Raw genomic sequence first — 57,671 nt, 5'->3', positions numbered from 1 at the left:
TGGTTGGTGCTGGCCAGCGGGATTGCCTTGATCGGGCGGTATTTGAGTACTTGACCTGTGAGTGTCAGGGATTAAGCTGCCGGCCGCAAAATCCTGTAGGAGTGAGCCTGCTCGCGATGGCGGTTACATTTTCAACACCAATGTTGACTGTTACAGAGTCATCGCGAGCAGGCTCACTCCTACAAGGTTGATCATTCAGCATTTGCAGGCCTGTGCCATGAATTCTCAAAGCATCATCGTCCCGAAAATCTCCACACTGCCGGTGCACGAGCCCAGGGCGCGGGCGATCGTGCGGTGGCTGGTGCGCAAGAACATCATCAAGGAAGAACTCACTACCTGTGGCCGCACCGGCAATCGCATGGGCTATGCCCTCGCCGACGGCGCCCGCGCCGTGGTGCTCCATCCCGAAGCGCTGCCATTCGGCGAGGCGGTCAACGGCCTGGAGATTGTCACCAAGCGTTGCATCTACACGCCGGCCAAGGGATTTCTTGAGGAGGCCGGCTGCGCCGAGTGCCGCAAGGAAGTCGGCGAAGCACTGTTCGAAAGCCTGGAAGACTGGATGCCCGGGCGTACCGATAACTTCACCTGCCCGGAATGCGGGCACGAAGATGACATCAACGGGTTCCTGTTCCTGCAGGAATGCGGGTTTTCCAACCTGGGTTTCATTTTCAATAACTGGGCCGAGGCGGGGTTCAAGCAGAGCTTTATCGACGAGTTTGCCGATTGGCTGGATCAGCCGGTCAGTTGGGTCAAGGTCGAGTTGTAGCTGGGACTGTGGGAGCAAGGCTTGCCCGCGATGGCGCTCTCACAGACGTCATCGCGGGCAAGCCTTGCTCCCACAGATTTTGTCGCAAATAATCCCGCTGATCACTGTCTCGATAATAGACAGAGTTTTACATTGAACCCGAGGGGGTGTCTGACTATAATGGCGCGCTTCCATTTTCCCGCTCGGGAGCCCCCGCGATGCTGCGTATCAGCCAAGAAGCTCTGACATTCGACGACATTCTCCTAGTGCCTGGTTATTCCGAGGTGCTTCCTAACGAAGTCAGTCTCAAGACCCGCCTAACCCGTGGCATCGAGCTGAATATTCCTCTGGTTTCTGCCGCCATGGACACCGTCACTGAAGCCCGACTGGCAATTGCCATGGCTCAGGAAGGTGGCATCGGCGTTATCCACAAGAACATGACCATCGAGCAGCAAGCTGCCGAAGTGCGCAAGGTCAAGCGTTACGAAGCCGGCGTGGTCAAAGACCCGATCACCATCGAGGCTGAAGCCACGGTGCGCGAACTGTTCGAACTGACCCGTCTGCACAACATCTCCGGCGTTCCGGTACTGCACGATGGCGACCTGGTCGGCATCGTCACTTCCCGTGACGTGCGTTTCGAAAACCGTCTGGAAGCCACTGTCCGTGAAGTGATGACGCCTAAAGAGCGCCTGGTCACGGTCAAGGAAGGCGCCGACAAGAACGACGTTCGCGAACTGTTGCACAAACACCGCATCGAACGCGTACTGATCGTCGACGACAAGTTTGCCCTCAAAGGCATGATGACCGTCAACGACATCGAAAAAGCCAAGGCTTACCCGCTGGCCAGCAAGGACGATCAAGGTCGTCTGCGTGTAGGCGCTGCGGTCGGTACCGGTAAAGATACCGGCGATCGCGTTGCGGCCCTGGTCAATGCCGGCGTTGACGTGGTGGTGGTCGACACGGCTCACGGTCACTCCAAAGGTGTGATCGACCGCGTTCGCTGGGTCAAGCAGAACTTCCCTGACGTGCAGGTCATCGGCGGCAACATCGCCACCGGCGCTGCAGCCAAGGCCTTGGCCGAAGCAGGTGCCGATGCAGTCAAGGTCGGTATCGGCCCTGGCTCGATCTGCACCACCCGTATCGTCGCCGGTGTCGGCGTCCCGCAAATCAGCGCCATCGCCAACGTCGCCGCAGCCCTTGAAGGCACAGGCGTCCCGTTGATCGCCGACGGCGGCATCCGTTTCTCCGGTGACCTGTCCAAGGCCATCGTGGCCGGTGCTTCCTGCGTGATGATGGGCTCGATGTTCGCCGGTACTGAAGAAGCGCCGGGCGAAATCGAACTGTTCCAGGGTCGTTCGTACAAGGCGTACCGCGGCATGGGTTCGCTGGGCGCCATGTCCCAGGCTCAAGGCTCCTCCGACCGCTACTTCCAGGACTCCTCGGCAGGCGCCGAGAAGCTGGTTCCGGAAGGTATCGAAGGGCGTGTTCCGTACAAGGGCACCCTGAGCGCCATCATTCACCAACTGATGGGCGGCCTGCGTTCCTCGATGGGTTACACCGGCAGTGCCGACATCGAAGAAATGCGCACCAAGCCCGAGTTCGTGCGGATCACCGGCGCCGGCATGGCCGAGTCCCACGTGCATGACGTGCAGATCACCAAGGAAGCGCCAAACTACCGTGTAGGTTGAGCCTTCAAGTAAAAAGTTAAGCACCGGGGCTGTTCTATTCAGCCCCGAGTTGTTTCTGATTTTCTTCACCCGAATTGCATAGACGAGACTGACCCCATGGCCCTCGACATTCACGCTCACCGCATCCTGATCCTCGACTTCGGTTCCCAGTACACCCAGCTGATTGCCCGCCGCGTGCGCGAAATCGGCGTGTACTGCGAACTGCATCCGTTCGACATGGATGAAGACGCGATTCGCGAATTCGCTCCGAAAGGCGTCATTCTCGCCGGCGGCCCCGAGTCCGTGCACGAAGCCAACAGTCCGCGCTGCCCGCAGGCGGTGTTTGACCTGGGCGTCCCGGTCTTCGGTATCTGCTACGGCATGCAGACCATGGCTGAACAGCTGGGTGGCAAGGTCGAAGGTTCCGAGCTGCGAGAGTTCGGTTACGCCCGAGTCGACGTGGTCGGCAAGAGCCGCCTGCTCGACGGCATCGAAGATCACATCGACGCTGACGGTCTGTTCGGCCTCGACGTGTGGATGAGCCATGGTGACAAGGTCACCAAAATGCCGCAGGAATTCCACATCCTGGCCAGCACCCCGAGTTGCCCGGTCGCCGGCATGTTCGACGACGCTCGCGGCTACTACGGCGTGCAGTTCCACCCGGAAGTGACCCACACCAAGCAGGGCGGTCGCATCCTCTCGCGCTTCATCCTCGATATCTGCGGCTGTGAAGCCCTGTGGACTCCGTCGAAGATCGCCGAAGACGCCATCGCCAACATTCGCGCCCAGGTAGGCACCGACAACGTCCTGCTCGGTCTGTCCGGCGGTGTGGACTCCTCGGTAGTGGCTGCACTGTTGCACAAAGCCATCGGCGACCAACTGACCTGCGTCTTCGTCGACAATGGCCTGCTGCGCCTGCACGAAGGTGAGCAAGTGATGGCCATGTTCGCCGAGAACATGGGCGTCAAGGTTATCCGCGCCAACGCTGAGGACCAGTTCCTCAACAACTTGGCTGGCGAAAGCGACCCGGAGAAAAAGCGCAAGATCATCGGTCGCACCTTCATCGACGTGTTCGATGCCCAGTCCAACAAACTGGACAACATCAAGTACCTCGCCCAGGGCACCATCTACCCGGACGTGATCGAGTCGGCTGGCGCCAAAAGCGGTAAGGCCCACGTGATCAAGTCGCACCACAACGTGGGTGGCCTGCCGGAAGAAATGAACCTCAAGCTGGTTGAACCCCTGCGCGAGCTGTTCAAGGACGAAGTCCGTCGTCTGGGCCTGGAACTCGGCCTGCCGTACGACATGGTCTACCGTCACCCGTTCCCGGGCCCGGGCCTGGGTGTGCGGATCCTCGGTGAAGTGAAGAAGGAATACGCCGACCTGCTGCGTCGCGCCGACCACATCTTCATCGAAGAACTGCGCAAGGCCGACTGGTACCACAAGGTCAGCCAAGCATTCGTGGTGTTCCAGCCAGTGAAATCGGTTGGCGTGGTGGGTGATGGCCGTCGTTACGCCTGGGTCGTGGCCCTGCGTGCCGTGGAAACCATCGACTTCATGACCGCGCGTTGGGCACACCTGCCTTACGAACTGCTGGAAACCGTCAGCGGCCGGATCATCAACGAGATTGAAGGCATCTCCCGCGTGACGTACGACGTGTCGAGCAAGCCGCCTGCGACCATTGAGTGGGAATAGGTCTGATTCGTAACTATTTGATTTTTATGAAACTATTTTCAATAGTTACGAGGGTTTCTACGTCATTAATGGCGTTGGCCGTGGTCCGCAGCACAGGCGTCATCACAAAGTACATTGATACCATGTTCGGTTGGGCGATGCAGACATGGTATCGAGAGTGCTTATCTGCTCAGAGGATGTTACGGCTAAGTATTCAGCCCAAAGTCAGACCTGCTAACGCTTTATGAAGTAGAAGCTTGGGTCAGCGAAATTTCGGCAGCTGGGTCAATTCTGCATTGCTGTTTACACCGTCCTGGCTATGGTCCAGTGTTGTGCTCCCGGTCGGTAGTTACGAGCGAGGGTATCTGGAGCATTGCCGTCGCTGCGCGCTGGACCACTGATAGTCTGTCCACGCTTAGCTGCAAAGGCTAACTGGCATCAGCTTCGTTAAACTGATGCCGGTTTGCCCCCGCGTTGAGGGCTATTGGGTGCCGCGGCTCAATCCACCCAGACGGGTTGAGATCGACTGCATGCCTTTGCCCAGTTCCCGAAGGGTGCTCGCATCTCGGGCGCCTTCTTCGCTGGCCGCATGGATACGTACCGCCAGCTCGTTGATTTCCTGAGTCACGTGGCTCTGCTCTTGGGCGGCAACGGCGATCTGCTGGGCGCGCTGGACGATGTCATCGAAACTGCCCACCGTAGTGCCCAATGTGGCGGACACGCCGACTGCCTGTTGCACTGACTCGCGAGTGCGTTGAGCGCCGTTTTGCATGGTTGTGACGGCAGAATTTGATGCCTGGCGCAGCTGGGTGATCATCTCCTGAATTTCGTTGGCAGACGTTTGTGTGCGGCCTGCGAGTGTGCGCACTTCATCTGCCACCACCGCAAAGCCACGTCCTTGCTCACCGGCTCTTGCGGCCTCGATAGCAGCGTTGAGCGCCAGTAGATTCGTCTGCTGAGAGATCGATTTGATTACCTCCAGCACGCTGCCAACTCGCTCGATGTCTTCACCTAACTGAGTCATAGCGGTGGCCGCGCCTGAGATGTCGGTCGCCAGGCTTTCGATGGATTCACCGTTGCGGTTGACTTGGTCCTGACTCTTTTGCGCTTCTACCAGTGAGCTGCGGGCCGTGTCCGAGCAGTCTGTGGTGTTGCGTGCGACCTCGTTGGCGCTGGCCGACATTTCAGTAATGGCGGTGGCGAGCAGGGTGTTGTCCATGCGTTGAGTCTCTGCCCGTTCAGCCAGGCCATTGGACAGTTGCGCCAGTTCGTTGGCCTGGACTTCCAGTGACACCGACTCATCGGCAATGCGTCGCAGCATGGCCTGCAGAGAGCCAGCGTAATGGTTGACCGCAATGCGCAACGCGCCGAGTTCATCTGACCGCAGAATCTCTAGCTGAGCGCCTGCCTGAGCGCCTTGGCCCAGACGTTCGATTTGCGCAGTGGTTTCCTCAAGCTGAGTGAGCAGCCGTTTGCCAGCCAGCCATGCCAGCCCCAGCAGGATGCCCAACAGCGGTAGCAAGAACAGCAAGATCTGCCCGGTCAGCTTGTTCGCGAGTCCGACCACGCGGGCCTCAGGCGTGACCAGCCCAATGCGCCAGCCGGTGCCTTCCATGGTTTCCAATGTGATGTAAGCCGGTCCATCCAGGCGCGCATCGTGTTCCAGATACAGCGTTGTCGTGCCGGCCGGCTTGCTCGACAGGCTTTCGGCGACCGGCTTCAACCAAGTTTGTTCCTGGCTCAACCCGGCAATGGTCGGCAGGCCCTTGGTGCTCTTTGCATCTGGGAAAAACAGCAGGTTCCCTGAAGGATCGACCGCAAAAGCGTAGCCGCCTGTGACATTGCCATTGGCCTTGAGAAACGCTGCGAGGCCGTCAAGCTTGAGGTCGATAGTGGCGACACCGGCAAACGCGCCGTTTGCGAGGTAGGGCACGCTACAGGTCGTCATTGCCACGCCACTGACTGGGTCCTGGTAAGCATCTGACCAGACGCAACGTCCCGATGGAGCGGTTTTCGCTCCGGTGTACCAGGACTCAGCCTGATACGGCGGGGTTTGCGCGGCGTTGTACTCGTCCGAGTAATCCAACCCATTGCTGACGTTGCGTGCCCAGAAAAAACTTCGGCGATCAGTACCGGCAGTAAAACTGTTGGGTTCTGGCCATAGCCCGCCGCCTGCAATGGCTGCATCGCCTTGGCTGTCAATTACATTAGGCAGATTAGCCTTGAGCAGGGTTTCGTCGTGGGGCAGGGTTTCGGCCAGGTGCGCCATCGCTGTAGCGGTGCCCTCAATGCGATTCACTTGCAGGGCTAACTGACGTGTAATCGCACTGGCCGATTGTTCCGCTGCCTCGGTTCCTGCTGCCACTAGCTGAGGCTTGCCGCCCAAGGTCATGACTGAGTAAATCGCCAATGCCGTGAGAACCAGCAGCGTCAGGATCCCCAGAGTCATTCGCCCTGCGATGCGGTTGGGAAGTAGCGACATGCTGAAGCTCCACAAAATTAAGGTTGGCTGTAATTAATAACGGCAGCCAAGCCCGGTAGTTGAGGCGCTACATGATGTTTTGAGTGATTAGACGACCGGTGGCTGTCAACTGCAATGCAGAATTGATCCAGCTGCCGAAATTTCGCTGACCCAGGCTTCTACTTCGTAAAGCGTTAGCAGGTCTGACTTCGGGCGGAATACTTATGGGGCAACACCAAGTCGGGAGTAGGGTCAATTCAGCATCAGCGATAACACATAGGGAGCTTCAAGCATCGGCGATTAGGCCAAGCGTTCTATAACCATTTCAACCTGCAAAAACTCACCGATCAAGCTTCATAGCGCGGCCTCTACGAGGCCGACGGTGAGAAGGCCTCGGGCCTGATCCTAAAGCTTTTCCATTTTCACTAAGCGTCAGCTCTCGGCAGCCTTTGCCACGAGAGAGGCTAATCCGACTTCTTGAACGTTTTACTGTGCATGGCATTTTTCATGGTTTTTAAATTATCCAATGTCTGAAAACTCTGTTTTATAAGGGGTTTTTTGTCAATTGATAATAGAGTGGGAATAAATCTAGCGCTGACTGATCGCCCGTAACACCCGAAGGCCCCATGAGCATAAGTTCATAGGGCCTTTTGCCTATCAGGCGGCGAAAGTCGGCAGCCGTCCTTCAAGCGTCAGGCCCATGCGACTCAGGGCGTGCGCCAGGCTCAGCAGATTCGCGTAGGTCACCTGATGAACCGCGGTCCAGGCTGGGCGGTTAATCAGGAACCCGCCATCCATCGGTCGCTCGATCATCGTTCGCACAATCTGGTTGGTGCGACTGCGATGAATCAGCGTCAGGGACTGATCCGCTCGCTCGATGGTGAACATGCCCTGGCGGAACAGCAGCCGATTGATTTGCCCGGCGGTTCGTGGAATGAAGGGGGTCGGCATCTGCAGGCTGATATCGGCATACAAGGTGTCAAAGTCGCCGTGCATCTGCGTGCCTCCTGCAGCCTCTCGACCCAGTTCGATGCCATTGTCTATGTCCAGACGCACAGGCTGTTCAGGGCCGACTTCTTCGATGCGCAAACCAATTCCTCCCTCGGTTTCGCTGATACCGGCCATGCCCCGGAAGGTGCTGGTGTTTTCCTGGTCGGTCAACGCCACCCATTTTCCGCCGCCGTTGCGGGCCTGGGTCGCCTGCATGATGGTATGGGTGAGGTAGGTCTTCACGGATTGTCGTGAAATGGCGCGGAAGTTGGTGTCGGGATAGCGATAGCTGGCCAGGCAATCGGTGGCCTGGATGCGAATGCCATTTTGCTGGGCTGTTTTGACCACCTGAAGGGCCGTGAACTCTCCGGCAGGATCGCCAGGCAGGTTTTGCAGATAGGTTTCCAGCATGCCATGCATCTCACCGGTCTCTGCGAAGTGGTTCAGGTCGACTTGATTGAAGTCGTTGAGCAGACGGTGCATGTAGAGCGTCTTGACGCCTTGCTTGGCCAGCGTCGGCATGTTTGCGATCAGGAAACGCATGCTGGCAATGCGGTCCTGGCTTTCGCCGACGACCAGGCCAGGCGCTGTCTCGAATACTTTCTCGATGAGTTCCGTCACGGTAGTCGAGGGCGTGATGACGGGCTGGACCGGGCGGGCGGGCAAGGAGGCGAAGGCGTGCTCCGGGCTCTGGAAGTTGATGGCATCGCGTATCAGCATCGCGCGACGTCCGGCCACGAACTCTTCATAGGGGGTGACCCCTCTGATGCTCCCCCCGGGAAAGGTGACGATTTTTATATGGGTTTCCTGCTCACCCAGGCCCAGAAAGTTAAGCGAACGGCCGTTGGGCGCATCGTATCGGGTCAAGTGTTTGAAATAGTCTGCCCGGAGTCGAACGTGGGGCGCGGGCCTGGAGGTGCCGGCAACCGGTTTGCTCAGCCCTTTGCCACCGCCCGCCAGGCCGCTTTTCGGCGCGAACTCCCATTCCCCCTCGGCATTGAGGCGCACCGGAATCGACCCCGTGAAGGCATTCGGGTTTTCCGGGTCGATGATCGCCCAGGTGCCACCGCCGTTGACGTCTGCTTCGTAGCGCACGTAGTAGGCCTGATCATTGATCAGGATGGCGTGTGACGGCTGCGAATCCAGCGTATAGACGCCCTGGAATTTGCCGCTGCTGGCGATTGGGTAGCCTTCGAGGATGTCATTGCTCTGCCAGTGCTCAGGCACCTGGGAAATCTCTCGGGTTTCATCGGGCAGGATGGGCAGCACGCCGGATTGCACAGGACCTTCTTCTGCTTCAACGGGCGCGGATTCTTCCGGCTCCACCGCCGGGGTCGAATCAGCCATCTCGGCAGCTTCGGCCTCAGCCGCCGCCCCGGCTTCATCCAGGATGCTGACTTCCTTGAGCAGCGGAATATTAAACACTGTGTTGATGCCCGCGAGCACCGCGCCGACGACACCTGCCTTGCGCTCTGCCGCCGTCCTGCCATTGACCGCCTTGTCGATGTTCAAACCCATGGCAGCAATGCTGGCCCCGACCACGGGCAGGGCGATTGGCCAGCCCAATACAGCCAGGGGGCCGAAGACCTTCAGGCCGACCGTCAGATAACCCAGCCACAGGTGCTCGCGCATCTGCCCATTGGTCACCAGGGTCAAGTTGGCTTCTTCCAGCATCGCGCTCTGCACGGCGCGACTCTGCCAAGTGAAGGCGTCGCCGCTGAGGGTGAGGTCTTTCTGATTGATCAAATGATGATCGTATTTGCCCCAGGTGCCGACCAACTGGTTCATCAGAGGCGTGATGTTGTCGTGCACCTGTTTGCGCACCGATAACGGGAAATGCGTCATGAATTCAGCGCGGGGCTGTTCTTCATTCATGTGCAGCAGTACCCACCAGTGCATGTCCGTGGGAGTCGGGTGCACCTTGAAGGGGGTGGCGGCACCGGGAACGTAGGTGATTTGCCTGCCGTTGCGGTCGACGATACGCAGGATATCGGTGGCGACATGCCCGGCGACATCCAGGGCGCAGACTCGCAGATCTGCAGGCGCAGCGGTTGACGACTGCAGGCTGGCCAGGGTGATCGGCCAAGTGGCGTCACCGATGACGGCCCTGACTACGGTCTGGAATTCCTCCTCGCTGAGTTGACCGCTTTCGCACGCCTCGATCGCTTTACGCAGGTAATTGCATTTGGCCAAGGCGCGGTAGTCAGAGAAATGCGTGGCCCAGAAGGCATTGAATTTATTCAGGTACCGACCACTCAGGTCCATCTCCCACAGGTCGGCCAGGACCTTGCTGGGGTACATCCGCACTTCGTTGGTTTCGTTGTACAGGCTCGCGTTGGCGTCAGCGGTGTAGAAGCCGCCGTTACTGTTGAGCTCCAGGGCATTGTCCTGGTCGGTCACGCGGAACCGATGAATGACCAGTTGCGTCAGCGTCAGGGATTCGCAGGGTTTGGGGGCGTGCTCCCAGCCCAGGAACGTCTTGCTGCTGCTGGCCGTGACATTGTCGAAGCGATGCCACCAGACCAGGTCCGGGTCCTGGTCGGTGATCCCGTGTTTGTGCAGGATCTCGCTGGCGACCGCGTGGGCCTCTTCCAGTAGGCCCGGGCAAGCAGTCACGAGCGTGGTGGCGACCCGTTTGAGTTGTTCACGGTCGATGGCGTTGCCGGTGTCGGTACTATGTTGATCGGTAGGCATGATCTCGCTCCTTGAGAAGTAGGGCTGCAAAGATTGCCCATTGGCTCAAGGAAGGTGCGCTACATAGTTATGCCGTGAAGGATTTAGCGCCGTGCCACATCCGAGAAGTAGAACTTGTCCAGGGTGTGCCGTGATTCGGTGTACTCGAACTGCCGGCCGTCCTGCAGAAACGTCTGGTTGCTGACCACGATCACGTGGCTTTGGCCGTCGAGGTCGAGGTGTTGTTGGTCGTCCTTGCTGCGCGGCATGGCTTCGATGGTGCGCTGGGCGTAGGCGATCTGCAGGTGCAGGGTCTGTTCGATGTAGGCGTAGATCGAGTGCTCGGCAATGTCGCGAGACAGTCCGGGAATGACCTCGCTGACGAAATGGTTGATGTCCAGGATCACCCGTTTACCGTCGATGCGCCGCACGCGCTTGATCCGGGTGATCAGGCTGCCGGCTTCGGCCTTAATGTGTTCCAGCAGGTGGCCTTCAAGGGGGATCTGACTGAACTCGACCACTTCAGTGCGCACATCGTTACCCAGGCGTGGATAGGTTTCCTGGAAACTGACGATGCCGCCGAGCTGGAATTCAATCGGGTTAGTCGACAGCACAAAGGTGCCCTTGCCATGGATTTTCTGCGCGAAACCGCGTTCCTGAAGCTGCTCGATGGCCTTGCGCACGGTACCGCGACTGGCCTGATAGCTGTCCATCAATTCGGTTTCCGAAGGCAGGCGGGCGCCACGCTCCAGACGTTCAGTAGTGATGCTGGCAAGCAGATCGCTATAGATCTGGTTGTATTTACTCATGGTGATGGCTCTGTGCCGCGATGTACTCAAGGTGTCGAACCTTAAGGGCAGGGTAGGGGTTTGTCCATGCAGCTTTAGGTTTCGTGGACTGTGCGGGTAGGAAAAATCACCGATCCTCATTAAACAGTTTGTAACTCGTCTGTACGAGTTGTTGCTTTAACTCGTACAGACGAGTACTTTTCGCTTCGGCGTGCTGCCAATAACAAAAAACCACAGCGGAAGATCAAGCATGAGCCACGACTATTCGAACATCGCCAGCGAGCTGCTGCACAGCCTCGGTGGCCGCGACAACCTGGAGCAGGCCGCGCACTGTGTGACACGCCTGCGCCTGGCCCTCAAGGACCCGAGCCTGGTCGACAGCGCCACGCTGAACCAGGTCGACCTGGTCAAAGGTTCGTTCTTCACCGGCGGCTTGTTTCAGGTAGTGATTGGGCCTGGCGAGGTGGAGAAAGTCTACGCCGAACTGCGCCGGCAAACCGGACTCGCCGTGTCGACCATTGCCGACGTCAAGCAAAAGAGCGCCGACAAGATCAACGCCATGCAACGTCTGGTGCGGGTGTTTTCCGACGTGTTCATGCCGATCCTGCCGGCGCTGATCATTGCGGGCCTGTTGATGGGTATCAACAACCTGATCGGCGCCCGGGGCATGTTCATCGAGGGCCAGACCCTGCTGGATGCCTACCCCAAACTTGACGGGCTCTGGAGCCTGATCAACCTGATGGCCAATACCTCGTTTGTGTTTCTGCCAGCGCTGGTGGGCTGGTCGGCGGCCAAGCGCTTTGGCGGCAGTGAAATCCTCGGCATCGTGCTCGGCCTGATGCTGGTTCACCCCGATCTGCTCAATGCCTGGAACTACGGCAAGGCTGTGGCGGGACTCGACGGGCAAAGCCTGCCGTACTTCGACATTCTCGGTTTGTTCCAGATCGAAAAGGTCGGTTACCAGGGGCAGATCCTGCCGATCCTGCTGGCGGCGTACGTGATGAGCGTCATCGAAAAATGGTTACGGGCGCGAGTGCCGAATGCGGTGCAGTTGCTGGTGGTGCCGATCACCACCATCGTGGTCACTGGTGTGCTGGCCCTGGCGGTCATCGGCCCGGTGACCCGACACCTGGGGATTCTGATCACCGAAGGCGTAGTCACCCTGTTCGATCTGGCGCCGATGGTGGGCGGGGCGATTTTCGGCCTGCTGTATGCACCCCTGGTGATCACCGGCATGCACCACATGTTTCTCGCCGTCGACTTGCAGTTGATCTCGACCCAGGGCGGCACTTTTATCTGGCCGATGATCGTCATGTCCAACCTCGCCCAAGGCAGCGCGGCGCTGGCGGTGTTCTACATGACCCGTAACGTGAGGGACAAATCCATGGCGTCAACTTCGGCGATTTCGGCTTATTTCGGCATCACTGAGCCGGCGATGTTCGGGGTGAACCTGCGCTACAAGTTTCCGTTTTACGCCGCGCTGGTCGGCTCGGCGCTGGGCTGCATTTTCCTGTCGCTGAACAAGGTCCAGGCCTCGGCCATCGGAGTCGGCGGTCTGCCTGGATTCATCTCGATCATCCCGCAGTTCATCCCGATGTTTGTGGTCGGGATGGTCATCGCGATGGTGGTGCCGTTTGTGCTGACCTGTGGCTTGAGCATGAAGATTGTTCGGCCGGGATACCGGGTTGCCTGATAGATCGCATTCGCGAGCAAGCCCGCTCCCACAGGTTGACCGCATTCCCATGTGGGAGCGGGTTAGCTCGCGAAGAGGTCCTAACGGTCACCGCATCAAATTAATGAAGGAATAGCGCCATGCAAGACTGGCAACGCTCAGTGATCTACCAGATCTACCCAAAGAGCTTCCACAGCCACGCCGGCAACCCTACAGGTGACCTGCTCGGCGTGGTGGCCAAGCTCGACTACCTGCACTGGCTGGGTGTCGATTGCCTGTGGATCACCCCGTTCCTGCGTTCGCCCCAGCGCGACAACGGTTACGACATCAGCGACTACTACGCCATCGATCCGAGCTACGGCACCATGGCCGATTGCGAGTTGCTGATCGCCGAAGCCGGCAAGCGCGGAATCAAGCTGATGCTCGATATCGTGGTCAATCACACCTCGATCGAGCACACCTGGTTTCAGCAGGCGCGCAGCAGCCTCGACAGTCCATATCGCGACTTCTACATCTGGCGCGATCAGCCCAATAACTGGGAATCCAAGTTTGGCGGTTCGGCCTGGGAGTACGAGGCGCAGACCGGCCAGTATTTCCTGCACCTGTTCGATCACACCCAGGCCGACCTGAACTGGGACAACCCGCAAGTGCGGGCCGAAGTGTTCAAGATGATGCGCTTCTGGCGGGACAAGGGTGTGGGTGGTTTCCGCCTGGATGTGATCAACCTGATCTCGAAACCGGCGGACTTTCCTGACGACCACACCGACGGCAGGCGCTTTTATACCGATGGCCCACATGTTCACCAGTACTTGCAGCAGATGCACCGCGAAGTATTCGAAGGCCATGACCTGATCAACGTTGGCGAAATGTCGTCCACCAGCCTTGACCACTGCATTCGCTATTCGCGACCCGACTCCAAAGAACTGTCGATGACCTTCAATTTCCACCACTTGAAGGTCGATTACCCGAACCTGCAAAAGTGGATCTGCGCCGATTTCGACTTCCTCGCACTCAAGCAGATTCTGTCCGACTGGCAAACCGGCATGCAGGCTGGTGGCGGTTGGAACGCGCTGTTCTGGTGCAACCATGACCAGCCGCGGGTGGTCTCGCGATTTGGTCATGACGGCGAGCATCGGGCGGTGTCGGCTAAGATGCTCGGCACGGCCTTGCATTTCCTCCAGGGCACTCCATTTGTGTACCAGGGCGAAGAACTGGGGATGACCAATCCGGGGTTCGATCATATCGACCAGTACCGCGACGTTGAGACCCTGAATATCTTTCGGCTCAAGCGCGAAGCGGGTGCCAGCGATGCTGACAACATGGCGGCGATCATGCAGAAGTCCCGCGACAACGGGCGCACACCGATGCACTGGAATGCCGAGCCGAACGCCGGTTTCAGCGCGGCGCAGCCCTGGATCGGCGTACCGGCCAACTCGGCGCAGATCAACGTCGCCACGCAACTCGACGACCCGAACTCAGTGCTGCATCACTACCGTCAGCTGATCAGCTTGCGACGCACCGAAGTGCTGATATCCGACGGAATCTACAGGCAATTACTGCCTGAACATTTGCAGCTCTGGGCCTACGTTCGAGAAGGTGACGGCGAACGCTTGCTGGTACTCAACAACTTTTACGAGGCACCCTGTGAAGTTGAGTTGCCGGACGAGGTGATCAACCAAGCCATGCTCCAGCGCCTGGTGATCAGCAACTACCCGGACTGTCCGCCGCGAAACCGGCAGGTGTATTTACGCCCCTACGAGTCATTTGTATTGCACCTGACTGACCAATAGAACCACGCCAATAAGCGCCGTTTAGACAAACACGCAGAACACTGCGCGGGAGATTTTTGCGCGCCGATTTTGCTGCAACACACAATAAAAATAATGGAGTGTTACTTGAATACGACAATAAATCGCAGCCTTGCAGCTGCCGGAATCTGCCTGGCATTGCCCCTCTCGGCGCAGGCGCTGGAGTTTGGCGGTTACTTGCGCAGCGGCTTGGGTACTTCAGTCAACAGCGGTTCCCAGTCATGTTTCCAGTTGCCCGGGGCGCAGACCAAATATCGATTGGGCAACGAGTGCGAGCAGTATGGAGAGCTGGAGTTGCGCCAGGATCTATTCACCCTGGACGATGGTTCGGTGCTCAGCGTCGATGGCATGGCTTCGCTGTATAACCAGTACGATCGCAGCCTGACGTTCAAAGGCGACAATGGCTCTGTGCGCCTGCCGCAGTTGTACGCGCAATGGTCGAGCATGCCGGCTCTCAATGGTGGTTCGCTGTGGGCAGGGCGCCGCTACTACAAGCGCAACGACATCCATATTTCCGACTTTTACTACTGGAACCAGAGCGCCACCGGCGGGGGTATCGAGGACGTGCTGATCGGTGATCTGCGATACAGCTACGCCTTTTCACGTAAGGATAATCTTTACCAGAAAGACTACATCAATCGTCATGATTTCAATGTGGCTGGCTTCAACACCAACCCCGGCGGTGAGCTGGAACTGGGCCTGAGTTACATCGACAAACCCGACAGCCGCGATGCGCATCGGGGCTGGGCGATTACCACCCAGCATGTGCAACAAGGTTTTCTGGGGGGCAAGAACAAACTTGCATTCCAGTACGGCGAAGGACCCGGTACGGGCTTGGGTTATACCGGTAACGTGAAGCTCGACGACAGCAACAAGAGCTACCGGGTGGTGGAGTTTTTCGACTGGCAGGTGACTCCGCGCTTTGGTGGGCAGGTCGAGGCGGTGTACCAGAAGGATGTGCGCTCCGGTAAAACTGACCAGAACTGGATGTCCGTGGGGGTTCGCCCGGCTTATGCGATCACCGAGCAGTTCAAACTGGTGGCCGAGCTCGGTCATGATCAGGTTGAAGCCGAAGGTGGTACGCGCAAGCTGAGCAAGTTCACTTTCGCCCCTACTTGGTCGCCCAAGGGCCCGGAATTCTGGGCGCGGCCCGAGGTGCGTTTGTATTACACCTACGCCAGCTGGAACGAGGCGGCCAAGCGTGCGGCCAATGAACTGGCCGCCGGTTCGGCGCTGTCCGATACCGGTGCCTTCGGCTGGGCGCGACACGGTGCGAATGTCGGGTTGCAGGTCGAATACTGGTGGAAATAAATGCAGCGTCTTTCATGAAGAACAAAACAGCAGGTGACGTCATGGCCACACCCGAACAATTGCAGCTGCACGCGCCCCTGTCCGGCGTACTGATGCCACTGGACCTGGTGCCGGATCCGGTGTTTTCCAGCCGGGTTATCGGCGATGGGCTGTGTATCGATCCGACTTCCACCACCTTGTGCGCGCCTCTGGCTGGGGTCGTCAGCAATGTGCAGGCCAGTGGTCATGCGATCAGCATCACGGATGAAAACGGCGTGCAAGTTTTGATGCATATCGGCCTCGACACGGTGAACCTTGCAGGAAGAGGCTTTACGCAGCTGGTTGAGGAAGGCCAGCAGGTGGACGTCGGCCAGTCGCTGATTGAGTTCGATGCCGATTTTGTCGCCTTGAATGCCCGCAGCCTGCTGACCTTGATGCTAGTGGTCAGCGGTGAGCCCTTTACTTGGCTGAGCTCGGAAACCGGGACGGTGGACAGCGGCCAGCCGCTGCTGGGGCTGAATCCGCTCGGGCAGGTAGCGGATGAGCAGGTCGCAGAGGAGGCTGAAGCGCTGTTCTCCAGACCGCTGACCCTGCCTAATCCGAATGGCTTGCACGCGCGCCCTGCGGCGGTGTTCGCCCAGGCGGCGAAAGGTTTTGCCGCCAGCATTCATCTGCATAAAAGGCAGGAGAGCGCGAATGCGAAATCCCTGGTGGCGGTCATGGCATTGCAGACGGTGCAGGGCGACATAGTGCAAGTCAGCGCGGTGGGCCCGGATGCGCACGCCGCGATCAGCACGCTGGCCGAGCTGCTGACTGCCGGGTGCGGCGAGGCAGCGGCCGTGACGCCGGAGTTAACGCCAGTGATGGTGCAGGCTTCATCGTCCAAGGTGTTGCGCGGGGTCTGCGCGTCGCCGGGGTCGGCGTTCGGCCATGTATTGCAGATCACCGAGCAGGCCCTTGAGGTGAATGAATGGGGTGAAGGCGCTCACGTTGAGCGTGAACACTTGTCGCGAGCGCTGGCCGAGGCCGTTTCAGCGCTGCAACAACTGCGTGACACCGCCAAGGGTGACGCCCAGGCGGAGATCTTCAAGGCGCACCAGGAGCTGCTTGAAGACCCGGGTTTGCTCGATCTGGCGGATGTGTTGATCGACGAAGGCAAAAGCGCCGGTTTCGCCTGGCGCGCATCCACCGAGGCGACGGCGTCCCTGTTCACGTGTCAGGGCAATGCCCTGCTGGCCGAGCGCGCGGCAGACCTGGCTGATGTCAGTCAACGCGTGATCAAGTTGTTACTTGGCGTACAGAACTGCGAACTGGAGATGCCGGAAGGGGCCATTCTGATTGCCGAGCAACTGACGCCGTCCCAGACCGCCGGGCTCGACACCACCAAAGTGCTGGGTTTCGCCACGGTGGGCGGGGGCGCCACCAGCCATGTCGCCATCCTGGCGCGGGCGTTCGGTTTGCCGGCAATCTGCGGCTTGCCGGTACAGGTGCTGGCGCTGGTCAATGGCACCCAGGTGCTGCTCGACGCCGACAAGGGTGAGTTGCAGCTCGATCCGGATCTGGCTGCCATCGAACAGTTACACGCCAGACGCCAGCTTCAGCAGCAACGCCAGCAGCACGAACTGGCACAGGCGTCGCTGGCAGCCTGTACGCGCGATGGTCATCAGGTCGAGGTGACGGCCAACATCGCGTCGCTGGCGCAAGCCGAGCAGGCGATGGCGCTGGGCGGCGAGGGGGTGGGTTTGCTGCGTTCGGAGTTTCTGTATCTGGATCGCCACCATGCGCCGAGCCATGACGAGCAGGCGTCCACCTACAGTGCCATCGCACGAGCTCTCGGGCCCGCGCGCAATCTGGTAGTGCGTACCCTGGATGTCGGGGGGGACAAGCCGTTGGCCTATGTGCCGATGGACGCTGAGACCAACCCGTTTCTAGGCCTGCGCGGAATTCGACTGTGCCTGGAGCGCCCGCAGCTGTTGCGCGATCAGTTCAAGGCAATTCTCAGCAGTGCCGCGTTGACTCGGCTGCACATCATGTTGCCCATGGTGACCCAGTTGTCGGAACTGCGAATCGCCCGGCAAATGCTTGAGGAGGAGGCGCTAGCCCTGGGGCTTACGGAGTTGCCGAAGCTTGGGATCATGATCGAGGTGCCGGCGGCGGCGTTGATGGCTGATCTGTTTGCCCCCGAAGTGGATTTTTTCTCCATCGGCACCAATGACCTGACTCAATACACCTTGGCCATGGACCGCGACCATCCGCGCCTGGCGAGTCAAGCAGACAGTTTTCATCCTGCAGTGCTGCGCCTCATCGCCAGCACCGTGAAAGCCGCCCACGCCCACGGCAAGTGGGTAGGTGTGTGTGGAGCCCTGGCCTCCGAAACCCTGGCCACGCCATTGTTGCTGGGACTGGGGGTGGATGAGCTATCGGTAAGTGTGCCGTTGATTCCGGCGGTCAAGGCGGCAGTGCGCAGCCTGGAGCTGGTGGAGTGCCAAGCCATTGCCCGGCAGGTCCTGGGCCTGGAAAGTGCCGGGCAGGTACGGGATGCCCTGAGGCGGTATCACGACGCGAAGGTCGATACTTCACTGGTTCTGGAGAACTGAACATGTTCGAAAAAATGCAGCGCGCGTTCTGGAAAGCCCTGACGCCGGATCTGATCATGGATGAACCCACGGTGGCTGCGCCAGTGGCGCCTGGCCTGGCTGCGGATGTGGTGGCAGCCTTGGGGGGGGTGGATAATCTCACGTCGCAACAACCTGTGGCGTTGACCCGGGTACGGGTGGAACTGCGCGATGTCGGGTGGATGAATCGACAGGCCTTGAGTGTGGCTGGTGTGCGGGGTGTGATGGTGCTGGACGGTGGGGTGGTGCATTTGATCGTGGGCCTGGAGTGATCTTTTTTGGGTAGGCCAGCTAACTGCTGCGGCTACCCTTACTGTTTCTCAACCGCAGGTGTATCGTATTCGCCTTTTACCGGCTCCCGGGCCGGTGCAGATACGAGAGGTAGTTGAGTTCATGTCCTTTACCCGTCGCCAAATCCTCGGTGGCCTGGCCGGTCTTGTTGTCGTTGGTCTCGGAGCGGGTGGCGCCTCGCGATACTGGCTGGGCAAGATGGCTGATGCCGAGGCGGGCCATGACTATGAGCTGATCGCGGCACCGCTGGACGTCGAACTGGTACCCGGCCACACCACCGAAGCCTGGGCGTTCGGCCCCTCGGCACCGGGCACCGAACTGCGTGTGCGTCAGGGCGAATGGCTGCGGGTGCGTTTCATCAATCACCTGCCGGTGGCGACTACCATTCACTGGCACGGCATCCGCCTGCCGCTGGAAATGGACGGCGTGCCCTACGTGTCGCAACTTCCGGTATTGCCGGGGGAATACTTCGACTACAAATTCCGCGTGCCCGATGCCGGCAGCTACTGGTATCACCCCCACGTGAACAGCAGTGAAGAGCTCGGTCGAGGCCTGGTCGGCCCGCTGATCGTGGAGGAGCGTGAGCCTACCGGTTTCAAGTATGAAAAAACCTTGAGCCTGAAGAGCTGGCACGTCGATGAAGAGGGCGCGTTTGTTGCGTTCAGTATCCCTCGCGAAGCGGCCCGGGGGGGCACTGCGGGGCGCCTGTCGACCATCAACGGCGTGTCCCAGGCGGTGATCGACTTGCCCGCCGGGCAGATCACCCGCGTGCGCGTACTCAACCTCGATAATACCCTGACCTACCGCCTGAACATTCCGGGCGTTGAAGCGCAGATCTACGCGCTGGATGGCAACCCCATCGAACCGCGCCCGCTGGGCAAGGAATACTGGCTCGGCCCGGGCATGCGCATTTGCCTGGCAATCAAGGCGCCTGCGGCCGGCGAAGAGTTGTCCCTGCGCAACGGCCCGGTCCGCCTGGGGACCTTGCGCTCCGTGGCCAACGCCGACGCACCGACCCAATGGCCGCCCGCACTGCCGGCCAACCCAGTGGCCGAGCCGGACCTGGCCAATGCCGAGAAACTCAACTTCAATTTCGAATGGGTCGGTTCGGTGTCGCTGAACGTCGACAACGGCAAGCCGCCGAGCCTTTGGCAGATCAATGGCCAGGCCTGGGACATCACCGACAAAACTTGCTCCGACCGGCCGATCGCCAAGCTCGAAAAGGGCAAGAGCTATATCTTCGAATTGAAAAACATGACCCAGTACCAGCACCCGATTCACTTGCACGGCATGAGCTTCAAAGTGATCGCCTCAAACCGGCACAAGGTCATTCCGTACTTCACGGACACCTACCTGTTAGGCAAGAACGAGCGCGCGCAGGTGGCCTTGGTGGCGGATAATCCTGGGGTGTGGATGTTTCATTGTCATGTGATCGACCACATGGAAACCGGCCTGATGGCCGCCATCGAGGTGGCGTGATGCGGCAGATTCGCCCTGCAGCGATTATCGATCGCAGCCGTGATCAGGATTTCATGCGCGAAGCGCTGGCCCTCGCTGCCCAAGGTGCGGCACTGGGGGAGGTGCCAGTCGGCGCGGTGCTGGTGCAGGAGGGAGAAATCATCGGTCGGGGCTTCAATTGCCCGATCAGTGGCAACGACCCCAGCGCCCATGCCGAGATGGTCGCGATCCGGGCTGCGGCGTTGGCCGCCAGCAACTACCGCCTGCCAGGCAGCACGCTCTATGTAACCCTGGAACCTTGCAGCATGTGCGCGGGGTTGATTGTGCATTCGCGGATTGCGCGGGTGGTGTATGGCGCTTTGGAGCCCAAGGCGGGGATTGTGCAGAGCCAGGGGCAATTTTTCACCCAGGGCTTTTTGAATCACCGGGTGTTGTTTGAGGGTGGGGTGTTGGCGCAGGAATGCGGTGAGGTGCTCAGCGAGTTCTTCAAGGCCCGCCGGGCCAAGCCCTAATCACCAATCCCCTTGTAGGAGCGAGCTTGCTCGCGATGGTCGTCAACGAAAACGCTGGGAGCCTGATTCCCCACAGCGCTCTCGAGTTCATCGCGAGCAAGCTCGCTCCTACAGGGGGAAGTTTATTTACGGGCCACGATGACCGCGCGCATCGGCGCCGGCAGTCCTTCGATCGTTTTGCTGTGATCCTCGGGGTCGAGAAAATCACTCAGCGACTGATACTTCATCCACTCCGTCCCGCGCTGTTCCTCGACTGTGGTCACGCTCACGTCCACACAGCGAACATCGGTAAACCCGGCACGCCGCAACCAGAGCATCAGCGCCGGCACCGAGGGCAGGAACCACACGTTGCGCATCTGCGCATAACGGTCTTCGGGCACCAGCACCTGCTGCTGATCGCCTTCGATGACCAGGGTCTCCAGCACCAACTCTCCACCCTTGACCAGGCAATCCTTCAGCGCCAGCAAATGTTCGATGGGCGAGCGACGGTGGTAGAACACACCCATGGAAAATACTGTGTCGAAGCCTTCCAGATTGGGGGGCAGGTCTTCGAAAGGAAATGGCAGGTGCCAGGCGTTCGGCTCCGACAGATAGCGTTGCACCGCCTGGAACTGACAGAAAAACAGCCAATTAGGGTCTACGCCGATCACACTGTCGGCACCGGCGCCCAGCATGCGCCACATGTAGTAACCGTTGCCGCAGCCGACATCCAGAATGCGCTTGCCCTTGAGGTCCAGGTGCGGAGCGACCCGCGACCATTTCCAGTCCGAGCGCCACTCGGTGTCGACGTGCACGCCAAACAGGTCGAACGGGCCCTTGCGCCATGGCGACAGGCCCATCAACGCGGTGCGCATTTGAGCCCGGGTGTCGTCGTCGCAGTCGGTGTCCAGCAGCAGGCCGTTCAACAAGTCGACTTCATTGGGCTGAATGTTCGGCAAGGCGTCCAGCGCACTTTGCCAACGCTCCAGATCGCCATGGCCTTTTTCCATTTTCTTGTCGAGCTGGGCTTGCAGCGTGTTGGCCCAATCAGCCAGCGGGGTGCCAGCCAGACGGCGGGCGAGGGGGGACAGATCAATCATGGCAAGGCAATCAACGAGGCAAAGTTAAGACACTGGAACCACGGCACGACTTTCGAGAACCCGGCAGCGAACAGGCGCTCGCGGTGTTCTTCGAGGCTGTCGGGCTTCATGACGTTTTCGATGGCGCTGCGTTTCTGGGCGATTTCCAGTTCGCTGTAGCCGTTGGCGCGCTTGAAGGCCACATGCAGGTCGGTGAGCAGCGCGTGTTCCTGGAGGTCGTTGAAACGCAGCTTCTCCGACAGAATCAACGCGCCACCAGGCAACAGCGCCTGACGGATGCGCGCGAGCAGCGCGGTACGTTGCTCGGGGGCAATGAATTGCAGGGTGAAGTTCAGCGCCACCACCGAGGCCGGCTGGAAGTCGAGCGCCAGGATGTCGCCTTCGATCACCTCCACCGGCAGCAACTCCTGGAACATCGAGTCCTGGCCGTTGAGGTATTCGCGGCAGCGTTCGACCATGGCCGCCGAGTTATCCACAGCGATCACGCGGCAACCGTCGGTGCGCACGTGCCGGCGCAAGGCCTGGGTCACGGCACCGAGGGACGAGCCCAGGTCGTAGAGCACGCTGTTGGGCTGGGCAAACTGCGCGGCGAGCACCCCGAGATTCTCGACGATGGTCGGATAACCCGGCACCGAGCGCTTGATCATGTCCGGGAAAACCCGCACCACGTCCTCGTTGAAGGCGAAGTCAGGCACCTGGGCCAACGGCTGGGCGAAAAGGCGATCGGGTTCTTTGCTCACGGCGGTTCCAGCGGCATGGGTGGAAAAGGCCGGCATTTTAGCCAACTTGGCGCGGGGATGCGCGGGTTGTCTGATAAACCGCCCAATCAAAAGATCGCAGCCTGCGGCAACTCCACATTTGAAATGCGATCTCTGTAGCTGCCGCAGGCTGCGATCTTTTTCTCAGGCGCGGCGCGGTTCGGTGGTGAACGCCGAGGCCGCAATCCCCCACTGCCCCAGCCAATAGCTCAAGATAATCACATAGGGCGCCGCCTCGAACGGCATCACGAAGCGACTGATGCCGATCACGCTGTCGGAAAATACGAACGCCACTGCGCCGGCCGCCGCAAGAATGGCAGAACGTTGCGGCACATCAGTGCCAAGGCGGGCCAATGCGCGCCAGAGCATCGTGCTGATCGCAAGCCCGTAGACGATCACCGGGATCAACAAAGGCCCCAAACCACTGGCGATCAGCATCCCCAGCAACAGGGCACCAACACCCAGGGCCAGGACCAGCGGCACCACTGCCAACCGGCGGCAGTCGCTCAGATAAGCTTTCAGGTACGCCAGATGCGCCACGAGAAAGGCCCCGAGACCAAATACGAACAAATCCATCGGCCATGCCAGCAACACATCGCCCAGCAGGGAGAAAATCAAGCCGAGGCTGATCCAGCGGCGATACTCACTGGGTGGCGCATCGTGTAGCCAACCCAGCAGGGCCAGTACTGGCAACGGCTTGACCAGCAGGCACAGCAGGGTGGCATGCACGCTGACCCCGTAAAGAAAAGTCACTGCGCCCATCAGCGCCAGAATCAGCCAGCCCACGGTCAGTTCACCGAGATCGCGCAGTCGAAGGTGTCTACCGGCAATACTTCCGGCGCCCAGGGTTGCTGTGAGGTCAGGCGCAAGCGTCCGGTACCGGTCGCGAAGGCCTGGAAGCGCCAGGTCGAAATACCCGCACTGCCGACGATCCCGGCGTCTTCCGGGTTGCTGTACACCTCGGGGCTAAGCGCACGCAGCACGCCACCGGCTGAATCCTGAATCGCCCAGCGATAACCCGTGCTCGGGTTGCTCGGCAGGGTCAGGATCAGGTTCTGTCCATTACGCATTTGCACCGGGCATTCGCCTTGTTTTTCCACGGTCACGTTCTGTTTCGGTTGCGTGGTGCAAGCGGCCAGCAAGCAGAGGGCGAGGGGTACAAACAGGCGAGTGGGGGACATAAGGTCAGTGGCTCCGGCGGTTACGACGAACGGCGAGCATAACCGAAGATGAGACAAATTGTGACGCGGAGGAGCTACGGACGCGGCCTCTGGTACCTGTTTCGCGCCCGTAGATGTGCAGTCCGGCTTAATTCGCAGTGGTATAAGTGAGGTGACTTTGAAATTTTCCGGAAAGCTCGATGTTTTTACCGGTCCTCAAGGACTTCACGGTTAGATTGAAGGTGGTGACAAGATAGCCAATGTTATCAGGCGAGTTGCCCAAAAGGACAAAAGTGACTGTGCCTTCCGTTGCGGTGTAATGCTCAGGGGGTTGAATGCCCAGTTCATTGTTAAGCGCTTCATGAAAATTTGCTGCAAGGAAGGGGCTCCCTTGCGCGAGTGTGTGAGTGCCAGTTGTAATGTCTTTGCTAAAAGTAAACGACAGGTGCTTTTCGCTAGGAAGGCTCCGGTTCTGATAAAAACCAACCGTCGTTTCGTTCGGTATTAAAAGACGTAACTCCAGATCATTTGAGTCGAACTCGATCCGGCCATCGCCGCTGAACATCATGTTGCCATCTACGGTGAAAAGTTCACCGGTGGAGGGTTTGGTTTTCTCGGTGCTCATGGGCTAATTCCCTGTTGATAAAGCATTTGCGAGTGGGAAGTATAGTGATTGATTAAATAGGGGTAACTGTCATATCTGACAGTTGTTTAGCTTTATTCGGAATAAGCGAGTCGTTCGCCAGTACACCGGCAGTGCATGCATGCTGGCGAACATTCAGTCAGAACAAAATCTTCGTCACATCGCCCAGTTGCCCGGTGAACTTGAAACCACGGTTGAGCGTATGGATGCGTGTCGCGTCGATGGGCAAGGTGGCGCCGCCCATACGGGTCCAGGCCCGGCCAGTGATGACGCCTGTGCCGGAGAGCAATTGCTCGTTGCGCAACACCGGCCTTTTCCAGCAGTTCCGGCCAATATTTTCGGTCAGTTTCAGGTGTTTTTCAGAGAAAATTCGAACAGGCCGTCAGATGAAAATTCAACATTTTGCCGATCTCTGAACTTGATTTCAAAACGGCCACGGTATCCCTGAGCATCGGCGTCCACCGCGAGATCAATGGTCCCCCCAGTTGCCCAGAAGGTTGTGTGCGCCGGGAAATTTTCAGTAAAGGCAATTTGAATCAGTTGGTTTGGCATGTTCAGTTGGTAAATACCGCTTTTGATGTGTTTAGGCAAATAAAGATCAAAGGCGCGGTCCTGAGGGGTATTGTTTTCGCCGGCTTTGAAAATAGCCAAAATCTCACGGGATCCGACGCTGGTGTAAAGCACTTCAGAGTTGAATGCCTCACGATCGTCAACCGTGGCATTCAAGTAGTTTTGCGGGCAGCACTGGCGATAGTGGATGCCGGTATTGATTCGGCTGTCGATGAGGCTTCTACGTTGTTCGATGTCCATGGGCTTTTATCTCAAGGCGTAAAGGAACCTTGAATGTACAGTCAGCGTTCAAGTGCAGGTACTGATATAAATAGCGGGTTAGGGTGGCAAGGTGTTTCAAATGTTATCCATGGGGAAATGGAGGCGTCCAGGTAACTTGGTCTGACCGTCTCAGCAATATAGGGTACGTTTCAGCTCAGCCGGCAAGAATGGGTAAATCCTTAGTCCAGTTCGAAACATGGGTGACGCCATGACTGTCCGTATGAGTTTGCCTGGCCTTCAATACATACGAACCGGCTGTCAGCGCCCAATTAGGGTTGGCCTTCCAGAAGCCCCCACCATCAGGTTTGATGCTGGTTTTGTACGTGCCTGTGGGGAGTGGGCTTACTTTGATCAATTCGATATCGACCAGGCTGCTGCCATAGAACGCAGTTCCTTCGATAGTTTGTTCGATCAGAGGCAGAGACTCTCCCTCGAGCGGTTTTTTTATGACGGGAGGGGCGAGCAATTGTCGGTAATGTATTGTTTCGCTGGGTAGTGAGGTTTCTGCTGGCCAATGCTTCATTTGCCTGACCCTGATCCAGACATCCCCAGGTTTGTCTAAACCCGCTCCTTCAGGTGTGAAGCTCCAGGTTCCGTCCTGCTTAACCTCTGTCCCGGCTTGCCACTTATCTGCACTCCAAAAACTGAAGTTGAATTCAATGAAGGCGCCGGGGGTGCCTGTCCCTTGGAGTAGCAGTTTTTCAACTTCTTCTGCCTGCTTTGGGCTCACGATGGTTGGAGGGGGTAATGGCGAACTATCGGTCATGATTACGCTCACTAGGGTGGGGTTCGAGCAACCTTTTTATCAAGCTTTGGGGGTGGGCTCCACCTGTTAGAAGTGTCAGTTCCGACAGGTGGTGTCAGGGCTTTATACTGTTAAATTAAAACAATATTTTCGCGACGTCCGCGAACCGCTTGGCAAAGTGCACGGTAATTCCTTCTTTCAAGTAATCCGGTAATTCGTCAAAACTGCCACGGTTAGGTTCCGGCAATATCAATTCGAAAATCTTCTGTCGCCGCGCAGCAATCACTTTCTCGCGCACTCCGCCAATGGGCAGTACATGCCCGGTCAAGGTCAGTTCACCCGTCATCGCCACGCCTTTTTTCGGCGGCTGGTTGCGCGCCAGGGACAGCAGGGCGCTGGCCATGGTTACGCCCGCGCTTGGGCCGTCCTTGGGGGTGGCACCCTCTGGAACGTGCAAGTGCACAAAGGCTTCGTCGAAAAACTTCGGATCGCCGCCAAAAGACTTCAGGTTTGAGCTGACGTAGCTGTAGGCAATTTCTGCCGATTCTTTCATCACGTCACCCAGTTGCCCGGTGAGCTTGAAGCCGCGGTTGAGCGTATGGATGCGTGTCGCCTCGATCGGCAAGGTGGCGCCGCCCATGCTGGTCCAGGCCAGGCCGGTGATGACGCCTGTGCCGGAGAGCACTTGCTCATTGCGGAACACCGGGTGACCGAGGGAGGCTTCGAGGTCTTTGGGGCCGAGCTTGATCACGGCCTTCGGCTCGTCGATAAGCTTGACTACCGCCTTGCGCACCAGTTTACCCAGTTGTTTTTCCAGCTGACGAACCCCGGCCTCCCGGGCGTAGCCATCGATCAACGCTCTCAACGCGCTGTCGCTGATCGACAGGCTGCCTTTGGAAACACCGGCCTTTTCCAGCTGTTTCGGCCACAGGTGCCGCTTGGCGATGGCGATCTTTTCTTCGGTGATATAGCCCGACAGGCGAATCACTTCCATCCGGTCCAGCAGCGGGCCGGGAATTGAATCCAGGGTGTTGGCGGTACACACGAACAGGACTTTGGACAAGTCCATGCGCAAGTCCAGGTAATGGTCGAGGAATTCGACGTTCTGTTCCGGGTCCAGGGTTTCCAGCAGCGCCGAGGCCGGATCGCCCTGGTAGCTCTGGCCCATCTTGTCGATCTCGTCGAGCATGATCACCGGGTTCATCACTTCGACGTCTTTAAGCGCCTGCACCAGCTTGCCCGGTTGCGCGCCGATGTAGGTGCGCCGATGGCCCTTGATCTCGGCTTCGTCGCGCATGCCGCCAAGGCTGAAGCGATAGAACGGGCGGCCGAGGGATTCGGCGATGGATTTGCCGACGCTGGTCTTGCCCACACCGGGCGGGCCGACCAGCAGCACAATGGAGCCGCTGATTTCGCCTTTATAGGCACCCACGGCGAGGAATTCGAGGATGCGATCCTTGATGTCGTCGAGGCCGGCATGGTGTTTGTCCAGGACCTTGCGGGCACGCTTGAGGTCGAGCTTGTCCTCGCCGTAGACGCCCCAAGGCACCGAGGTCGCCCAATCGAGGTAGTTGCGGGTGACCGCATACTCCGGCGAGCCGGTTTCGAGGATCGACAGCTTGTTCATTTCTTCGGCAATACGTTTCTGCGCCTGGGCGGACAGCACCTTACCTTCCAGACGCTGCTCGAACTGTTCTATGTCGGCGCTACGATCGTCCTTGGTCAGGCCCAGCTCCTGCTGGATGACCTTCAACTGCTCCTTTAGGAAGAACTCGCGCTGGTGTTCACCGATCTTGCGGTTCACCTCGGCAGAAATTTCCTTCTGCAGGCGTGCGACTTCGACTTCCTTGCGCAACATCGGCAGGACTTTTTCCATGCGCTTGAGCATCGGCACACAGTCGAGCACTTCCTGCAGCTCGTTGCCGGTGGCGGAAGTGAGTGCGGCGGCGAAGTCGGTCAGCGGGGAAGGATCGTTGGGGCTGAAGCGATTGAGGTAGTTCTTCAGCTCTTCGCTGTACAGCGGGTTGAGCGGCAACAGTTCCTTGATCGCATTGATGAGCGCCATGCCGTAGGCCTTGACCTCATCGGTCGGCTCGGTGGGTTGATGCGGGTATTCGACTTCCACCAGGTACGGTGGGCGGTGGTGCTTGAGCCAGGTGCGGATACGCACGCGGGTCAGGCCTTGGGCGACGAACTGCAGCTTGCCGTTTTCGCGGCTGGCGTGGTGCACCTTGACCAGCGTGCCGTAGAGCGGCAGGGCCGAGGTGTCGAAGTGGCGCGGGTCTTCCTGGGGCGTGTCCATGTAGAACAGGGCCAGGGAGTGATGCTCGGATTTGCTGACCAGATCCAGGGTTTCAGCCCAGGGTTCCTCATTGACGATGACCGGCAGTACTTGAGCCGGGAAGAACGGGCGGTTGTGGATCGGGATGATGTAGACCTTGTCCGGCAGGTTCTGGCCGGGCAGTGCGAGGCCTTTGCCGGTGGAGTGATGCTCGGCGTTCTCGGGGTCGGCGTATTCGCTGAGGTCTTCAGGGAATTCTTGCTGGTCGCTCATGGGGCACCTGCGCAATGGGATATGGATCTTAGATGGGGCAGGTGGCGGGTGGTTTCAATGGCAGGGGCAATATCGACAGGTAGTGGCGGCTCGCTCCCACAGGGGGGGCTGTGGTGGTCATAAAAAAGGCGACTCCCTCGCGGGAGTCGCCTTTGGTTACTGCCGCTAAAAATTACTCGGACAGTTTGTAAGCAATCACGTAGTCACCCTGCTTGGTGCCCAGCGAGCCGTGACCGCCGGCCACGACCAGCACGTACTGCTTGCCGTCCTTGCCGGTATAGGTCATCGGCGTGGTTTGCGCGCCAGCTGGCAGGCGGCCTTCCCACAACTGCTTACCGTTTTTCATGTCGTAGGCACGCAGGTACTGGTCGAGGGTGCCGCTCAGGAAGCCCACGCCACCGGCGGTGACAAATGTGCCGCCAAGGCTCGGTACGCCCATGCTCAGCGGGATCGGAACCGGCGAGCTATCGCGCACGGTGCCGTTCTTGTGCTTCCACAGGACTTTCGAGGTGGTCAGGTCGACCGCCGCCACGTAGCCCCAGGCCGGCGCCTGGCACGGCAGGCCCATTGGCGACAACAGTGCTTCGAGGACGACGCCGTATGGCGCGCCTTTGTTTGGCTGCACACCTTCGGTTTCGCTTTTACGCGGGCCTTGGGCAGCGATTTCGGCGGCCGGGATCAATTTCGATTTGAACGCCATGTAGCTTGGGTTCACGAAAGCGATCTGGCGCACCGGGTCAACCGAGATACCGCCCCAGTCGAACACGCCGAAGTTACCTGGATAGACAATCGAACCCTGTAGCGATGGCGGTGTGAACGGGCCGTCGTAGCGCATGGATTGGAAGTCGATCCGGCAGATCAGTTGATCGAACGGAGTCACGCCCCACATGTCACGTTCCTGCAGCGGCGGTGGCATGAGGTTGAGGTCGGATTTCGGCTGGGTTGGCGAAGTGTGATCACCTTCAACAGCGCCCTGCGGAACCGGCACTTCGTTGATCGGCACGATCGGCTTGCCGGTGCTGCGGTCCAGCACGTAGATGCTGCCCTGTTTGGTGGACGCGAGTACCGCGGGCTTCACGCCGTCCGCAGTTTTCAGGTCCATCAGGGTCGGCTGGCCACCCACGTCCATGTCCCACAGGTCATGGTGGGTGAACTGCATGTGCCAGCGCACCTGGCCGGTGGCGATGTCCAGCGCGGTCAGGCCGGCAGCGTGCAGTTCCGACTCAGGGGTACGCGCGCCACCGAACTGATCCGGGGTCTGGTTGCCCATTGGCAGGTAGAGCATGCCGAGTTTTTCGTCGACGGCGAACATCGACCACATGTTTGGCGAGTTGCGGGTGTAGACCTGGCCTTCGGCAATCGGCGTGGTGTCATCCGGGTTGCCGCTGTCCCAGTTCCACACCAGCTTGCCAGTGTGCACGTCGAACGCGCGGATCACGCCGCTTGGCTCGTCGGTGGAAACGTTGTCGGTGACGTGACCACCAATCACTACCAGGTCTTTGGTGACGGCTGGTGGCGAGGTGGAGTAGTAACCGCCGGCATTGAAGCCGCCGATGTTGGCGCTGAGGTCAACCTGGCCACCGTTACCGAAGTCTTCGCACATCTTGCCGGTGTCGGCATTCAGGGCGATCAAGCGGGTGTCGGCGGTTGGCAGGAAGATGCGACGCGGGCAGGCGTTGCTGGCCGGTGCAGGGCTGGCAGTACCCGTCGGGCTCTGCTCGGAAGCGTAGACGGCGTCGTCGTGATACGACACGCCGCGGCAGGTCATGTGCGCCCATCCCTTGAAGTTCGCCGCGTTCTGCGTGGAGAGCTTCGGATCGAAACGCCAGATTTCCTTGCCGGTGTCCGGATCAAGGGCGATCACCTGGCTGTGCGGCGTGCACACGTACAGCATGCCGTTGACTTTCAGCGGGGTGTTTTCCGCAGTCGTTTCGCCAGGATCGTTCGGCCCCGGGAGGTCACCGGTGCGGAACTCCCAGGCTGGAACCAGCTTGTGGACATTTTCCGGGGTGATCTGCGCCAGTGGCGAATAGCGATCGCCGTGGGCGCTACGGCCGTAGGAGTTCCAGTCACCGTCCGGCATGTCCGGGGCGGTATTGGCCATGCCCGGCACGCTGTCGCGGTCCAGCTGGCCCTTGATTTCACCCGGGTTGGTGAATTGGCTGGCCAGTGCGGCTGCGCCTGCTATCACCACGGCCACGGCCAGAACGCCGGTGGTCAGCGGGCCAGTGCCTTCGCGTACCATCGGACGGCGGAACCACGGCAGCAACATGACGATGCCCAAGGCAAACAGCAGCGCCAGGCGTGGTACCAGTTGCCACCAGTCGAGGCCAACTTCCCACAGCGACCAGACGGTGCTGGCAAACAGCACCAGTGCGTACAGGCCAAGCGCAGCACGGCGTGCGGCGATCAGCAGGGCGCCGGTCAGCGTCAGGCCGATACCGGCCAGCAGGTAGTAAAGCGAGCCGCCCAGCATGCTCAGCTTGATTCCCCCGGCCAGCATGGCCAGGCCCATTAGCAAAAGCAGAATGCCGAGCAGTGTCGGCAATAGACGGCTTCGACTTAAAGCACCATCAGTGCTCATAGTGTGGTTCTCCGTGACGTTTTAAGTAGTCCCGCGCAAGTTCACTGTAGATGACGATCTGGCGTGGGCATGGTTCAGATAAAAAACCGCCCCCTGTAGGAGCGAGCTCGCTCGCGATGGTCGTTAACGATGACGCTGGGTGTCTGGTGCCCTGCGGTGTTCTCGGGTCCATCGCGAGCAAGCTCGCTCCTGCAGTGGGGGTGTGGTGTGCTTTAGAACGAAGACTGGATCTTGATCCCGCCAATCAACGCGTCATCGACCTGGTCGACGCCACCCGGGTGGCGGATGTACTGCAGGTTCGGGCGCACGGTCAGCCAATGGGTGAGGTGCACGCCGTAGTAGAGTTCGGCGCTGTATTCGGTGTCTTGCGGCGGCAGGAACGTCGGGTCGTCGAAATCGGACACGGCGCGCGCCTGATTGGTCGCCTCGGCATTCTTGCGATACGCCGGGTTGACGTGGACGCGAGCCATGGCGAAACCGATATCGTCCTTGGCCCGTGCATCGAATAGCCCCTTGTAGACGACCCCGGCCTGGACATAGTTGTCGATGGCGTTGGTCTTCTTGTCATGCATCGTGCCGTTGGCGAAGATGCTCAGGCCCCGGGAGTTGTCGCTGGCCCGGCTGGTCAGTTGCTGTTGCACGCCAAGCCACACGCCGTGCTTGCTCGAGGCACTGCGGTAGGCCTCGCCGCTCAGGGCTGCCGGCTGACCATTGCTGTCCTTGTAGGCGTCGGTGGCCTTGGCGTTGCTGTAGTAATAACCGGCGCGGTACTCGCCTGGCAGGCCATTGACCTTCGGCGACCACACCAGTTCCACCGGCAGGATCGCCCCCTGGGTACCGCTGCCACTGAGTTTGAAGCCATTGTTGCGGTCCAGGTTGGACGGGTTCTGCTCGTAGGCACCGACCTGCGCATACAGCGCTGGCGTCAGGTGATATTTGACGCGCAGCGCCCATTGGCTGACCGGCCAGTTGTACCAGATACCACCGACCCAGTTGCCTACCTGGGAGCCACAGAACGCCAGGTTCTGGAAGTCGCACGGGAAGCTGTTGAAGTCTTCGCCTTCACCGAAACGACCGGCCTTGATGTCGAGTTTCTGGTCGAAGAATTTCTGTTGATACCACATTTGCGTCAGGCGCCAGGTCTGCCCGCGGCCCCAGACTTCCTGGGCCGACGTGAACCCGCCGACGCGCGGGTCGTTGATGCGGTCGTTGCTGATATTGTTGCCGCTGCGCTCGGTGACGGTCAGCTGGAATTCGGCCGCGTCCCAGCCGAGAATTTTCTGCAGGTCCAGGTGGGTGCCCAGACCGAACTGGTCGCTGTAGCGCGCCGTGCGATCGTGGTCGTAGCCGCCGTGCAGGTTACTGCCCATTTCGCCGGTGTAATCGACTTTGAAGTCGTAGCCTTTTTGCGCAAGCTCGGTGCGACTGCCGTTCCAGTCACCGAGCATCCAGGGTGACTCGCTGTCGAAGGCGGGAGCGGCCTGGGCACAGGCAGCCAGGCTCATTGCGGTAAAGCCGCTGATCAGGCAAGGCATTTTCAGGCGGGCAACAGGCGTTCGGACAGCGCTGTCTTGCGAAATTGGCAAATCGGGCATGGGAAGAAATTCTTGATCTTTTTCTGGGGGATGAACTGAAAACAGCAAGGGGTGGAGCAGGCAGCGGAAGCGTTTCAGCCGGGACGGGCGTAAGGATAATGTTCTGTTACAAATAGCGAAAGGGCTTTTCCTGACATGCTGCCTTTCAAAATCGGTAACAGTCCATGGCACCAAGGCTACATTTAGCAGGCCGCACACAGATCACTTCCCCCCGACGAAGCCCTCGGCTAAGGTGCGCGGCTTCCAATTCCCACTTCGCTCGAAGGCCCGGCATGACCGAACAGAACAACAACCCGCTGCACGGCGTGACGCTGGAGCAGATCCTCAATGCCCTGGTTGAGCACTATGAATGGTCGGGGCTGGCCGAACGCATCGACATTCGCTGCTTCAAGAGCGACCCGAGCATCAAGTCGAGCCTGACCTTCCTGCGCAAGACCCCGTGGGCGCGGGAGAAGGTCGAACACTTGTATATAAAGCTGATGCGCACCAAGCGGCCGCTCTGAGCATGGTCAACCCGTGTGCCACTCGGCGTTGTTTCGTCGCCGTTGCCGCCCTCCTTGGGTGGGCAGGGCTGAGCATTCAGCTGTATCTGATTCTGTACTCACGCTGGAGCATTGAAGCCAGTCTGCTGGGCGGGCTGATGAGTTTCTTCAGCTTCTTCACGGTGCTGAGCAACACCCTGGTGGCGACCGTGCTGACCTGCGAGTGGACTTCCCGGCCATCGGCCATGCGGCGCTGGTTCCTGCAGCCGTGGGTGGCCAGCGCGGTGGCAGTGAGCATTGCGGTGGTGGGCCTGACCTACAGCGCACTGCTGCGCCACTTATGGCATCCCGAAGGCTGGCAGTTTCTGGCCGATGAGTTGCTGCACGACGTCATGCCCGTGTTATTTCTGGGCTATTGGTGGTGGTGTGTACCCAAAGGCACATTGCGCCTGCGACACATTGGCCTCTGGGTGATTTACCCCCTGCTGTATTTCGCCTACTCGCTGCTTCGCGGGCATGAGCTGGCGGTGTATCCCTATCCGTTCATTGACGTGGACAAGCTGGGTTATCCACAGGTGTTTCTCAATGCGGCCGGTTTACTGGTGGGGTTTGTGTTGATTTCCCTGGTGGTGATCGGCCTGGACCGCTGGCGTCATTCCTCGTCGCTGTCATCCAGACGCCAGTAGCCGACCGCCTTGACAAATTTCTCGTCCAGGCCGTGCTCGTCCAGCAATACCCGGCGGATCTGTCGTGACATTTTGGACTCTGTTGCCACCCACGCATAAAGACTGCCGCCGGGTATGGTCAATTGTTTCACGGTCGTCAACAGGTGATCCTGACCGCCCTCGCGCAACACCCAGATCACGTCGACTTGGGCTGGACTTTCCAGCCGTTGCTGCTCGGCACCGTTCTCCACTTCGATCACCACCAGTGCCCGCCGATTCGGCGCCAGGCCTTCCAGGCGCCGGGCAATGGCCGGCAGGGCGGTTTCGTCGCCGATCAACAGGTAGCTGTCGAAGATGTCCGGCACGATCATCGAACCCCGTGGCCCGCCAATGTGCAGGAATTGCCCTGGCTTGGCCTGTTCGGCCCAAGTCGAAGCAGGGCCGTCGCCGTGCAGGACGAAGTCGATGTCCAGTTCGAGGGCATCAAGGTCGTAGCGGCGTGGGGTGTAGTCGCGCATGGCCGGCATCGGGCCGTTGTCCTTGCCGGCGCCGAGCACCAGGTTTTCCATGGCGGCTTGTTCTGCAGCGTTCTGCGGGAACAGCAGCTTGACGTGGTCGTCGGCGCCGAGGCTGACAAAACCGGCCAATTGGGGCCCTCCCACAGTGATGCGACGCATCCTCGGGGTCAGGTCCACCACGCGCAGGACTTCCAGGCGGCGACGTTTGATTTCGTGCATCACGCGGTGAATCGTTTGGGTATCAACTGCGGTCATTCGGTTTTCTCCTGTACGGGTTGAACGGCAGGGCCGTCGACGATGGCTTTGGCGGTGTCGTTGAGCAGCGCACTGACTCGCTGGATCTCTAGCGCGCTCCAGCGCCCGTGGTGCAGCTGCAAAGCGTGGCGCAAGTTGTGCACCGCTTCGTGGATTTCCGGCGGACGATCATGGCCGCGCAGCGAGCGTTTGCTCACATCAATGCGTGTGCGTACGCCTTCAAGCGCAATCGCTTGCTCACTCAAGGACAGACGTCCGGCGTCGGTCACGCTGTAGCGTTTTTTCCCGCCTTCAGCGTCGCCCTGGATCATCTCGCTCTCTTCCAGGAAGGTCAGGGTCGGGTAGATCACCCCAGGGCTGGGGCTGTAGGCGCCGTCGAACATGCCTTCAATTTGGCGGATCAGGTCATAGCCGTGGCAGGGCTGTTCGGCGATCAATGCGAGCAGCAGCAATTTAAGGTCGCCCGGGGCAAATACCCGTGGGCCGCGGCCGCCGCGTTCCCGGCCAGGGCGTTTTTCGAAGCCGTCACGGCCGTCGCCGTGGTCGCGGTGGGGGGCATGATGGTCTCTCATCGGCGTCTTCTCTCGTCGTGTTTAGATACAACGTAAGATATATCTTATGCCAGACGCAAGGGGAACGGACCAGCGGTCAAGGCCTTCGTCTTGTAGGAAATTGCCAGGCACATCGAAAAATGCCTGTTGTAATTTAGAGTTATTAGTCTAATTATGCGATCAAGATTTATATATAAGTTATGAAACTCCCGGAAATAAAGGGCTTTATCACTGTGTGCTTTTTTAGTTAAAACTGTGTGTAGTATTGTTCTGACGGTAAAACAAGTTAAATGTTGTTTTCCCCGTATTTTTCCTGCGGGTTGTGATGCACTTTTACTACATGGTTATCGGAAGTTACGTACTTACTTTCTTAGGGAATTGGTGGATCATTCATCCCGTCGAAAGTTGGGGCAAATTGCCATTGTCGATGGCAGGAAGACCCAAATTTCCACGGATCATTCCTTTGAAAACTACAGGTATTTAACAATGTTCAAGAAGTTTGCAATCGCTGCTCCAATGGCTGTTCTGGCACTGAGTTCTTCCATGGCTTTCGCTGCAGGCGAAGCGCGTCACTCCATTAATCTGGTTGCATCGGTTCCCACCAAGGTCTTCCACGTACTGCCAGTGGATCCCGATCTGATCGTTAAAGATCAGGTACTGACCTACAACCCGATTTCCGATGAACTGAGCACTTTGCGTGCGCAATTCGACACCAAAAATACCAATGGCTCGATTGCCGCCAGCCTTGAAAGTGAAGCGTTCCTGTCCAACGGTGTAGAGGCGGATAAGGTCCCCTTGACGGTGACATTCAATGGTAAAGCGCTGACTCATACGACCACTGAGGAAGTCGTCGGCGAGGTTGAGTCCACTCCAGGCAAGCGTGTCGATCTGGTCATTGCGCCGACGAAGCCAGGCACTGGCTATAAGCCGGGCGAGTACACCGGTGCAGTCACCATGGTCTTTGATGCTGTGCCAACTCCTTGATGTTCTGAATGCCTGAGAGCGTCAATCTCACGAGGCAGACTTATCCGGTCGACAGTTCTTCCCCGCCTGTCGACCGGACTTTTACCGACTTGATCGTTCGCCATTAGAGTATTTCGTTCATGTTCCCGATGACTCCCATCGCGGCTGCACTTGCCTTTTTTTTATGCGCCAGTGCACTCGCCGCGCCTGCTGCGGGCACCACACCGCGTAGTTTGCTCGTTCAAGCCAAAGGTTTGCCGTCCGAGTTCGAAGAGCATTTCTTCGAGGTGCCATTGGCGGTTCGGGTGGAACGTGATCAACAGTTTCTGGGGGAGGCGATGATCGTATTATCGCGCGATGATCGCATCACCCTGCTTGAATTCGCCGATGTCAGCGACAGTAATATTTCCGCCAGCGAGCGTGAAATATGGGCTGCTTACTTACAAAAAAGTGTGGCACTTGGCGCCTGCGAAGGCAGTTGCCCGGAGCAGATGCTGGCCATCCATTACAACCTCGAAAACTCCCTGGTATCGATTCTCACGGAGAATGCCGAGCGCGACGTCGAAACCAAGCGTTACTACGACCAACCCGAAGGCGGCAGCAGCGGCTTGATCGTGCGCAACCAGCTCAACCTGAACGGTGGGCAGGACCAGGACCTGGGCGGGCGTTATGGCCTGGAAGCCAGCAGCAGCCTGGGTAACTGGACCCAGAGCTTGAACATGCAACTGGCCCGTTTGGGCGGCCCGGATGACAAGCTCTATCACGCGGTCCACGAGTTCTACAGCCAGCGCGAGCTGCAAGGCAACTTTCTGCGCCTGGGTTATTTCACTCCCAACTCCGAAGGTTTGAGCCGTCAGCCGCGTTCGTTCGGCGCCAGCCCCGACACGGCGTTGGGCCTGATGTACGGCAGCTCCGACAGCCTGGCGATCAATAGCCCGAAACCCAGTGTTTACCCGATCTATGTCACCGCCAACCGCCAGGCGTCGGTGGAGGTTTTTCGCAATGGCTTGCTGATCAACACGCAGCCGGTCGATGCAGGCCTGCAAACCCTCGATACCCGGTCTTTGCCCGGCGGTATCTACGAAGTGGAAGTGCGCTTGATCGAAGACGGTCAAATCACCTCCACCACTCAAGAGCTGGTGTACAAGCCGAGCAACTGGCGCAACCCCGATGATCGCTGGCGCTACAACCTGTTCGCCGGGCAGGAAAGCAAGTTGTTGAGTAACTGGGATGAGCAGGCTTACGGCGACATGACCGCCGGCGCCGCTTTCAACTACCTGTTGCATCCACGGGTCATTCTCGGGGTCTCGGGTCGTCAGGTTCGCGACACACTGCAATATGGCTCGTCGATCGACTGGACGCTGGCCAATAACACCAGCCTCTATGCCAACGTCTATCAGACCGAAAACCACGGCACCGGTCTCGATCTGCAAGCCATGTACAACTACGGTTCCGGCAGTGTATTCGCCACCCATAACCGCAGTTGGCTGGACACCACCAAGACCTACGAAACCCTGCCCGACGGCACCCGGGTGCGCCAGCGCAATGTGTTTGTCGGCCAGACCAGCAACTCGTCGTTGTCGGTGAATCATCGCGTCAGCAGCAAAAGCTCGATCAATGCCCGGATCTCCCACAGCGATGGCAATAGCGAAGGCGTGGGCCTCGATCTGGGTTGGACCCAGCGCGGCAATCTGTTCGGCAGCGACGCCAACTGGCGCTTCTCGGTGTTTGACCGTCCCGGCACCTTCAGCAGTGGCGACGCCCGTAATCGCGGGGTTGACCTGAGCGTTAGCCTGGCCCTGGGCGGCCCGGGTGAGCAGTGGTCCGGCAGCATCGGTTCGCGCACCTCCCGCGACGGTGCCCGCGACAACAATGCCTCGCTCAGCTACCGCAAAGACCTGCAGGGCCATGTGCTGCAAAGCGTGTCGGCCACCGCGATCACCGACACCTACGGCGTCGGCCTGTCCGGCACCACTTACTTCGGGAATGAGGCAGTCAACGGCGACGCCTTTCTCCAGCGTTCTTCCTTCAACGGTAACCTCACCGGCGGCCTGAACCTGGACAGCACCGTCGCCGTGGGTGGCCAGCAGGTCGTCATGACCAGCCAGCATCAAGGCAGTGGTGCCGGGATGATCATCGACGTCGAATCCGACCTCGATGAAATCGCCCTGCGCGCCGACGACTTGAGCGGCGGCAGCGCCAGCCTGCGGCCAGGGCGCAATTTCATCCCGATCACCGCCTACAAGAGCAGTTCGGTGAGCTTCGACTTCGAGGGCAACCACCCGCCAGCGGCGACCATTCAACCGGCGCGCACCCGCTATCACCTGAACAAGGGCGGCGTGGATTACCGCAAGATCACCATCAGCAAAACCCTCACCGTGCTCGGCCGTTTGATCGACCCCCAGGGCAAGCCGCTCAAGGGCCATCACATCATCAACCACGCCAGCCGTGGGGTCAGCGAAGTGGACGGGTTCTTCTCGATGGAAATGAAGGCCGGCTCGCCGACCCTGGAAGTGCGGTATGGCGATCAGTTGCTGTGCCAGTTCCGCCTGGACCCGAGTGGTGCGCGCCGTGAGAACGATGTGTTGATGATTGGGGATTTGCGGTGTACGCCGGATACGTTGGCGGATGTAACTTATAAAGCCGAGAGCGCGGGTTAAACTATGAATGGCTTGGATGGGATTAAACGAGTATTTACCATAAGTGCGGTGTGTGCCTTGTTGTCGGGTCTGTTGGCACCCATGGTTGTCGTGGCGGATGTGATGGAGATTAGTGCAGAGTTCGTACCTGATCCTTCAAATCCAGGATTTAACAGTTTCAAAAATACCACGCCGCCTAGTGGGTTCTGCGCGATACAGCCGTATTTTTGTAATTTAAGAAAAATATTTAGTATTCAAAGTAATATTACTGCCGAATCTAAAGATCCCATTCTGGCTAATCATGCGCTGCGTCAGGGGCCAATGTTTCAGATTCCAGCGCAGTGGCGTGATCTGGAAGTATTCCATGAGGACGGTATCGAATCAGCAATCGTCCAGTTCCGTGTCGTGAGTATAGGCGGCAACTATCTTCTGAGCCCCTCTGTGAGGGAGTTGATTGGAAGGCCTGAGGTGACTTTTTCAAAGGCGCATGGACTGTTATGGGGAGGGACCGAGACAAATTACACTTCTGGCCAATGGTACTACGCACCTCGTCCTTGTACCGCGGCAATCAATGTGAATTATTATGAGAGCACTTGGGGTAGCTTCTACTGGAATGTTCCGGAGGGGCAAACATGTGGAAAAACAGCGGCTTTCGATATTTCCAGCTTCGCTTATTCAAAGCTGGACTTCATGTATGAGCTTGTGACACCCAGTCCACTGAAAATGAAGGCGGGTATTTACACCGGAAGAGTGCGCTATGGCGTCGGCCCGATGATGGACTTGGACTTGGGGGACGTTATGGTGCCCAGTGATAGTGAACTGGTCTTTAACTTCACTCTGAAGGTTGATCATATATTCAAGGTCGAGATCCCCCCGGGTGGCAACACCGTCGTCCTGCTGCCACAAGGTGGCTGGCAGTCGTGGCTGAATCAAGGTCGCAAGCCTACGCGATTGTTCCGTGATCAAACCTTCAATATCTGGACCTCTACGCCATTCAAGATGAGCCTGGAGTGCGAGCATTACGCGGCCAACAGTACCTGCGCGTTACAGGACGATAAAAATAATCAAGTGCCGGTGGATGTCTCGGTGAGTTTGCCCAGTGGTTTAAGCGACGCAGAACGGCAATCGGTGAGCCGGCGCCGATTGCGGGTAGACGGTGTCGGGACGGAAAACTTCGAACCCGCTCTTTACGTTGATCGCAAGCCCGGAACCTTGCACTTCGAAGTGAGTAAAGGGGCTGTGGAAGCGATGTTGGCGCGAGACAGTCGTCACTATTCTGGCGATATCACCGTTATTTGGGATTCGGAAGTTTAGTTAACACGTTGGCGGTCGCGCCGGGTGCCTTTTAATGAATGAGGGTTTTAATGATGAAGCGTCTGTTGGCACTGTTTGGGTTTTATCTGTTTTCTCACGCGGTTCATGCCGGTCCAAGTATCAATGTGGGGGTGGTCTACGACTACCTGGATGGCAATAAAAGCACCTACCTGAAACGGGTGTTCAACGGTGGCGACAGCACCGCCTTCGTCAAGGTCAATATTCTCGAGATCATCTATGACATTGATGGCACTTCGCGGGAAATCCCACTCCAGGCGCAGGCCGACGCCAGCGCCCGTGATGGCTTGATGGCCAGCCCCGCGCGGCTGATCGTGCCGGCCAGCGGTATGCAGGGCACGCGGTTGTTGTACATGGGCGAGCGGGAGAAGGAGCGCTACTTCCGTGTGCGGTTTGTGCCCGTCGTGCCGGAGAAAGAAGATGAATTCGCCGTCTCGGCCGAAGAACGCGAAGACTACAAAAAAGGCCTGTCGGCCGGGGTTAACGTGTTGGCCGGTTACGGCACCGTGTTTTTCGTGCGGCCCAAAGAAACGCGCTACGAAAGCGTGATTGATAACGCTGCGGGTCACTATCAGATCCGCAACAACGGCAACACCGTGGTGGTGATCGATGAGTTCAAGAACTGTTCAGTGAAAAACGAGCAGGACTGCCAGCCCACCACCAAGCATCACATTCTGTCCGGCCGGACTTTCCAGTTCGAAAAGCAGGCCGGCCGTGAATACCGTTTCACGCTGGTCGAAGGTGAAGTCATTAAAAAACTGGAAGTGAAGGGATAACGACGCCACCGCATCCTGGCGATTGGCTTTGAAGTAACAGGTGATGAAAATGTTCAAGAAACTGACCATCGTGCTTTCACTGGCAGGCGTCGTGTTGGCAAGCGCCAGCGCGTTTGCAGCGATAGAAAAACATAGGTTCGAGGTGTCGGTCACCGTTCCAACCCTGGCGTTCTATGTGCTTCCTGCAGACCCGGACTGGATTCATCGCGAGCAGAGACTGCCCTGGAATCTGGTGACGTCAACATTGGGCAGCTTGCGCAAGTCTTTCGACGTCAAGAATGAAGCGGGTCCAATTGAAGCACGACTTGAAGGTCGGCCGTATCTGTCCAATGGTATCGCTGCCGATGATATCGCTCTACGGGTCATGTTTAACGGCCGGGTGCTAAATGAACTGGAACCCAGCGAGGTGGTCTCCCTGGATGACGCGGCTTTGGGTAAACGCGTGTTGTTGGAAATAGTACCCGTGCCGCCACTCGACGGTGCTTATAAACCCGGCAATTACTTTGGTAGCGTCAACATGATGTTCAATGCGGTGTTGCCAGAGACGTAGGTCAAGCAACAGGTGTTTAGTACAGCAAAGATGTTGGGTTGTGCCGACTACCCTTGGTTAATCGCAGGGGCAGGAGTTTCTGTTTGTGAGTGAAAATGGATTAAACATATGAGCTGGTTCAATTGCACTAAAGCTTCAGCAAAGCGGATGTTGATTGTGGGGTTGCTGAGCAACTCTGTTACGCCATTGGCAACCGCTGCTGTGCAGGAAATAACGGCCGTATTCAGGCCTGATTCTTCGAATCCTCAGAAAAACATTTTCGAAAATACAACGCCACAAAGTGGAATCTGCCCCGGGCATATACCGCAACGGTGCGAGGCCCTGAATATATTCAGCATTCGGACTTTGGACATTACGTTTGAATCCAATCGCTCCATTCCAGCCGGACATGAGAGTGAGCGTGAAGGTGCAATGTTCAAAGTTCCGTCGGCATGGAGGGATTTGACCGTAGTCCATAGCGAAACGGGAGCTGTTGAAACGGTTCAGATGCGTATCGCCGGTATTGGTGGCCGATGGGATACCTCCCGGCCGCCAGGGGTTACTGCTTTTGGACCGCAGGCGGCTAACTGGGGAGGGGCGCCAGCGCCCTGTGTTCCTAGCGGTTATATAGCCGCCGCTACCAGCTATCTTTTATGGTTTTGGATTGTGCCGGAAGGCGCAGGTGCCTGTAGCAGGACGGCGCAACTCGATATTCCCTGGCTGAAATACACCACTTTCGAATATGCCTATGAGCTCAAAACGCCCAACCCGTTGGGCATGTCGACCGGACAGTACACCGGGTCGATTGTTTTTGGGATCGGCCCTGGCGAGGACTTCGATTTTGGTGACACGATGATTCCCAATGACAACAACCTGATTTTCAATTTCACACTCGATGTTCAACACACGCTCAAGGTCGAAATTCCACCTGGTGGCAATCGTGTCGAACTGGTTCCGCAGGGCGGCTGGCAAGCGTGGCTGACACAGGGACGCAAGCCGACAAGGCTGTTTAGTGATCAGACGTTCAATGTGTCTTCGTCGACCCGCTTCAAGATGAACCTCGACTGCCAGTACAGTACGGATGGCAACCGTTGTTCGGTGCGCGATTCGGTCTTCGGTCATGTCGTACCGCTAGACGTCAGCGTGACCCTGCCCAATGGCCTGGTGGACGCCAGCGCGCAGCCGGTTACCCGCCGACCGTTGCGGCGCGACGGCATCGGAACCGAGCTGTTTCTGCCCAGTTTCTATGTCGATCGCAAACCGGGAACGTTGCACTTCGAGATTGCCCAGGATGAAGTCGGCGAAATGCTCAAGCCCGGCATTGGCCGATCCTACTCGGGCAGCGTGACGGTCATCTGGGATTCGGAAGCGGGTTGATGAGTGAACCTGATGACGAGTTCCAACCTGTCATCAGCGTCGTGCCACCTCCACCGGCAGGCATTGGGTATGGGTGCCTGGTTGCAGATACGGCGTCAGGATCGGCGCCATGCCCTTGAGCACTTGCACTGGCAACGCCGACGTGAATTTGAAGGCTTCAGCGGTACGTCCCGGGACGAAGGCGGTCAGGGTGCCGAAGTGGCTGTCGCCGATGTAGAACACGAACGTGGCGGTACGGTTAATCGACTTGGAACTGAGGATCCGTCCACCGGAGCCGATGGCTTCGATACGGTTGTCACCGGTCCCGGTTTTACCGCCCATGGCCAAGGCTTTGCCATCGGCTGTGGTGAAGCTGCCGGCCACCCGTTTGGCGGTACCGGCGTCGACCACTTGCGACAAGGCTTCACGCATGGCGGTCGCGACTTCGGAAGGCATGACCCGTTTGCCGACGTCCGGGTCGCTGATCAACTTGGTTTCATACGGGGTGTTCGCGGCGAAATGCAGGCTGTCGATGCGCAGCGTCGGCATGCGCACGCCGTCATTGAGGAGGGTGCCGATCAGCTCGGCCAAGGCTGCCGGACGGTCGCCGGAACTGCCTATGGCGGTGGCCAGCGACGGCACCAGGTGATCGAACGGATAACCGACTTTCTGCCAGCGCTGGTGGATGTCGAGGAAGGCTTCGATCTCCAGCATGGTGCGGATGCGACTGTCGCGCGCGCTTTTGTGCCGACTCTTGAACAGCCAGCTGTAGACTTCCTGGCGTTCGAACTGGCTGGCTTTGACGATTTGGCTGAACTTGGCGTCGGGGTTGTTCAGCAGGTAACCCATCAGCCACAGGTCCAGGGGGTGGACCTTGGCGATAAACCCCTGGTCGGGCAGGTCGTAGGCGCCAGGACGATAGTTTTCATAGAGCCGTTCAAGGCGTTCGTCGGTGAGTTTTTCAGTCAGCTTGGCGCCTTTGAGGTGTGAACGGACGAAGCTGTTGAAGCTTTCCTGACTGGCTTGCGGCAGCAGGTAACGGTGCACTGCGGCCATGCGAATCGGCGTCGGCCGCATGCCGTCGAGGAAGGTCGCGAGCCGCGCCTGGGTGTCCTTGTTCTTGTACTTTTTCCAGAACTTCAGCAGGAACGAAGTGCCTTCGCGGTCGGCGAAACTGGCCAGGTATTCCTGGCGCCTGGGGTCACGGTCGTCCTTGAGCAACTCGGCGCTGTTGTTCGGGCCGGAATAGGTGCTGTAGCGCACCAGGTCGCGCATCAGCCGGATGAAGGGCAGGTTGATCGACTCCCGCAGGGCGTCGCGCAAGGTGGGCAGGCGTCCGTTGTCCTCTTTGCGAAAGTTGTTGAAAGTATGCAATCCGCCGCCGGTGAAGAAGGCTTCGCCGGGGCTGGCGGAGTATTTGCGGTCTAGCGCGGCGCCGAGCATGGTTTGCAGGTTGCGGTCTTTATTCTGGATCAGGTAGTCGATGGCCCAACGGCTCAGGCGATCCTGGTCAGGAACCTCGACTTTCTTCAGTTCGGGGACGGTCATGGCGGCATATTTATCATGCAGTTCGGCGATGATTTGCAGATAAGTCGTCAACACCCGCATTTTTGCGGTTGAGCCCAGTTCGAGCTTGCTGCCCTCGTTGATGTCGAAGGGTTGGTCGGTGCTGTCGGTCTGGACTCGCACCCGCGAACCATCCGGGGTCAGTTCGAACAGGGTGAAGCTGTAGCGCACTTGGGCGGTGCTGGTGGGGGTCAGGAGGCGTTCGCCCATCAGGCCGATCTGCGCGGCAAACGCGGGGTCTGCCAGACGCTTGAGGTATTCGGTAGCCTGGGTTTGCAGGTCGCCCTGCAGGGTGCTGGTGGCCGACAGGTCCAACCGGTCGAGATCGTACAGCGGACGGTTGAGCAGGCCACCGAGGCGGCTGCGGGCGACGCTGATGCCCTTGTTGGTTTCTATCGGCTGGATGGTGGGCTGCGTGGCCCAGTCGCGGTAGGTCACCTTGCTGGCCAGCGCCGCCGCCGACAACTGCGCGTCGATCACGCCGTTCTGCGCTAGTAACCGGATGTGGCTGTCGGTGAGGATGGCCAGTTCATCACGGCCTTTGGTCAGGTAGTAGGAAGGGCGGCGCTGGGCGATCATCAGCGACAACATTTCGCGCAGGGCCAGGCTTTTCCCTGCGAGGCTTTCCGGGTCCGTTTGGGCGCTGGCCAAGCGTTCGTTGGCTTGGTTGAAATCGGCTCCGTACCAAACGCGTAATCCCTCAGCCATCCCGTGTACTTCGCCATGGCCGGGCACGGCGGACAGGGGCACGCTGTTGAGGTAATCACGCACTACATTCTGCCGGGCGACCAAGGTGTCGGGTCCGGCCTGATAGGCGCGCACGGTGGCTGAAATCATCTGCCGGATCTTTTCCGTACCGGACACTGTCAGTCCATCGGGCGAATGTCGATATTTCTCCAGCTGAGTCGCCAGGGTACTGCCGCCCGCCGACTGGCCGGGCATGTGCAGCAACTTGGCAACTTGCGACCAGGCGGCCATGGCGAACCGCGGCCAGTCCACCGCAGGATTGGCCTTGGGCTGGCGCGGGTCGAGCAGGAAGCGGTTTTCGATAAACAGCAGGCTGCTGACCACCACCGGCGGTATGGTTTCGAAGCTCGCGTAGAGCTGTTGCGGGTACTTGTACTGGTAAAGCGGTTCTGCACGGCAATCGGTTATTGACAAGCCGGCCTGGATTTTCTCTGCATAAGGCACAAAAAAACCCTTGCCGGTGTAGTCCATCAGGGCCTTGGAAAAGCGGGTTTGCGATTTGACCACGTAATCGCGCTTGATCAGGCGCGGGAGAAACTCACCCAGCGAGCTGTATCCCAGTCGCAGGTCAAAGGGGCCGGCACCGGGATAGTGGATTGAATCGCTGGGGCCCGGTTGCAGCGTGTACTGGAGGGTCTCGGCAAACTTGCTGACTTCGCGTGACTGGAATTTCGACGTTTGAATTTCCTTGGTGGCAGCCAAACCGATGACTATCACGATAATCAGCAACAATAACCAGAAAGCCTTCCACCCATGTCTGGAGCCACGGGGTTTTTCAGGTGACGGCGCTTCATCCACAGCTTCAGTCTGGACCACGGTTTTACTCGAATCGGTTTGCCATAAAGCGCCCATAGTCGACTGATCCATTCACGCAGATTGATCGGACTTGTCTGAAGCTTAGTCGGTGGTTGGCGATGGTGAAAAAATTGTGAATACACAAATGTCATGGATCCAACACAACCCTGTGGCGAGGGAGCTCGCTCCCGCTGGGCCGCGAAGCGGCCCCCTGGGTTTTATGATCGTGCCCGGTCTGGGAAACGGCGGGTGCCGGTTTGGGGCTGCTTTGCAGCCCAGCGGGAGCAAGCTCCCTCGCCACGGGTTGTGGGGTGGGTTTGAAGAGAGTGGCCACCTGGAGACTGCGCGGTAACCCAGCCGACGCAAATGTATGGTGATGCCCAACCGACGCAGATTATGGTGATGCCCAACCGACGCAGATTTATGGTGATGCCCAACCCCTGTGGCGAGGGAGCTTGCTCCCGCTGGGCCGCGAAGCGGCCCCCTGGGTTTTATGATCGTGCCCAGTCTGGGAAACGGCGGGTGCCGGTTTGGGGCTGCTTCGCAGCCCAGCGGGAGCAAGCTCCCTCGCCACGGGTTGTGGGGTGGATTTGAAGAGAGTGGCCACCTGGAGACTGCGCGGCAACCCAGCCGACGCAAATGTATGGTGATGCCCAGCCGACGCAAATGTATGTTGATGCCCAACCGACGCAGATTTATGGTGATGCCCAACCCCTGTGGCGAGGGAGCTTGCTCCCGCTGGGCCGCGAAGCGGCCCCCTGGGTTTTATGACCGTGCCCAGTCTGGGAAACGGCGGGTGCCGGTTTGGCGCGGCTGCGCAGCCCAGCGGGAGCAAGCTCCCTCGCCACGGGTTGTGGGGTGAATTTGAAGAGGGTGGCCACCTGGAGACTGCGCGGTAACCCAGCCGACGCAAATGTATGGTGATGTCCAGCCGACGCAGATTATGGTGATGCCCAACCGACGCAGATTTATGGTGATGCCCAACCCCTGTGGCGAGGGAGCTTGCTCCCGCTGGGCCGCGAAGCGGCCCCCGACAGTCCCCATATTTTTACAGCCAGCATGCATCCCACAGTGGGTAGTCACCAATTTTCTCTACCAGCCCGGCCCGTAGCGGGTTGGCGATGATGTAGCGTGCGAAGGGGCGCAGATCCTGGTCATTGCGCAGCGCCCGGTCATGGTAGCCGCTTTGCCAGAAGGCGCCCTGACGGTTCAACGCCCGATTGATGCTCAGCGTACTTCGTGATTTGGTGACTTGCATGAGTCTCGCCAGGGGGTGTGCTTCCAGTTGCACCAACCAGTGGAAATGGTCCGGCATGATGACCCAGGCCAGGGAGTTAACCCGCTGCTCTTCATGCAGCCGCCTGAATTCAGTCACCAACAGCCGGCCCAAACGCCAATCCTTGAAGAGTGGTCGCCGTTCGTGCACCACCACGGTGATGAGGTAGGCCCGCCCCGGCTCTGAAAACCGTCCAAGGCGAAGTAAGTGCGAGTTGGGGTGCGAGTGCATTCCATTGCTCCTCCGTGAGTTGTCTCACCACCCTAGCCAGGCGTCTGCCTACAAAGATCTGCAAAAGACGCAGGAAATTTCCGAAACACCTCCGGGAGGCATGGCGGTGCCCTGGGACTACCGCTCTAGAGCCATTATCAGGTAAATACTGCCTAGGTAGGGGCATCGCGACGCACCAATATTGTGCAATACTCCGCGCCGTTTTAGCTGCGATTATTCCTACGAAATCTAGGTAATGCCCCTCCGTAAACCGCGCTTTTGCCGAGAGTTCTCGCTGAATGTTGTGATTTATAGAGTGAAAAAACCTGCCGGAAGCTTTTTATACTGCACGCCCCGCTGATCTTGGAGGTTTTGTCCTACAAGACGGTTCTGCCCACGAAGCAGATCTGGTTTCAGGCAAGCAATGGCGACCTGCCCACGCTTGGCTACTCGGTGGTCATATCCAATAACAAGACGAGGTTGTACCCCCATGCCAGACGGCAATCACCTGCCCCAGGGCGAGACCGCTCAAGGCGGCCCGCTTAAACGCGAACTCGGCGAACGGCATATTCGCTTGATGGCGCTCGGTGCCTGTATCGGCGTCGGTCTGTTTCTCGGTTCGGCCAAGGCCATCGAAATGGCCGGCCCAGCGATCATGCTTTCCTACATCATCGGCGGTCTGGCGATCCTGGTGATTATGCGCGCACTAGGCGAGATGGCTGTGCATAACCCGGTGGCGGGCTCCTTCAGCCGTTACGCTCAAGATTACCTCGGCCCATTGGCGGGCTTTCTTACTGGCTGGAACTACTGGTTCCTGTGGCTGGTGACCTGCGTTGCGGAAATTACCGCAGTGGCGGTGTACATGGGCGTGTGGTTCCCCGAGGTGCCGCGCTGGATCTGGGCCCTGGCGGCCTTGATCAGCATGGGCTCGATCAACCTGATCGCAGTGAAAGCCTTCGGGGAATTCGAATTCTGGTTCGCCCTGATCAAGATCGTCACCATTATTGCCATGGTGATCGGCGGTATCGGCGTTATCGCGTTCGGTTTCGGCAACGACGGTGTGGCGCTGGGGATTTCCAATCTCTGGGCCCACGGTGGCTTCATGCCCAATGGCGTGCAGGGAATATTGATGTCCCTGCAGATGGTGATGTTCGCCTACCTCGGCGTCGAGATGATCGGCCTCACCGCTGGTGAAGCGAAAAACCCGCAGAAGACCATTCCGAATGCAATCGGCTCGGTGTTCTGGCGCATTCTGCTGTTCTACGTCGGCGCACTGTTCGTGATCCTGTCGATCTACCCGTGGAACGAAATCGGCACCCAGGGCAGCCCGTTCGTGATGACCTTCGAGCGCCTGGGCATCAAGACCGCCGCCGGCATCATCAACTTCGTAGTGATCACTGCAGCGCTGTCGTCCTGCAACGGTGGCATCTTTAGCACCGGTCGCATGCTCTACAGCCTGGCGCAAAATGGCCAGGCCCCGGCCGGTTTCGCCAAGACCTCGAGCAACGGCGTACCGCGTCGCGCACTGCTGCTGTCGATCGGCGCCTTGCTACTGGGCGTGCTGCTCAACTATCTGGTGCCTGAGAAAGTCTTCGTCTGGGTGACGGCGATTGCCACATTCGGCGCGATCTGGACCTGGGTGATGATCCTGCTGGCCCAGCTCAAATTCCGCAAAGGCCTGAGCGCCAGCGAACGTGCCGGCTTGAAATACAAAATGTGGCTGTTCCCGATCAGCTCCTACCTGGCGCTGGCGTTCCTGGTACTGGTGGTCGGCCTCATGGCCTATTTCCCGGACACCCGCGTGGCGCTGTATGTCGGCCCGGCCTTCCTGGTGTTGCTGACGGTGTTGTTCTACGTGTTCAAGTTGCAGCCGACCAACGTATCGCAAGGTGCGGTGCGTTCGGCTCCATAAATTGTCACGTGGGATGTAAAAAGAACCCGGCTTATATGGCCGGGTTTTTTTTATCTCGATCTTTACCGCTCGTCAGAAACACACCTCCACCTGTGATTTCTGACAGTAGACAAGCTCAAACCCGTATGAACTGAAGGCGGCGGTTGTCAGCAACGGGTGGGGCACCATGAGACGTTTGTGGAAAGGAATGTCCAGCTATACGGTGATCGGGATCGCGAATACGCTGATCCATTGGCAGATCTTTTTTTTGCTGAGCGTGGCGGCTGACTTCAGCCAGGCTATCAGCAATCTCGTGGCGTTCTGCGTGGCCGCTTCTTTCTCCTTCTACATGAACGCGCAATTTACCTTCGACGGCAAAACGTCGGTCGTCAACTACGCTCTGTTTCTGGGCACTATGGGCGCCTTGAGCCTGGGGGTCGGCCATTTGGCTGACGTCTGGAGACTCCATGGCCTGCTCACAGTCTGCCTGTTTTCTGCTTTGAGCCTGGTGCTGGGGTTCCTGTTCTCCAAATACGTGGTGTTTCGCGAGCGTCGCCCATGAAAATCTCGCTCATCGTCCCAGTGTTCAATGAAGAGCAGGCGATCGATCTGTTTTATCAGGCGGTGCGCAACGAATTGAAGCTCGACCAGACGCAGGTCGAGATTGTGTTCATCAACGACGGCAGCACTGACCGGACGGCGGAGCGGGCTGCTGCGCTCGCTCAGGTTGACGATCAAGTCATGCTGATCAATTTTTCCCGTAACTTCGGCAAGGAGCCTGCGCTCTTCGCCGGCCTCGAACATGCCACCGGTGATGCGGTGATTCCCATGGACGTTGATCTGCAGGACCCGATCAGCGTTATCCCGTTGTTGATCGAACAGTGGTTGAAGGGCGCCGATGTAGTGCTTGCCAAGCGCCGCGACCGCAGTGCCGACAGCTACATGAAGCGTCACAGCGCGACGCTTTTCTACCATCTGCTCAATCGCATTGCTTACACTCGTATCGAAGAAAATGTCGGCGATTTCCGGCTGATGGACCGCAAAGTCGTCGACGTGATTCGCGCGCTGCCGGAACATCAGCTGTTCATGAAGGGCGTCCTGTCCTGGGCCGGTTTCAACACCGTGGTGGTGGAATACGAGCGCGCCTCGCGGGTGGCCGGCAATAGTAAATACAACGGCTGGAAACTGTGGAACCTGGCACTGGAGGGCGTGACCTCGTTCAGTACGGTGCCGTTGCGACTGTGGACCTACATCGGTGGCGCCATTTCAATATTCGCCGTGCTGTATGCGGTGTACATGGTGTTGGACAAGATCTTCTTCGGTAATAGCGTCCCGGGTTACCCCTCGCTGATGACCGCTATTCTGTTTCTCGGCGGCGTACAGTTGATTGGCATCGGCATCCTCGGCGAGTATGTGGGCCGCATCTACATCGAAGCCAAGCACCGACCGCGTTACGTGATCAAGGACATCGTCGGCGCCAGGCAGGGGCGCGGTCTTTAGCATGGGCCGGTTCCACGATGCCCTGACCCGGGAATTGGGGCGGCGTCAGGTCTGGCGGTTTTTCATGCTGGCAACGTTGTTGTATGTCCTGCCGCTGTTGCTGGCCGACTACCGTTACATCGATGACAACTGGCGCTCGCTGTCGGGCGGTACGGCGTGGGCCGGGCAGGGACGGTTGTTCAGCGAGTTGATGTACAACGCACTGACCTTCAGCCACGCCGCCCCCAACATTTTCCCATTGCCCCTGTTGATCGCCTCGCTGGCCATGGCCTCGGCGTTGACCAGCCTGACGTTTCACTACTGGCGCGAGCCCTCGGTTTCCAACTGCCTGGTGGTGTTGCCGCTGTGGTACAACCCGTTTTTCTTGCAGAACCTGTCTTATCAATATGACGGCCCGGCCATGGCATTGAGCGTGGTGGCAGTCGTTTACGCGATCAGTTTTCGCCACGCCTCGCGCATCCTGCAATGGCTGGTGCCGGCCTGTCTTGTAGCGCTGGGTTTGGGGCTGTATCAGGTCAGCTTCAATGTGTTCCTGGGTTTGTGCTGCCTTGAAGTCCTGAGGGCTGCGCATGACCAGCTGGCTTGGCAGAAATGGCGAGATCTGATCGGCTGGAAAATGGCCCAGGCGGTCCTCGGCGCTATGATCTACAGCGTGACCGCCTATCCGTTTACCCAGCAGAATCGTACCCTGTTATTGAACCTGGAGGCCGATCCCTGGCTGCAAGTGCTGATCAATATCGTCCGCGTGCTGGAAAAGGTGCAGTTGCTGTTTCATGGCGGGTTCACTTGGGTGTTTGCCGGACTGCTGTTGTGTGCAATAGCGGGAGCGGTGCGGCTGGGGCGCGAGATTTCCAGGCGTCCGGACAGTGCACCGAAACGCCTTTTCTTTGGCTTGGTATGCCTGCTGACCCTACCGCTTGTGACTTTGCTCGTATCGGGCGTGGCGTTGTTTTTTCGCGATTTCAACGAAGGCGCCAGAACCTTGATGGGGTTCGCCGTGCTGCTGGTCCTGCTGTTCTACCTGAGCCACCTGGCATTGGCGCAGCTGCACCGGCACCTGGCGCTGCTGCTGGCGTTACCGCTGTTGGCGATGCTGTCGCTGTCTTACGCGTACGGCCGGGTGCTGACAGTTCAGAAGGCCTTCGCCACTAATGCGCTGGCGAGTCTTGAGCACGACATCAATGCCCATCGTCCGCTGCGCGAAGCCAAGCGTATCTACCTGTCAGTGACCTATTCCGACCACTGGCTGACGGGCGCCGCAGGTTCGTTCAGGCAGATGCCGGTGCTGCGTTACTTGCTCAACATCGACTTCTACATGCTGGCCGAGAACTTGCCCAGCATCGGAATCACCAACGTGGTCGCCGAGAAGGAACGGCGCAATGCAACGCGCGTGGGGTACCAGGCCTATCCGGCGTTAGTGGACAACCAGTACTACCGGATTTACCTGATAGGAGATTACGGGTTTATCGTCATCAAGGAGCCACAGCCGATCAAGGCGCTGCGCTGGTGAAGCGCCTCAGCCCCCATCGGTTTGCGCAGGCTCAAAACTATCCGCCCGCGCCATCTGCCACATGCGTGAGTAGAATTCGCCGCTCACTTCGCCGGTCAGCAGTTCCCCCGGTTTGAGGAACACATGCAACTGCGAGAACAGTTTGATCTCGGTGGCCGACATGCGCCTTACCAGATGCTTGGCTGAGAGTTGCGAGGGGTGATCAAGGCCGGCGGCGGCGAGCATTTCCGCCAGGGCCTTGAGGGTGTTGCGGTGGAAGTTGAAAACTCGCTGGGCTTTGTCCGGGACTACGAGGGCACGCTGGCGCAGAGGGTCCTGGGTGGCGACGCCGGTCGGGCATTTATTGGTGTGGCAGCTTTGCGACTGGATGCAGCCGATGGCGAACATGAAGCCCCGTGCTGAGTTGGCCCAGTCGGCGCCGATGGCCAGGACGCTGGCGATGTCGAACGCACTGACGATTTTGCCGCTGGCTCCGAGCTTGATCTTGTCGCGCAGGTTCAGGCCTACCAGGGTGTTGTGCACGAACAACAGGCCTTCGCGCATCGGTACGCCGATGTGGTCGGTGAACTCCACGGGAGCTGCACCGGTGCCGCCTTCCTTGCCGTCGACGACGATGAAGTCCGGGAGGATGCCGGTTTCCAGCATGGCCTTGGCGATGCCCATGAACTCCCACGGATGACCCAGGCAGAACTTGAAACCCACCGGTTTGCCTCCGGACAGTTCCCGCAGTTGCTGGATGAAATGCATCATTTCGATGGGCGTGGAAAACGCGCTGTGGCGCGACGGTGAGATGCAGTCCTCACCCATCATGATGCCACGGGTCTCGGCGATTTCCCTGGTGACTTTATGCTTGGGCAGAATCCCGCCGTGGCCGGGTTTTGCCCCTTGGGACATCTTGATTTCGATCATCCGCACTTGTGGCGTCTGCGCCTGTTTGGCGAAGCGTTCCGGGTCGAAGCGGCCATCAGCGGTGCGACAGCCGAAGTAGCCGCTGCCGAGCTCCCAGGTCAGGTCGCCGCCGTTTTCCCGGTGATAGGCGCTGATGCTGCCTTCGCCGGTGTCATGGGCGAAGTTACCCAGCTTGGCGCCCTGGTTCAACGCGCGAATCGCGTTGGCGCTGAGGGAGCCGAAGCTCATGGCCGAAATGTTGAACACCGATGCGGAGTAGGGCTGAGTGCATTGCGGGCCGCCGACGATCACGCGAAAGCCGCTCGGATCGCTCAAAGGCGCCGGACGCATGGAGTGGCCAATGAATTCGAAGCCCGACTGATAAACGTCGATCAAGGTGCCGAAGGGTTTGTCCGCGCTTTCATTTTTCGCTCTGGAGTAGACCAGTGAGCGCTGCGCCCGGGAGAAGGGCAGGGCGTCACTATCGGACTCAAGCAGATACTGGCGGATTTCTGGGCGGATGCCTTCGACCAGGTAGCGGATGTTACCCAGTATCGGATAGTTGCGGCGCACGGCATGCGGGCTTTGCAGCAGATCAAACAGGCCGATCAGGCTCAGGACGCCGGTAATGGCAGTGATTGGCCACAACCATTCATGCTGCACGAAGGGCAAGCTGGCGAGGGTGAAGATCACGCAAGCGGCAAAGAAGGCGTAGCGGCTCAGGAGGGACAGGCTCATACGGTTTCCTTGGGTTCGGACTCAACAGTGATGCGGCGATGTGCTTATCGTTAGAGCTGCCGAGTCGCTGAAGTTGTACGGCATGCTGCTTCGCAGGAAAAAATCGAGAGCAACTCGGATCTCGATTCTACCTCGACTGATAGTAGATGGGTTTCAGCCGCCCTGGCTGGTCTGGCGAATCGGTAACTCGACCCGGAAAGTCGTGCCCACGCCGACTTCACTGCGCACCGAAATTTCGCCCCGGTGCTTCCTCACGATGCCGTAGGACAGGGATAACCCCAGCCCCGTTCCCTGGCCCACGGGTTTGGTGGTGAAGAACGGATCGAATATTTTCTGCAGGTTCTGTGGCGTGATACCGGAGCCGGTGTCTTGCACTTCGATCCACACCGATTGCGCTGCGTGCCCGGTACGCAAAGTGAGGGTGCCGCGCTCGGGGCCGATGGCCTGGGAGGCGTTGACGATCAGGTTCATGATCACCTGATTGATTTGCGAAGGCAGGCATTCGATGTCCGGCAGCACCTGATAGTCCTTGAGCACATCAGCCTTGTATTTGAGTTCGCTGGCGACGATGTTCAGGGTCGACTCGATCCCCTGCTGCAGGTTGGTCCACTGCCATTCTTGATTGGAGTCCACTCGAGAGAAATCCTTGAGGTCCCTGACGATCTGGCCGACTCGGCCAATGCCGTCCTTGGATTCCTTGATCAGCAGCGGAATGTCATCGCGCAGGAATTCCAGCTCGACTCGTTCGCGCAACTGCTGCAGTCGTTCGACCCATTCCCTGGACTCGATCGACACTTCCGCCTGTCGATAGGCATCGAGCATTTCCTGCAGTTGCTGGAAATAGCCATCCAGGGTACCCAGATTGGAGGAGATGAAACCGATGGGGTTGTTGATTTCGTGGGCGACACCGGCGGCGAGCTGTCCCAGGGAGGCGAGTTTTTCCGATTGCACCAGCTGCGATTCAAGCTGTTTGCGTTCGTCAATTTCCTGCTGCACCAGCAACTCCAAATGGTTCATCTGCAAGCTGGCCCGCTCCGTCAACGCCCATTTGGCCAACAGCGTGTTGGCCATTTGCTGGACTTCAATATTGTCGAACGGCTTTTTCAGAATCAGCACCCGGTCATGGGCTTGCAGGCGCTCGAGCAGTTCATCCCAGGAGTAATCGGAGTAGGCGGTGCAAACCACCACTTGCAGGCGCGGGTCTTCCTGCCACAGCTGTTCGATGGTTTGCGCGCCGTCCCAGCCTTCGGGCATGCGCATATCGACAAAGGCCAGGGCATAGGGACGCTGTTGCTGCAGCGCCAACTTTAGTTTGCCCAGGCCCTCCTGCCCGCCGTACGCTGAATCCAGCTCGAACGGCAAGCGGACCGGACGCGATGCATTACCGAATAACGTCGCTTCCATCGCGTCCAGTTCCAGGGTTTGCACCGGCGCGGGCATGAGTATCTTGCGAAAATCCATGTGGATGGAAGGCGTGTCATCGATCAGCAGGATACGCCGGTTGGCACGCTCGCTCATGCTGGCTCCTTTATGACGTGCAGCGGGATCTGCAAGGTGAACAACGCGCCTTTGCCAGGTCCGTCGCTGTGGGCGGTGAGATGCCCATTCATCTCGATGGCGGCCAAGGCGCAGCTATGCAGGCCGAAGCCATGACCTTCCTTGCGGGTAGTGAAACCGTGGGCAAAGATCCGCGTCATGTTCTCTTCGGCGATGCCTTCGCCATCGTCCTTGACGCTGATCTGCAGCGTTGTGTCGTCCACCACTTGCACCCCCAGAGTCATTTGCCGCGGACGATTGCCCAGATCGGACATGGCGTATTTGGCGTTGCTGATCAGGTTAATCAGGATCAGCAGCAGCCGGTGTTTGTCGCCCATGACCAGTGGCACCTCACTGTACTCTTTGACCACCTTCACCTGATGGCGGGTCAGGGCGCCGGCGTTCATGCGCAGTGCGTCTTCGAGCAATTCGCTGATGTATAGCGGCTCCATCAGGCTGTTGGCGCCTGCGTAGGATTGCTGCGTGGCTACGATGTCCTTGATGTGGTCGACACTTTTGCTCAACTGCGCCAGTTCGTCGCTCATGCCTTGCTGCTCCAGGGCAATCGCGCCCACCAGTTGATTCAAGTAGCCGGGAAGTAACTTGCCTTTGGGATCCTGGGTGAGAAAGGCGCCCAAGTCTCCTGGATGATCGTTGACCAGTTGCATGGCCTTGGCCAGCCCCAGGGCTTTGCTGACGCGCAGTTTACGGGTGACCAGATCGGCGGAAATGTTCACGCTGTTGAGCACGTTGCCAACGTTGTGCAATACGTTGGTGGCGATCTCGGCCATTCCGGCCTGGCGTGCGGTGTCGAGCAGTTCACTCTGGGTGTCACGCAGTTCGCGGGTGCGCTCCTCCACCCGCCGTTCAAGGTCGTCATTGGCGGCTTCAAGCGCCCGGTTGACGCGCTGGATAACCATGAAGCTGCGCATCAGGTGGATCGCCAGGTACACCAGCAACATCACCAGCAGGACTGACAACACCAGCATGAAGAAGTGGTAGCGCTGGTCTAGCGCATCGGCGCGCTGCTGGTCAGAGTTGAGCAGGCTGGTGATGTCGTCCAGACGTTGTGCCACGGGAATAGCTTCAATGCGTTCCAGCAGCCGGTTGACCACCGGTTGTTCACGCAGGATCAATGAAATATGACTGCTTAGAATGTCGATCGGACTTTGGAACCGGCTTGGCAAACGCGCTTTATTCACCGTCAGTTTGTTTAGCCCCAACAGGATCTCGGCGGCCCGGTCATTTGAGGTGAGCAGGGCGAATTCCATCGCGCTCAGCAGCAGATCATAGGTGTCGGTGGCGACGTTCTGCACCTGCAGGTTATCGCCGTCCACCAGAGCGGCCAGTTGCCCCTGGATGTCGTCCTCGGCCGTGGGCAGAAACGCCAGTGAATTGCGCAGCAAGGCATTATGCGACTTGAACTGTTCGACCAGACGGGTCTTCTCCTTCAGGGCGTCGAGGAAGGCATTATGGCTGGAGAGCCAGGTGGCCGAGGCATTGCGCTGATGGTTCGACTCCATCGAATCGAATCGCTGCCAAAGCTCGGTGATCTCAGTGAGCGGGGAAACCAGCGGGTCGTAGTTGTGGCTGATGGCAATCCTGGCCTTGAGGACTTCCGTTTCCCACTGTGCATTAAGCTGTTTGATGCGGCCAATCAAATCTCGAGATTGGGCGTAGGTGATCGTCTGGTCCGAGTTGGACTTGAAATAAAGAAACAGCAGCGTCGAGGCCAACATCAGGGCGACCGCACCCAGCAATACTATGTTTCTTCGGTAGGACAATCTCATAACGGTTTACCTTCCCACTCACCGGTCAGGGTCTCGAGGAATTTGATAATCAGAATTTTGTCCTCGGCAGAAGGAACACGACCCAGCTGGAACTTGAACATGACGTCCACCGCCTCTTCGAGAGTATTGGCCGAACTGTCGTGAAAATACGGCGCGGTGACTGCCACGTTGCGCAAGCTGGGCACCTTGAATACGTTGCGATCCTCTTCGTCCCCCGTTACCAGATACCGCCCCAGGTCGGACTCCAGTGGTTTGCCTCGCACCTGGAAGTAATCGCCCATTACCCCAAACTTCTGGAACATGTTGCCGCCGATGTTCACGCCCTGGTGACAGGCGATACAGCCGTACGACTTGAAACGTTGATAACCGTATTTCTCCTCGCGACTCAATATATCGGTGTTGCCTGACAGGTACTGGTCGAAACGCGAATGGCTGCTGATCAGTGTGCGCTCGTAGGTCGCCAGGGCGTTCTGCACGTTGTTCATGGTCACGCCATCCGGGTAGGCGGCGGCGAATGCGCCCCGGTATGCGGCATCGGCGGACAAGGTCTGCACCACGTGGTCCC

Annotated in this window: 44 protein-coding genes and 3 pseudogenes (2 of these 47 cut by a window edge); 24 read left to right on the top strand and 23 right to left on the bottom strand. The window is 58.6% G+C overall.

What is annotated here, in order from left to right; genetic code table 11:
• The 5 genes and pseudogenes from L9059_RS14980 to L9059_RS30950 form a co-directional block, all read left to right on the top strand.
• Window positions 1–54: the end of a sulfite exporter TauE/SafE family protein gene (locus L9059_RS14980; RefSeq protein ID WP_247291788.1), read on the top strand. 714 nt of this gene lie to the left of the window's left edge; 54 of the gene's 768 nt are visible here — the last part of the coding sequence; its start codon lies off the left edge, out of view; the stop codon is at window positions 52–54.
• A 163-nt stretch (window positions 55–217) separates the two neighbouring features.
• Window positions 218–766, top strand: coding sequence for a sugar ABC transporter ATPase (locus L9059_RS14975; RefSeq protein ID WP_247291787.1), 549 nt, complete (start codon window positions 218–220; stop codon window positions 764–766).
• A gap of 197 nt (window positions 767–963) precedes the next feature.
• The gene (gene guaB / locus L9059_RS14970) at window positions 964–2,433 is read left to right on the top strand and encodes an IMP dehydrogenase (RefSeq protein WP_247291786.1); all 1,470 of its coding nucleotides are present in this window, start codon (window positions 964–966) and stop codon (window positions 2,431–2,433) included.
• A 96-nt stretch (window positions 2,434–2,529) separates the two neighbouring features.
• Window positions 2,530–4,107, top strand: coding sequence for a glutamine-hydrolyzing GMP synthase (guaA, locus tag L9059_RS14965; protein WP_247291785.1), 1,578 nt, complete (start codon window positions 2,530–2,532; stop codon window positions 4,105–4,107).
• A 269-nt stretch (window positions 4,108–4,376) separates the two neighbouring features.
• Window positions 4,377–4,487, top strand: a pseudogene (locus tag L9059_RS30950) (DUF2252 domain-containing protein); the annotation flags it as partial.
• A gap of 80 nt (window positions 4,488–4,567) precedes the next feature.
• On the opposite strand, the gene L9059_RS30945 reads toward L9059_RS30950, so the two are convergent.
• From L9059_RS30945 to treR, 4 genes and pseudogenes are all read right to left on the bottom strand, one after another.
• A complete protein-coding gene (locus L9059_RS30945; RefSeq protein ID WP_428480270.1) occupies window positions 4,568–5,269 on the bottom strand; it encodes a methyl-accepting chemotaxis protein in 702 nt (233 codons plus the stop codon).
• Window positions 5,270–5,686: 417 nt separating this feature from the next.
• Window positions 5,687–6,478: pseudogene (locus L9059_RS30940) on the bottom strand (cache domain-containing protein); the annotation flags it as partial.
• Window positions 6,479–7,204: 726 nt separating this feature from the next.
• Complete coding sequence (locus L9059_RS14955) at window positions 7,205–10,231, bottom strand: membrane-targeted effector domain-containing toxin (protein WP_247291783.1); 3,027 nt, start codon at window positions 10,229–10,231, stop codon at window positions 7,205–7,207.
• 83 nt (window positions 10,232–10,314) lie between these two features.
• Window positions 10,315–11,019 carry a trehalose operon repressor gene (gene treR / locus L9059_RS14950; protein ID WP_247291782.1) on the bottom strand — a complete coding sequence of 235 codons (705 nt, stop codon included), beginning with the start codon at window positions 11,017–11,019 and terminating at the stop codon, window positions 10,315–10,317.
• 229 nt (window positions 11,020–11,248) lie between these two features.
• Here treR and treP point away from each other — a divergent pair, with 229 nt between their 5' ends.
• From treP to tadA, 7 genes are all read left to right on the top strand, one after another.
• The gene (treP, locus tag L9059_RS14945) at window positions 11,249–12,691 is read left to right on the top strand and encodes a PTS system trehalose-specific EIIBC component (RefSeq protein WP_247291781.1); all 1,443 of its coding nucleotides are present in this window, start codon (window positions 11,249–11,251) and stop codon (window positions 12,689–12,691) included.
• A gap of 119 nt (window positions 12,692–12,810) precedes the next feature.
• Window positions 12,811–14,460 (top strand): alpha,alpha-phosphotrehalase, encoded by a 1,650-nt coding sequence (gene treC / locus L9059_RS14940; protein ID WP_247291780.1) that lies wholly within the window; start codon window positions 12,811–12,813, stop codon window positions 14,458–14,460.
• 105 nt (window positions 14,461–14,565) lie between these two features.
• Window positions 14,566–15,789: a maltoporin gene (locus L9059_RS14935; protein ID WP_247291779.1), complete on the top strand. Its 1,224-nt coding sequence runs from the start codon at window positions 14,566–14,568 to the stop codon at window positions 15,787–15,789.
• Window positions 15,790–15,830: 41 nt separating this feature from the next.
• The gene (gene ptsP / locus L9059_RS14930; RefSeq protein WP_247291796.1) at window positions 15,831–18,365 is read left to right on the top strand and encodes a phosphoenolpyruvate--protein phosphotransferase; all 2,535 of its coding nucleotides are present in this window, start codon (window positions 15,831–15,833) and stop codon (window positions 18,363–18,365) included.
• Window positions 18,366–18,367: 2 nt separating this feature from the next.
• Window positions 18,368–18,655: a PTS sugar transporter subunit IIB gene (locus tag L9059_RS14925; protein ID WP_247291778.1), complete on the top strand. Its 288-nt coding sequence runs from the start codon at window positions 18,368–18,370 to the stop codon at window positions 18,653–18,655.
• A gap of 121 nt (window positions 18,656–18,776) precedes the next feature.
• Window positions 18,777–20,153: a multicopper oxidase family protein gene (locus L9059_RS14920; RefSeq protein WP_247291777.1), complete on the top strand. Its 1,377-nt coding sequence runs from the start codon at window positions 18,777–18,779 to the stop codon at window positions 20,151–20,153.
• Window positions 20,153–20,644 (top strand): tRNA adenosine(34) deaminase TadA, encoded by a 492-nt coding sequence (gene tadA / locus L9059_RS14915; protein ID WP_247291776.1) that lies wholly within the window; start codon window positions 20,153–20,155, stop codon window positions 20,642–20,644. The genes L9059_RS14920 and tadA overlap by 1 nt, the downstream gene beginning before the upstream one ends.
• A 122-nt stretch (window positions 20,645–20,766) precedes the next feature.
• Here tadA and cmoB read toward each other — a convergent pair whose 3' ends face one another.
• From cmoB to L9059_RS14860, 11 genes and pseudogenes are all read right to left on the bottom strand, one after another.
• A complete protein-coding gene (gene cmoB, locus L9059_RS14910) occupies window positions 20,767–21,723 on the bottom strand; it encodes a tRNA 5-methoxyuridine(34)/uridine 5-oxyacetic acid(34) synthase CmoB (RefSeq protein ID WP_247291775.1) in 957 nt (318 codons plus the stop codon).
• On the bottom strand, window positions 21,720–22,499 hold the full coding sequence (gene cmoA / locus L9059_RS14905) for a carboxy-S-adenosyl-L-methionine synthase CmoA (RefSeq protein WP_247291774.1): 780 nt from the start codon (window positions 22,497–22,499) through the stop codon (window positions 21,720–21,722). Before cmoA ends, cmoB begins: the two co-directional genes overlap by 4 nt.
• Before the next feature lie 126 nt (window positions 22,500–22,625).
• Complete coding sequence (locus L9059_RS14900; protein WP_247291773.1) at window positions 22,626–23,267, bottom strand: lysoplasmalogenase; 642 nt, start codon at window positions 23,265–23,267, stop codon at window positions 22,626–22,628.
• A 2-nt stretch (window positions 23,268–23,269) separates the two neighbouring features.
• The gene (locus L9059_RS14895) at window positions 23,270–23,662 is read right to left on the bottom strand and encodes a protease inhibitor I42 family protein (protein ID WP_247291772.1); all 393 of its coding nucleotides are present in this window, start codon (window positions 23,660–23,662) and stop codon (window positions 23,270–23,272) included.
• A gap of 127 nt (window positions 23,663–23,789) precedes the next feature.
• Window positions 23,790–24,266, bottom strand: coding sequence for a hypothetical protein (locus L9059_RS14890; protein ID WP_247291771.1), 477 nt, complete (start codon window positions 24,264–24,266; stop codon window positions 23,790–23,792).
• A 169-nt stretch (window positions 24,267–24,435) separates the two neighbouring features.
• A pseudogene (locus L9059_RS14885) lies at window positions 24,436–24,615 on the bottom strand (S16 family serine protease); the annotation flags it as partial.
• Window positions 24,616–24,632: 17 nt separating this feature from the next.
• On the bottom strand, window positions 24,633–25,094 hold the full coding sequence (locus L9059_RS14880) for a hypothetical protein (RefSeq protein ID WP_247291770.1): 462 nt from the start codon (window positions 25,092–25,094) through the stop codon (window positions 24,633–24,635).
• Window positions 25,095–25,269: 175 nt separating this feature from the next.
• Window positions 25,270–25,881 carry a hypothetical protein gene (locus tag L9059_RS14875; RefSeq protein WP_247291769.1) on the bottom strand — a complete coding sequence of 204 codons (612 nt, stop codon included), beginning with the start codon at window positions 25,879–25,881 and terminating at the stop codon, window positions 25,270–25,272.
• A gap of 115 nt (window positions 25,882–25,996) precedes the next feature.
• Window positions 25,997–28,414: an endopeptidase La gene (gene lon, locus L9059_RS14870; RefSeq protein WP_247291768.1), complete on the bottom strand. Its 2,418-nt coding sequence runs from the start codon at window positions 28,412–28,414 to the stop codon at window positions 25,997–25,999.
• A gap of 172 nt (window positions 28,415–28,586) precedes the next feature.
• On the bottom strand, window positions 28,587–30,998 hold the full coding sequence (locus L9059_RS14865) for a glucose/quinate/shikimate family membrane-bound PQQ-dependent dehydrogenase (RefSeq protein WP_247291767.1): 2,412 nt from the start codon (window positions 30,996–30,998) through the stop codon (window positions 28,587–28,589).
• A 212-nt stretch (window positions 30,999–31,210) separates the two neighbouring features.
• Window positions 31,211–32,593: a carbohydrate porin gene (locus tag L9059_RS14860; protein WP_247291766.1), complete on the bottom strand. Its 1,383-nt coding sequence runs from the start codon at window positions 32,591–32,593 to the stop codon at window positions 31,211–31,213.
• A 272-nt stretch (window positions 32,594–32,865) separates the two neighbouring features.
• Here L9059_RS14860 and L9059_RS14855 point away from each other — a divergent pair, with 272 nt between their 5' ends.
• Both L9059_RS14855 and L9059_RS14850 read left to right on the top strand, forming a co-directional pair.
• Window positions 32,866–33,096, top strand: coding sequence for a VF530 family protein (locus L9059_RS14855; RefSeq protein WP_247291765.1), 231 nt, complete (start codon window positions 32,866–32,868; stop codon window positions 33,094–33,096).
• Between the two features lie 2 nt (window positions 33,097–33,098).
• Window positions 33,099–33,761, top strand: a complete 663-nt coding sequence (locus tag L9059_RS14850; protein ID WP_247291764.1) for a Pr6Pr family membrane protein — start codon at window positions 33,099–33,101, stop codon at window positions 33,759–33,761.
• Here L9059_RS14850 and L9059_RS14845 read toward each other — a convergent pair.
• Both L9059_RS14845 and L9059_RS14840 read right to left on the bottom strand, forming a co-directional pair.
• Window positions 33,728–34,513, bottom strand: coding sequence for a siderophore-interacting protein (locus tag L9059_RS14845; RefSeq protein ID WP_247291763.1), 786 nt, complete (start codon window positions 34,511–34,513; stop codon window positions 33,728–33,730). The genes L9059_RS14850 and L9059_RS14845 overlap by 34 nt on opposite strands.
• Complete coding sequence (locus tag L9059_RS14840; protein ID WP_247291762.1) at window positions 34,510–35,085, bottom strand: PadR family transcriptional regulator; 576 nt, start codon at window positions 35,083–35,085, stop codon at window positions 34,510–34,512. Before L9059_RS14840 ends, L9059_RS14845 begins: the two co-directional genes overlap by 4 nt.
• Before the next feature lie 465 nt (window positions 35,086–35,550).
• Between L9059_RS14840 and L9059_RS14835 the strand changes: the two genes are divergently transcribed.
• The 6 genes from L9059_RS14835 (at window position 35,551) to L9059_RS14810 (ending at window position 42,680) form a co-directional block, all read left to right on the top strand.
• Window positions 35,551–36,048, top strand: coding sequence for a CS1 type fimbrial major subunit (locus L9059_RS14835; protein ID WP_247291761.1), 498 nt, complete (start codon window positions 35,551–35,553; stop codon window positions 36,046–36,048).
• 119 nt (window positions 36,049–36,167) lie between these two features.
• Window positions 36,168–38,687 carry a TcfC E-set like domain-containing protein gene (locus L9059_RS14830; RefSeq protein ID WP_247291760.1) on the top strand — a complete coding sequence of 840 codons (2,520 nt, stop codon included), beginning with the start codon at window positions 36,168–36,170 and terminating at the stop codon, window positions 38,685–38,687.
• Between the two features lie 3 nt (window positions 38,688–38,690).
• Entirely contained in the window at window positions 38,691–39,980 is a 1,290-nt protein-coding gene (locus tag L9059_RS14825) for a hypothetical protein (protein ID WP_247291759.1), read from the top strand.
• A gap of 53 nt (window positions 39,981–40,033) precedes the next feature.
• Window positions 40,034–40,774 (top strand): molecular chaperone, encoded by a 741-nt coding sequence (locus L9059_RS14820; protein ID WP_247291795.1) that lies wholly within the window; start codon window positions 40,034–40,036, stop codon window positions 40,772–40,774.
• A gap of 49 nt (window positions 40,775–40,823) precedes the next feature.
• Window positions 40,824–41,324, top strand: a complete 501-nt coding sequence (locus tag L9059_RS14815; protein ID WP_247291758.1) for a CS1 type fimbrial major subunit — start codon at window positions 40,824–40,826, stop codon at window positions 41,322–41,324.
• A gap of 108 nt (window positions 41,325–41,432) precedes the next feature.
• Entirely contained in the window at window positions 41,433–42,680 is a 1,248-nt protein-coding gene (locus L9059_RS14810) for a hypothetical protein (protein ID WP_247291757.1), read from the top strand.
• 33 nt (window positions 42,681–42,713) lie between these two features.
• Here the strand turns inward: L9059_RS14810 and L9059_RS14805 are convergent, their stop codons facing one another.
• A complete protein-coding gene (locus L9059_RS14805; protein WP_247291756.1) occupies window positions 42,714–45,824 on the bottom strand; it encodes a transglycosylase domain-containing protein in 3,111 nt (1,036 codons plus the stop codon).
• Between the two features lie 991 nt (window positions 45,825–46,815).
• Window positions 46,816–47,274, bottom strand: coding sequence for an REP-associated tyrosine transposase (locus L9059_RS14800; protein ID WP_247291755.1), 459 nt, complete (start codon window positions 47,272–47,274; stop codon window positions 46,816–46,818).
• A 469-nt stretch (window positions 47,275–47,743) separates the two neighbouring features.
• On the opposite strand from L9059_RS14800, the gene L9059_RS14795 reads away from it, so the two are divergent.
• The 4 genes from L9059_RS14795 (at window position 47,744) to L9059_RS14780 (ending at window position 52,154) form a co-directional block, all read left to right on the top strand.
• Window positions 47,744–49,165: an amino acid permease gene (locus L9059_RS14795; RefSeq protein ID WP_247291754.1), complete on the top strand. Its 1,422-nt coding sequence runs from the start codon at window positions 47,744–47,746 to the stop codon at window positions 49,163–49,165.
• A 166-nt stretch (window positions 49,166–49,331) separates the two neighbouring features.
• Window positions 49,332–49,706 (top strand): GtrA family protein, encoded by a 375-nt coding sequence (locus L9059_RS14790; protein WP_247291753.1) that lies wholly within the window; start codon window positions 49,332–49,334, stop codon window positions 49,704–49,706.
• Window positions 49,703–50,644, top strand: coding sequence for a glycosyltransferase family 2 protein (locus tag L9059_RS14785; RefSeq protein WP_247291752.1), 942 nt, complete (start codon window positions 49,703–49,705; stop codon window positions 50,642–50,644). Before L9059_RS14790 ends, L9059_RS14785 begins: the two co-directional genes overlap by 4 nt.
• A gap of 1 nt (window position 50,645) precedes the next feature.
• Window positions 50,646–52,154 (top strand): glucosyltransferase domain-containing protein, encoded by a 1,509-nt coding sequence (locus L9059_RS14780; RefSeq protein WP_247291751.1) that lies wholly within the window; start codon window positions 50,646–50,648, stop codon window positions 52,152–52,154.
• 6 nt (window positions 52,155–52,160) lie between these two features.
• Here the strand turns inward: L9059_RS14780 and L9059_RS14775 are convergent, their stop codons facing one another.
• The 4 genes from L9059_RS14775 to L9059_RS14760 all read right to left on the bottom strand — a co-directional run.
• The gene (locus L9059_RS14775; RefSeq protein ID WP_247291750.1) at window positions 52,161–53,780 is read right to left on the bottom strand and encodes an FMN-binding glutamate synthase family protein; all 1,620 of its coding nucleotides are present in this window, start codon (window positions 53,778–53,780) and stop codon (window positions 52,161–52,163) included.
• A 153-nt stretch (window positions 53,781–53,933) separates the two neighbouring features.
• The gene (locus L9059_RS14770; RefSeq protein WP_247291749.1) at window positions 53,934–55,298 is read right to left on the bottom strand and encodes an ATP-binding protein; all 1,365 of its coding nucleotides are present in this window, start codon (window positions 55,296–55,298) and stop codon (window positions 53,934–53,936) included.
• A complete protein-coding gene (locus L9059_RS14765; RefSeq protein WP_247291748.1) occupies window positions 55,295–57,106 on the bottom strand; it encodes a DAHL domain-containing protein in 1,812 nt (603 codons plus the stop codon). Before L9059_RS14765 ends, L9059_RS14770 begins: the two co-directional genes overlap by 4 nt.
• Window positions 57,103–57,671: the 3' portion of a cytochrome-c peroxidase gene (locus L9059_RS14760; RefSeq protein WP_247291747.1), read on the bottom strand. Its footprint extends 391 nt past the window's final position; only the last 569 of its 960 coding nucleotides appear in the window; its start codon lies off the right edge, out of view — the gene reads right to left on this strand; it ends in the stop codon at window positions 57,103–57,105. Before L9059_RS14760 ends, L9059_RS14765 begins: the two co-directional genes overlap by 4 nt.

Origin of the sequence: Pseudomonas violetae, assembly GCF_023072615.1 — a bacterium.
Classification (GTDB): domain Bacteria; phylum Pseudomonadota; class Gammaproteobacteria; order Pseudomonadales; family Pseudomonadaceae; genus Aquipseudomonas; species Aquipseudomonas violetae.
Note: the sequence above shows the minus strand (reverse complement) of the source record. Positions and strands in the feature narration are given on the sequence as shown.

Bases quoted from the DNA above. Each gene is read 5' to 3' on its own strand.
- L9059_RS14860 (WP_247291766.1), bottom strand. From the start codon at position 32,593: ATGCCCGATTTGCCAATTTCGCAAGACAGCGCTGTCCGAACGCCTGTT.
- L9059_RS14780 (WP_247291751.1), top strand. From the start codon at position 50,646: ATGGGCCGGTTCCACGATGCCCTGACCCGGGAATTGGGGCGGCGTCAG.
- L9059_RS14765 (WP_247291748.1), bottom strand. From the start codon at position 57,106: ATGAGATTGTCCTACCGAAGAAACATAGTATTGCTGGGTGCGGTCGCC.
- L9059_RS30945 (WP_428480270.1), bottom strand. From the start codon at position 5,269: ATGTCGGCCAGCGCCAACGAGGTCGCACGCAACACCACAGACTGCTCG.
- L9059_RS14850 (WP_247291764.1), top strand. From the start codon at position 33,099: ATGGTCAACCCGTGTGCCACTCGGCGTTGTTTCGTCGCCGTTGCCGCC.
- tadA (WP_247291776.1), top strand. From the start codon at position 20,153: ATGCGGCAGATTCGCCCTGCAGCGATTATCGATCGCAGCCGTGATCAG.
- L9059_RS14830 (WP_247291760.1), top strand. From the start codon at position 36,168: ATGTTCCCGATGACTCCCATCGCGGCTGCACTTGCCTTTTTTTTATGC.
- ptsP (WP_247291796.1), top strand. From the start codon at position 15,831: ATGGCCACACCCGAACAATTGCAGCTGCACGCGCCCCTGTCCGGCGTA.
- L9059_RS14880 (WP_247291770.1), bottom strand. From the start codon at position 25,094: ATGGACATCGAACAACGTAGAAGCCTCATCGACAGCCGAATCAATACC.
- L9059_RS14770 (WP_247291749.1), bottom strand. From the start codon at position 55,298: ATGAGCGAGCGTGCCAACCGGCGTATCCTGCTGATCGATGACACGCCT.
- L9059_RS14795 (WP_247291754.1), top strand. From the start codon at position 47,744: ATGCCAGACGGCAATCACCTGCCCCAGGGCGAGACCGCTCAAGGCGGC.
- L9059_RS14810 (WP_247291757.1), top strand. From the start codon at position 41,433: ATGAGCTGGTTCAATTGCACTAAAGCTTCAGCAAAGCGGATGTTGATT.
- L9059_RS14775 (WP_247291750.1), bottom strand. From the start codon at position 53,780: ATGAGCCTGTCCCTCCTGAGCCGCTACGCCTTCTTTGCCGCTTGCGTG.
- L9059_RS14845 (WP_247291763.1), bottom strand. From the start codon at position 34,513: ATGACCGCAGTTGATACCCAAACGATTCACCGCGTGATGCACGAAATC.
- lon (WP_247291768.1), bottom strand. From the start codon at position 28,414: ATGAGCGACCAGCAAGAATTCCCTGAAGACCTCAGCGAATACGCCGAC.
- L9059_RS14805 (WP_247291756.1), bottom strand. From the start codon at position 45,824: ATGGGCGCTTTATGGCAAACCGATTCGAGTAAAACCGTGGTCCAGACT.
- treC (WP_247291780.1), top strand. From the start codon at position 12,811: ATGCAAGACTGGCAACGCTCAGTGATCTACCAGATCTACCCAAAGAGC.
- L9059_RS14835 (WP_247291761.1), top strand. From the start codon at position 35,551: ATGTTCAAGAAGTTTGCAATCGCTGCTCCAATGGCTGTTCTGGCACTG.
- L9059_RS14925 (WP_247291778.1), top strand. From the start codon at position 18,368: ATGTTCGAAAAAATGCAGCGCGCGTTCTGGAAAGCCCTGACGCCGGAT.
- cmoA (WP_247291774.1), bottom strand. From the start codon at position 22,499: ATGCCGGCCTTTTCCACCCATGCCGCTGGAACCGCCGTGAGCAAAGAA.
- L9059_RS14920 (WP_247291777.1), top strand. From the start codon at position 18,777: ATGTCCTTTACCCGTCGCCAAATCCTCGGTGGCCTGGCCGGTCTTGTT.
- L9059_RS14800 (WP_247291755.1), bottom strand. From the start codon at position 47,274: ATGCACTCGCACCCCAACTCGCACTTACTTCGCCTTGGACGGTTTTCA.
- L9059_RS14790 (WP_247291753.1), top strand. From the start codon at position 49,332: ATGAGACGTTTGTGGAAAGGAATGTCCAGCTATACGGTGATCGGGATC.
- treR (WP_247291782.1), bottom strand. From the start codon at position 11,019: ATGAGTAAATACAACCAGATCTATAGCGATCTGCTTGCCAGCATCACT.
- L9059_RS14955 (WP_247291783.1), bottom strand. From the start codon at position 10,231: ATGCCTACCGATCAACATAGTACCGACACCGGCAACGCCATCGACCGT.
- L9059_RS14865 (WP_247291767.1), bottom strand. From the start codon at position 30,998: ATGAGCACTGATGGTGCTTTAAGTCGAAGCCGTCTATTGCCGACACTG.
- L9059_RS14975 (WP_247291787.1), top strand. From the start codon at position 218: ATGAATTCTCAAAGCATCATCGTCCCGAAAATCTCCACACTGCCGGTG.
- guaA (WP_247291785.1), top strand. From the start codon at position 2,530: ATGGCCCTCGACATTCACGCTCACCGCATCCTGATCCTCGACTTCGGT.
- L9059_RS14820 (WP_247291795.1), top strand. From the start codon at position 40,034: ATGAAGCGTCTGTTGGCACTGTTTGGGTTTTATCTGTTTTCTCACGCG.
- L9059_RS14890 (WP_247291771.1), bottom strand. From the start codon at position 24,266: ATGAGCACCGAGAAAACCAAACCCTCCACCGGTGAACTTTTCACCGTA.
- treP (WP_247291781.1), top strand. From the start codon at position 11,249: ATGAGCCACGACTATTCGAACATCGCCAGCGAGCTGCTGCACAGCCTC.
- L9059_RS14875 (WP_247291769.1), bottom strand. From the start codon at position 25,881: ATGACCGATAGTTCGCCATTACCCCCTCCAACCATCGTGAGCCCAAAG.
- guaB (WP_247291786.1), top strand. From the start codon at position 964: ATGCTGCGTATCAGCCAAGAAGCTCTGACATTCGACGACATTCTCCTA.
- L9059_RS14785 (WP_247291752.1), top strand. From the start codon at position 49,703: ATGAAAATCTCGCTCATCGTCCCAGTGTTCAATGAAGAGCAGGCGATC.
- L9059_RS14825 (WP_247291759.1), top strand. From the start codon at position 38,691: ATGAATGGCTTGGATGGGATTAAACGAGTATTTACCATAAGTGCGGTG.
- L9059_RS14815 (WP_247291758.1), top strand. From the start codon at position 40,824: ATGTTCAAGAAACTGACCATCGTGCTTTCACTGGCAGGCGTCGTGTTG.
- L9059_RS14855 (WP_247291765.1), top strand. From the start codon at position 32,866: ATGACCGAACAGAACAACAACCCGCTGCACGGCGTGACGCTGGAGCAG.
- L9059_RS14840 (WP_247291762.1), bottom strand. From the start codon at position 35,085: ATGAGAGACCATCATGCCCCCCACCGCGACCACGGCGACGGCCGTGAC.
- cmoB (WP_247291775.1), bottom strand. From the start codon at position 21,723: ATGATTGATCTGTCCCCCCTCGCCCGCCGTCTGGCTGGCACCCCGCTG.
- L9059_RS14895 (WP_247291772.1), bottom strand. From the start codon at position 23,662: ATGTCCCCCACTCGCCTGTTTGTACCCCTCGCCCTCTGCTTGCTGGCC.